The 57,671-nt window shown below is 48.6% G+C and carries 38 protein-coding genes and 1 riboswitch (2 of these 39 only partly in view); of the genes, 26 read left to right on the top strand and 12 right to left on the bottom strand.

Features of this window, described 5'->3' with window-relative positions:
• The 4 genes from AC1DE7_RS18885 to AC1DE7_RS18870 form a co-directional block, all read left to right on the top strand.
• On the top strand, positions 1-937 hold the 3' portion of the coding sequence (locus tag AC1DE7_RS18885) for a non-ribosomal peptide synthetase (protein ID WP_477534965.1). Its footprint begins 2,342 nt before the window's first position; only the last 937 of its 3,279 coding nucleotides appear in the window; its start codon lies beyond the left edge, outside the window; it ends in the stop codon at positions 935-937.
• Complete coding sequence (locus AC1DE7_RS18880; protein WP_477534964.1) at positions 927-2,753, top strand: ABC transporter ATP-binding protein; 1,827 nt, start codon at positions 927-929, stop codon at positions 2,751-2,753. Before AC1DE7_RS18885 ends, AC1DE7_RS18880 begins: the two co-directional genes overlap by 11 nt.
• Positions 2,750-4,483 carry an ABC transporter ATP-binding protein gene (locus AC1DE7_RS18875; RefSeq protein WP_477534963.1) on the top strand — a complete coding sequence of 578 codons (1,734 nt, stop codon included), beginning with the start codon at positions 2,750-2,752 and terminating at the stop codon, positions 4,481-4,483. The genes AC1DE7_RS18880 and AC1DE7_RS18875 overlap by 4 nt, the downstream gene beginning before the upstream one ends.
• Before the next feature lie 85 nt (positions 4,484-4,568).
• The gene (locus AC1DE7_RS18870; RefSeq protein WP_477534962.1) at positions 4,569-23,453 is read left to right on the top strand and encodes a non-ribosomal peptide synthase/polyketide synthase; all 18,885 of its coding nucleotides are present in this window, start codon (positions 4,569-4,571) and stop codon (positions 23,451-23,453) included.
• A gap of 364 nt (positions 23,454-23,817) precedes the next feature.
• Here the strand turns inward: AC1DE7_RS18870 and AC1DE7_RS18865 are convergent, their stop codons facing one another.
• Positions 23,818-24,468, bottom strand: a complete 651-nt coding sequence (locus AC1DE7_RS18865) for a nitroreductase family protein (protein WP_477534961.1) — start codon at positions 24,466-24,468, stop codon at positions 23,818-23,820.
• 129 nt (positions 24,469-24,597) lie between these two features.
• Between AC1DE7_RS18865 and AC1DE7_RS18860 the strand changes: the two genes are divergently transcribed.
• The gene (locus AC1DE7_RS18860) at positions 24,598-24,963 is read left to right on the top strand and encodes a MerR family transcriptional regulator (protein WP_047841655.1); all 366 of its coding nucleotides are present in this window, start codon (positions 24,598-24,600) and stop codon (positions 24,961-24,963) included.
• Positions 24,964-25,006: 43 nt separating this feature from the next.
• Here the strand turns inward: AC1DE7_RS18860 and AC1DE7_RS18855 are convergent, their stop codons facing one another.
• Entirely contained in the window at positions 25,007-25,681 is a 675-nt protein-coding gene (locus AC1DE7_RS18855; RefSeq protein WP_477534960.1) for a VOC family protein, read from the bottom strand.
• A gap of 21 nt (positions 25,682-25,702) precedes the next feature.
• The gene (locus tag AC1DE7_RS18850) at positions 25,703-26,584 is read right to left on the bottom strand and encodes a LysR family transcriptional regulator (RefSeq protein WP_477534959.1); all 882 of its coding nucleotides are present in this window, start codon (positions 26,582-26,584) and stop codon (positions 25,703-25,705) included.
• Between the two features lie 169 nt (positions 26,585-26,753).
• Between AC1DE7_RS18850 and AC1DE7_RS18845 the strand changes: the two genes are divergently transcribed.
• Positions 26,754-27,935 carry an MFS transporter gene (locus AC1DE7_RS18845; RefSeq protein WP_477534958.1) on the top strand — a complete coding sequence of 394 codons (1,182 nt, stop codon included), beginning with the start codon at positions 26,754-26,756 and terminating at the stop codon, positions 27,933-27,935.
• Between the two features lie 41 nt (positions 27,936-27,976).
• Here the strand turns inward: AC1DE7_RS18845 and AC1DE7_RS18840 are convergent, their stop codons facing one another.
• Positions 27,977-28,945 (bottom strand): helix-turn-helix transcriptional regulator, encoded by a 969-nt coding sequence (locus AC1DE7_RS18840; RefSeq protein ID WP_477534957.1) that lies wholly within the window; start codon positions 28,943-28,945, stop codon positions 27,977-27,979.
• 87 nt (positions 28,946-29,032) lie between these two features.
• On the opposite strand from AC1DE7_RS18840, the gene AC1DE7_RS18835 reads away from it, so the two are divergent.
• From AC1DE7_RS18835 to mmuM, 8 genes are all read left to right on the top strand, one after another.
• Positions 29,033-29,476, top strand: coding sequence for a VOC family protein (locus AC1DE7_RS18835; RefSeq protein ID WP_477534956.1), 444 nt, complete (start codon positions 29,033-29,035; stop codon positions 29,474-29,476).
• Between the two features lie 228 nt (positions 29,477-29,704).
• Complete coding sequence (locus tag AC1DE7_RS18830) at positions 29,705-30,229, top strand: VOC family protein (protein WP_477534955.1); 525 nt, start codon at positions 29,705-29,707, stop codon at positions 30,227-30,229.
• A 487-nt stretch (positions 30,230-30,716) separates the two neighbouring features.
• Positions 30,717-31,622 (top strand): methyl-accepting chemotaxis protein, encoded by a 906-nt coding sequence (locus tag AC1DE7_RS18825; protein ID WP_477534954.1) that lies wholly within the window; start codon positions 30,717-30,719, stop codon positions 31,620-31,622.
• Between the two features lie 148 nt (positions 31,623-31,770).
• Positions 31,771-33,483 carry a spore germination protein gene (locus AC1DE7_RS18820; protein WP_036668138.1) on the top strand — a complete coding sequence of 571 codons (1,713 nt, stop codon included), beginning with the start codon at positions 31,771-31,773 and terminating at the stop codon, positions 33,481-33,483.
• A 38-nt stretch (positions 33,484-33,521) separates the two neighbouring features.
• The gene (locus tag AC1DE7_RS18815) at positions 33,522-34,622 is read left to right on the top strand and encodes a spore germination protein (protein ID WP_076253519.1); all 1,101 of its coding nucleotides are present in this window, start codon (positions 33,522-33,524) and stop codon (positions 34,620-34,622) included.
• Complete coding sequence (locus tag AC1DE7_RS18810) at positions 34,619-35,821, top strand: Ger(x)C family spore germination protein (protein ID WP_076253520.1); 1,203 nt, start codon at positions 34,619-34,621, stop codon at positions 35,819-35,821. The genes AC1DE7_RS18815 and AC1DE7_RS18810 overlap by 4 nt, the downstream gene beginning before the upstream one ends.
• 70 nt (positions 35,822-35,891) lie before the next feature.
• A riboswitch (SAM riboswitch) is annotated at positions 35,892-35,993 on the top strand.
• Between the two features lie 92 nt (positions 35,994-36,085).
• Positions 36,086-37,498, top strand: a complete 1,413-nt coding sequence (gene mmuP, locus AC1DE7_RS18805; protein ID WP_076253521.1) for an S-methylmethionine permease — start codon at positions 36,086-36,088, stop codon at positions 37,496-37,498.
• A complete protein-coding gene (gene mmuM / locus AC1DE7_RS18800) occupies positions 37,476-38,543 on the top strand; it encodes a homocysteine S-methyltransferase (protein WP_477534953.1) in 1,068 nt (355 codons plus the stop codon). Before mmuP ends, mmuM begins: the two co-directional genes overlap by 23 nt.
• An 83-nt stretch (positions 38,544-38,626) precedes the next feature.
• Here mmuM and AC1DE7_RS18795 read toward each other — a convergent pair whose 3' ends face one another.
• From AC1DE7_RS18795 to AC1DE7_RS18775, 5 genes are all read right to left on the bottom strand, one after another.
• Positions 38,627-41,029, bottom strand: coding sequence for an ABC transporter permease (locus AC1DE7_RS18795; RefSeq protein ID WP_340984181.1), 2,403 nt, complete (start codon positions 41,027-41,029; stop codon positions 38,627-38,629).
• 2 nt (positions 41,030-41,031) lie between these two features.
• On the bottom strand, positions 41,032-41,790 hold the full coding sequence (locus tag AC1DE7_RS18790; RefSeq protein WP_101314572.1) for an ABC transporter ATP-binding protein: 759 nt from the start codon (positions 41,788-41,790) through the stop codon (positions 41,032-41,034).
• Between the two features lie 103 nt (positions 41,791-41,893).
• Positions 41,894-43,336 (bottom strand): HAMP domain-containing sensor histidine kinase, encoded by a 1,443-nt coding sequence (locus tag AC1DE7_RS18785; RefSeq protein WP_477534952.1) that lies wholly within the window; start codon positions 43,334-43,336, stop codon positions 41,894-41,896.
• A gap of 21 nt (positions 43,337-43,357) precedes the next feature.
• A complete protein-coding gene (locus AC1DE7_RS18780) occupies positions 43,358-44,059 on the bottom strand; it encodes a response regulator transcription factor (protein WP_477534951.1) in 702 nt (233 codons plus the stop codon).
• A 237-nt stretch (positions 44,060-44,296) separates the two neighbouring features.
• The gene (locus AC1DE7_RS18775) at positions 44,297-45,127 is read right to left on the bottom strand and encodes a helix-turn-helix domain-containing protein (RefSeq protein ID WP_036668130.1); all 831 of its coding nucleotides are present in this window, start codon (positions 45,125-45,127) and stop codon (positions 44,297-44,299) included.
• Between the two features lie 198 nt (positions 45,128-45,325).
• On the opposite strand from AC1DE7_RS18775, the gene AC1DE7_RS18770 reads away from it, so the two are divergent.
• Entirely contained in the window at positions 45,326-46,102 is a 777-nt protein-coding gene (locus AC1DE7_RS18770; RefSeq protein WP_315371358.1) for a sugar phosphate isomerase/epimerase family protein, read from the top strand.
• A gap of 55 nt (positions 46,103-46,157) precedes the next feature.
• Entirely contained in the window at positions 46,158-47,177 is a 1,020-nt protein-coding gene (locus AC1DE7_RS18765) for a Gfo/Idh/MocA family protein (protein WP_036668128.1), read from the top strand.
• A 271-nt stretch (positions 47,178-47,448) separates the two neighbouring features.
• Here AC1DE7_RS18765 and AC1DE7_RS18760 read toward each other — a convergent pair whose 3' ends face one another.
• Together AC1DE7_RS18760 and AC1DE7_RS18755 are read right to left on the bottom strand one after the other, a co-directional pair.
• The gene (locus AC1DE7_RS18760) at positions 47,449-48,396 is read right to left on the bottom strand and encodes an aldo/keto reductase (RefSeq protein ID WP_315371359.1); all 948 of its coding nucleotides are present in this window, start codon (positions 48,394-48,396) and stop codon (positions 47,449-47,451) included.
• A 20-nt stretch (positions 48,397-48,416) separates the two neighbouring features.
• Positions 48,417-49,421, bottom strand: a complete 1,005-nt coding sequence (locus tag AC1DE7_RS18755) for a Gfo/Idh/MocA family protein (protein ID WP_101314577.1) — start codon at positions 49,419-49,421, stop codon at positions 48,417-48,419.
• A gap of 118 nt (positions 49,422-49,539) precedes the next feature.
• Between AC1DE7_RS18755 and AC1DE7_RS18750 the strand changes: the two genes are divergently transcribed.
• The 6 genes from AC1DE7_RS18750 to AC1DE7_RS18725 all read left to right on the top strand — a co-directional run bounded on the left by AC1DE7_RS18750 (position 49,540) and on the right by AC1DE7_RS18725 (position 54,187).
• Positions 49,540-50,379 (top strand): AraC family transcriptional regulator, encoded by an 840-nt coding sequence (locus AC1DE7_RS18750; protein WP_091019159.1) that lies wholly within the window; start codon positions 49,540-49,542, stop codon positions 50,377-50,379.
• A gap of 106 nt (positions 50,380-50,485) precedes the next feature.
• Positions 50,486-50,893, top strand: coding sequence for an RrF2 family transcriptional regulator (locus AC1DE7_RS18745; protein WP_017692155.1), 408 nt, complete (start codon positions 50,486-50,488; stop codon positions 50,891-50,893).
• A gap of 165 nt (positions 50,894-51,058) precedes the next feature.
• Positions 51,059-51,508 (top strand): nuclear transport factor 2 family protein, encoded by a 450-nt coding sequence (locus AC1DE7_RS18740; RefSeq protein WP_100529881.1) that lies wholly within the window; start codon positions 51,059-51,061, stop codon positions 51,506-51,508.
• 306 nt (positions 51,509-51,814) lie between these two features.
• Positions 51,815-52,261 (top strand): LytTR family DNA-binding domain-containing protein, encoded by a 447-nt coding sequence (locus AC1DE7_RS18735; RefSeq protein ID WP_207765612.1) that lies wholly within the window; start codon positions 51,815-51,817, stop codon positions 52,259-52,261.
• 12 nt (positions 52,262-52,273) lie between these two features.
• Positions 52,274-52,702 carry a DUF3021 family protein gene (locus AC1DE7_RS18730; protein WP_340984197.1) on the top strand — a complete coding sequence of 143 codons (429 nt, stop codon included), beginning with the start codon at positions 52,274-52,276 and terminating at the stop codon, positions 52,700-52,702.
• Between the two features lie 177 nt (positions 52,703-52,879).
• Positions 52,880-54,187 carry an alpha/beta hydrolase family protein gene (locus AC1DE7_RS18725; RefSeq protein ID WP_340984198.1) on the top strand — a complete coding sequence of 436 codons (1,308 nt, stop codon included), beginning with the start codon at positions 52,880-52,882 and terminating at the stop codon, positions 54,185-54,187.
• A gap of 201 nt (positions 54,188-54,388) precedes the next feature.
• On the opposite strand, the gene AC1DE7_RS18720 is transcribed toward AC1DE7_RS18725, so the two are convergent.
• A complete protein-coding gene (locus AC1DE7_RS18720; RefSeq protein WP_047841635.1) occupies positions 54,389-55,768 on the bottom strand; it encodes an MFS transporter in 1,380 nt (459 codons plus the stop codon).
• Between the two features lie 206 nt (positions 55,769-55,974).
• Between AC1DE7_RS18720 and AC1DE7_RS18715 the strand changes: the two genes are divergently transcribed.
• The 4 genes from AC1DE7_RS18715 to AC1DE7_RS18700 form a co-directional block, all read left to right on the top strand.
• On the top strand, positions 55,975-56,298 hold the full coding sequence (locus AC1DE7_RS18715; RefSeq protein ID WP_282320173.1) for an ArsR/SmtB family transcription factor: 324 nt from the start codon (positions 55,975-55,977) through the stop codon (positions 56,296-56,298).
• A gap of 142 nt (positions 56,299-56,440) precedes the next feature.
• Positions 56,441-56,629: a hypothetical protein gene (locus AC1DE7_RS18710; RefSeq protein WP_076253532.1), complete on the top strand. Its 189-nt coding sequence runs from the start codon at positions 56,441-56,443 to the stop codon at positions 56,627-56,629.
• A gap of 83 nt (positions 56,630-56,712) precedes the next feature.
• On the top strand, positions 56,713-57,633 hold the full coding sequence (locus AC1DE7_RS18705; protein ID WP_076319697.1) for a helix-turn-helix transcriptional regulator: 921 nt from the start codon (positions 56,713-56,715) through the stop codon (positions 57,631-57,633).
• Between the two features lie 28 nt (positions 57,634-57,661).
• Positions 57,662-57,671, top strand: the start of a protein-coding gene (locus AC1DE7_RS18700; protein ID WP_340984199.1) for a cysteine peptidase family C39 domain-containing protein. The gene runs 989 nt beyond the window's last position; 10 of the gene's 999 nt are visible here — the first part of the coding sequence; it begins with the start codon at positions 57,662-57,664; its stop codon lies off the right edge, out of view.

Here is a 57,671-nt window from a genome sequence, read left to right as displayed (position 1 = left end):
GCAGGATACACTTGGCATTCCACAGGTTGGCGTAAAGGATAACTTTTTTGAGCTGGGAGGCAATTCCTTAAGTCTGATTAGGCTTGTTCAAGCCGTTTACGATGAAACGGGCATCGAGATACCGCTGAATCGCCAATTCCATCATGTAACCGTTGAAGCCATGGCTTTTGGAGAGGAGGATCTGGGTCTGGATAAAGGGGGAGACTCCTTCATTAAGCTAAATAAAACAGGGGATCTGAACGTGTTCTGCTTCCCTCCAGGCAGCGGCTTCGGCATCGGTTACCGAGAGCTTGCAAGCAGACTAGACGGCCGATTCGTGCTTTACGGCATTGATTTTATCGACGATGTCATCGATTACGAGGCCATGCTGAACCGTTATGTGGATGAGATTGTTCGTATCCAGCCTGAAGGACCTTACGTGTTGCTCGGTTACTGCTTCGGAGGCAACCTGACGTTCGAGGTAGCCAAATCGATGGAAAGAAGAGGGTACTCCGTAACGGACATGCTCATGGTGGACTCGTGGATTAAGGACACACTCACACCTTATGAAACGTCTGAGAAAGAGCTTGAAGAGATGCTTGCGGATTTCGACGAAGAAGAGAAGGAATTAATGAGCAATCCGCTCGTGCGGGAGCGTGTTCATCGGAAGATCAAAGCCACATTGACGTACGAAGCGCAGCTTATTAATTCAGGAACGATAACTGCCCGGATTTACGAACTGATTGCGAAGGACAGTGAAGCGTTCCGCCTGGAGCACCAGTTGCCGTCTTGGCAGAGGGCAACGACGCAAGCTTACGCCGATTACCGGCTGGAGGGCGCACACGAGGAGTTACTGGAACTCACGCGCGTGGACGAAACGGCCGTTGTCATCCGTGACATCTTAGTGCAAATCAAGCAGCAGATCGAAGCGGAGGCAGGGGTCCTGCATGGGAGCTGACTGGCAGACGTCTGTTCAAGGACAAGGCACAGCGGCGCCTTCCAAGCGCCGAACCGCTTATGCCACCTGGAAAGCGTTCCGCTGGCTGATGTCCTATGTAAGCCGTCACAAAGGCTGGATGATCGTCGGTATCCTGTCCGCAATTGCCGCCGCTGTTATTGAGATATGGACGGGACGTTTGGTCGAGCAGCTGACCACACAGGCCGAGAATGGGGCGGGGCCTATCGTTCTGCAGATCGTGTACACGGTCTTTGTGGTCATCTTGATCGGTGTGCCGGCGAAGTTTTTCATGAGCTTTGGTGTGGAGCGAAGCAGTGCCTCTGCGGTGCAGGATATCCGCAACCATGTCATGCGTCATATCGGCAAACTCCCGGTCCCCTATTTGGAAAAGCAGCACTCCGGCGACGTGTTGTCGCGGATCAACAACGATCTGCAGCTCATCCAGCAATTTATGATTCGGGACCTCGCCCAGTGGTTTTATCATCCGCTATTATTTATCGGCTGTTTCGCTTATTTGATGTATCTCCAATGGGAGCTGATGCTGTACAGCCTGCTGTTATTTCCCGTAGCACTGCTGGTTTCCCAATGGATCGGCAAGCAGTTGGAACAGTTGACGGAGGAAGCCCAGGCGAACATGGGCCGAATGAACGTCAACCTCCAGGATACGCTTGGGGGGATGCCTATTGTAAAAAGCTACCTGCTATCCGGTATGTTATCTCGCTCCTACCAAGTGTTGCTACAATTGACGGCTCAAAAAAAGCTGGCCGTGAAAAAGCGGGAAGCCTGGGTCAACCCGCTGCTTTCTACGCTGATGATTAGCCCGATCATTTTCGCCGTCAGTTACGGAAGCTATTTGATCTACAACGGGCAGCTAGGCGCGGGAGAACTGATCGCCTTCCTGTACTTGCTTAATCTGTGTCTGGAGCCGCTGGAGCATATTCCCGAGCTCATCACGCGCACGTTCGAAATGACCGGTGCCCTGAGAAGGGTCTCCGAAATCGTCGAGCAGCCGACCGAAACGGAAAATGGCCGTTTGCTTCCAAAAGCGAGCGCCGCCCCCATCCAGTTTCAGAACGTAACCTTCGGGTATGAAGAGAGTTCCCCGATTCTGCGGAATGTTAGCTTCTCTGTGCCAGAAGGCAAGACGATTGCACTTGTCGGAGCGAGCGGCGGAGGGAAGAGTACGGTGTTTAAGCTGGTATGCGGCTTTTATCCACTTCCGGAGGATCAGGGCGAGATCCGCGTGTTCGGAAGCCTGATCCACGGTGCAGATCCGGAGCAGCTTCGGTCGCATTTTTCCGTGGTAACCCAAGATTCATATTTGTTTAGCGGTACGATCGCCGAAAATATCGGCTATGGGCGGCAAGAAGCGTCGATGGACGAGATTATCGAAGCCGCCAAAGCCGCTCAGGCTCATTCTTTCATTATGCAGCTTGAGGACGGTTACCAGACGTATGTCGGAGAGCGCGGCGGGTTTTTGTCCGGTGGGCAACGCCAGCGCATTGCAATGGCTCGGGCGTTTCTGAAGGATGCTCCCGTTCTGCTGTTGGACGAGCCCACATCGGCACTTGATCCGGAGTCGGAAAGCGCGGTTCAGGAAGCGTTGGGCGTATTGATGAAGAAGAGAACGACCATGGTTATTGCCCACCGGCTCTCTACGGTACAAAACGCCGATGAAATTTGGGTTATGGAACAAGGAAGTATTGTCGAAAAGGGCACTCATGAACAATTGCTCGAGAGGAAGGGACTGTACGCCCAGTCGTATTACCAGGAGTTTACCGAGTCTGCCGAACGCAGGGAGGTGTCGTACACATGAAAAAGGGCGGAAGGCTATCACAAGTGAAAGAACTCGGCTACTTGCTGACGTTTATGAACCGCAAGCGCAAAACCCAGTACGCGATTGGCCTTGCTGTAACGGCGCTCACCCAGACATTGTTTCTGATCGCCTTCAGCTTGGTCGTACATAACTTGGTTGATTTCGCCGTGTCCCGAGATACGTCCCTGATGGTAGAAGCTTTTGTTATTTTGGGCGCGGCCCTGTTCCTGGAAAATATAATTTCTCCCTGGTTCATTTACTTATACCAGCGCAGTGTCGAGCTGACTGTGCTGAATATCCGCAAACGTCTTTATGACAAGCTGTGCCGGGTGCGGCCGAGATTCCTGGAGCAGAACCACCATGGGGACTTGCTGTCGCGAGTGAACAACGACGTAACGACCGTTGAGTTTACATTCTCGCAGGTTTACTTCGTTTTGCTGCTTCAAGTTGTCTTCTGCATCGGCTCCATTGTCTCTATGGCGGTGATCGATTGGCGGTTTGCTGGCGTATCCTTCGTCATTCTGCTGCTGTCTTCTCTGGTCAGCCTGAAATTTGCACGGGATATCCGCGCTTTGTCCGAACAAGGCTTGCGTACGCTCGGTAAAATGACCGAAAAGTTTAAAGATTTTATGGGTGGCATTCAAATTGTGAAGTTGTTCCGCATCCGCACGATTTACGGCCAGTACGAGGCGTTGAACGAGCAAATGACGCAAACGCTTCGGCAAACGGCGAAGAAGAACGGTATGCAGGCTGCGGTGAACCATTTTATCAGCTACGTCACGTTCTGCGGCATCATCGTCATCGGCAGTCTTCTTTATGCTTACGGATTGATGGGAATGGGAAGTGTCGCCGCTCTGGCAGTTTTGCAAGTGAATCTGACGCACGCCTTGTTGAACCTGGGGATGGTTCTGTCGATGACCCAAAATTCGCTCGCGGGCGCTCACCGGATTCAAGAGGTACTAAGTGAGGAAGAGGAACCGGAGCGTTTGGGATCTTCTCGTAGCGAGCTTTTATCGGAGGCTGCGGTGGAGTTTCGCGATGTGGAATTTTCCTATCAGGCAGATAAAAAGGTGCTTGTCGACATGTCCATGCAGGTGTTTCCTGGTCAGGTCGCTGCGATCGTGGGAGCCAGCGGCAGCGGCAAAAGTACGCTGATTAAGCTGTTGCTCGGTTTTTATCCTGTGGACAGCGGAGATATCCTGCTTCAGGGTAAACCTTTCGGCCATTACACGCTGGAAGAAATCCGCAGGCAGATTGCATACGTTCCGCAGGAACCGTTTTTGTTTACCGGCACGATTGAGGAAAATATCCGCTATGGCAACCCGGATGCAACGGATGAAGAAGTGGTTGAAGCGGCCAAAGCGGCGTACGCTCACCATTTTATTCAGGAACTTCCTGAACAGTATAAAACGCCAGTGGGAGAGAGGGGAGCGTCATTGTCAGGTGGACAAAGGCAGCGAATTGCGATCGCCCGGGCGATTCTCAAAAACGCCCCGATTCTACTGCTGGACGAAGCGACTTCTGCATTGGATAACGAATCCCAGCATTGGGTACAGCAAGCTCTGAAAGTATTGATGAAGGGGCGCACCACCATTCTGATTGCTCACCGTCTCAGCACTGTGGAACATGCGGATTTGATTACGGTCATGAATCAAGGAACGGTCGTGGAACGGGGCCGCCATCAGGAACTGCTGGCGCTCGGAGGTTACTACGCGCGGCTGTACGGCTAGACCCGCTTTTCGGCGGGCGGCTTCCTGCTGATATTCAGGTATAAAGCCTATCTACAAACAATCTCTAATACGGGAGTGTGTCGATGTGAGAGAGAATACGAACAAGCAATATGGATTAACGCAAGCCCAGCGCCGGATATGGTTCATGGAAATTATGAATCCGGGCACATCCATCACGATGCTTTCCGCGACCTACCAGATTACGGGCGAGATCGACACCAAGCTGCTTGAGCAAGCGGCGGCAGAGATTGTCAAAACCTATGACGCTTTCCGAATCCGCATTAGCGGGGATATGCAAAATCCAACGCAGTGGTTCGAAGAGCTGGAGAATGTCCAAACCAGGATAAGCCACCTCGAAATAGGCACAACCGAACAATTCTATGCTTGGGTGAAAGAAGTAACCGAAAAACCGGCGAGTGTGTTCGACGAACACCTCTATCAATTTACGATGATCCATTTTGCGAACGGCCAAGTATGGCTTAATTTGACTATAAATCATATCATCGCCGATGGCTTGTCCGTCACTGCTTTGCTGCATGCGGTGATGGAAAAATACCTGGAACTGCGCAATGGCATCTTCAGCAGTTACCAGGCCCCATCCTATCTGGATTATATTTCAACTGAGCATGAATATGAGCAATCGCAGCGTTATCAAAAAGGCAAGGAATATTGGCTAACCAAGTACAAGACTTTGCCTGAAACGAGCGGCATTAAATCAGTTCCGCCATTCTCGATTGGTAGCGAATCGAATAAACGTTACATCACTTTGGATGGTTCCCGCTATGACCGCATTCTGGCTTTTAGCGAACAATATCAGGTTAGTTTATATACGTTATTTTTGTCCGCCATGTACGTCTTATTGTATAAGCTGACCGACAGCACCGATGTTCCAGTCGGCACGGTGTTTGCCAATCGCACGAGCAAGAAGGAAAAAGAAACGATCGGTATGTTCGTCAGCACCGTGGCTACGCGGATTAGTCTGAATCCAGTTGGGTCCGTGCTTTCCTTGATCCAAACGGTTTCCAAGGAAAATACGGCGGATCTGCGGCATCAGAAATATCCTTATAACCAATTGATTCAGGATTTACGCGAACAACACGGCCGCAACGATCTTTCGGAGTTGTTCCGCACGTCTCTGGAATATCTACCTTTGAAAATCGTGGAGTACGAAGAAATCAAGGTACGTCTGGAGGCTCACTTTGCTAGACACGAGATGGACGATCTACTGCTGCGCTTCGACCATATGCTGAATGAAGGCAATGTCATTCTCCATGCTTCCTATCGTACCGGCCTGTTCGAGACGACCGAGATTGATCGCATTATGGAACAGTATGTAACCGTTTTGGACCAGTTTCTTGAGACTCCCGAACTGCGGGTGCGCGAGATTTCTCTGTTGAGCGATGAGGAGAGACACCGTATTCTGGAGGTGTTTAACCTGCCGGTGGAAGCACTGAGCGAGGGAATAGCGTTTCATCGGTATGTCGAAAAGTTTGCCCGAGACATTCCGGATCACCCGGCAGTTGTTTACATGGACAAAAAGCTGACTTACGGCGAATTGAACAAACGCGCTGAGCGGCTGGCTGCGCTCCTTCGTGAACAGGGCGTGGGAAGGGAGACGATTACGGGGATCTGGGCAGAGCGTTCGGTGGAACTTCTGGTCGGTGTGCTCGCCGTATGGAAAGCCGGCGGAGCTTATGTACCGCTGGACCCCGATTATCCAGCGGAGCGGATTGAGTACATGCTCAGCGATAGCGAAGCATCGGTGCTGCTTACGCAGCGTCATCTGTTGGAGGGGGCCGGAGGTTGGCTGGCCGATGACCGGCTGAAGCTTCAAGCTGTCTATGCGATGGACGATGAACAGATGTATAACGAGGATACCTCAGCCGTGGAATTTGAATCCGCTGACAGTGCCCCACATGACTTGGCTTATGTGATTTACACCTCCGGTACGACGGGACGGCCAAAAGGCGTCATGATCGAGCATGGTAGTCTCGTGAATACGGCGGATGCGTACCGCCGTGAGTACCGGTTGGATCAGTTCCCGGTGCGGTTGTTGCAACTGGCGAGCTTCTCGTTTGACGTGTTCGTTGGAGACATCGCGCGGACGCTGTATAACGGAGGAACGATGGTAATTGTGCCAAAGGATGACCGGCTTGATCCGAACCGCTTATACGGCTGGATTCGGGACCAAAACATTACGGTATTTGAATCGACACCTGCGCTCATCCTGCCGTTCATGCAGCATATTTATGAAGAAGGGCTGGACGTCAGCTCCATGCATTTGCTGATTACCAGCTCGGATGCTTGCAGTGTCACCGATTACCGATTGCTGCAGGAAAGATTCGGCGGACAATTCCGCATCATCAACAGCTACGGCGTTACCGAAGCGGCCATTGACAGCAGCTTTTACGATGAGCCGCTGGACAAGTTGCCATCGTTGGGTCATGTGCCGATCGGCAAAGCCTGGCTGAACGCCCGGTTTTACATTGTAGATGCCGGGTTAAAGCCGGTTCCTGTAGGGATTCCGGGGGAGCTTGTCATCGGCGGCGCCGGGGTGGCGCGCGGGTATTGGAACCGTCCGGACCTAACCAGCGAGAAGTTTGCAGACAGCCCGTTTGTGCCTGGAGAACGTCTGTATCGTACAGGAGATTTGGCCCGCTGGCTGGAAGACGGCAACGTTGACTTCATCGGCCGGATCGACTATCAGGTGAAAATTCGCGGGTTCCGGATCGAACTCGGCGAAATTGAAACGGCCCTGCTCAGTTTCCCGGGGGTCAAGCAGGCTGTGGTGACTGACCGTACGGATGAGCAGGGGCAAAAGTATTTGTGCGGTTACGTGGCGGGGGATGTTTCCTTGCAACTGAGCGATCTGCTGTCCCAATTGAAACAAGAGTTGCCTGCGCATATGGTTCCGGCCCGGTTGGTGTCTCTTGATCAGCTTCCGCTCACACCGAACGGCAAGATTGACCGTAAAGCGCTACCTGAGCCGACCGGAGAGATAGAAGCCGGCCGTGAGTATGTGGCTCCTCGCACAACGCTGGAAACAAGACTTGCTCTTATTTGGCAGCAGGTGCTGGGTATTGCGCGAGTTGGAGTCCAAGACGATTTCTTTGACCTGGGTGGTCATTCCTTGCGGGCCTCCGCGCTTGTTTCCAAGATTCGAAAAGAGCTACAAGTCGAGGTTCCGCTGCGGGACGTTTTCCGCTACACCACGATCGAACAGCTTGCCCAAAGAATTAGCGGTTTAAAGCAGCAGGAAACCTATGAGATTACAAAGGCGGCAGAGACCGAGTACTATCCGGTTTCATCCGAGCAAAAGCGTCTGTACGTCCTGCGCCAGCTTGACGCGGCCGAGCGTAGCTACAATATGTCGGCGGCGCTTCTTCTCGAAGGCAAGCTGGACCGCACGCGCGTAGAGTACGCATTCCGGGCGTTGATTCAGCGCCATGAGACGCTGCGTACCGGGATCGAGCAGGTTCAAGGCGAGCTTGTGCAGCGCATCTATGACGAGGTGGAGTTTGCTGTAGACTATTTCCAGGCGAGCGAGCTAGAAGTGGACCATGTGGTGGAAGCATACTATCACCCGTTTGATCTGACTAAGCCGCCACTTCTTCGCATCGGCCTGATCGAAGTCGCCGAGGATCGCCACATCCTGTTGTTCGATATGCATCACATCGTCTCGGATGGCATCTCGACAGCATTGCTTTTCGACGAGTTCAGCCGCCTGTATCGTGGTGAGGAGCTGGCTCCGTTGCGTATTCAATACAAAGATTATGCCGTTTGGCAGCATTCCGAAGCCTACAGGCAGTTGATCCAGCCGCAGAAGGAGTACTGGCTGGAACAGCTGTCGGGCGAGCTTCCTGTATTGGAACTGCCGACGGACTTCCCGCGGCCTGCGGTGCAAAGTTTTGACGGCCGGACCGTGAAGTTTGATATTGGGAATGAACGGACGGAAAAGCTGAAAGAACTGGCCGCACGGACGGGCACGACCCTGTACATGGTGCTGTTGTCTGCTTACTCGATCCTTATGCATAAATATTCGGGTCAGGAAGATCTGATCGTGGGAACGCCGATTGCCGGAAGAACGCAGGAAGAAGTGCAGCCAATCGTAGGTATGTTTATCAACACGCTTGCCATTCGCAGCCATCCGGAGCGTTCCAAGTCGTACCTTAAGTACCTGGAAGAAATGAAGGAAATCACACTCGGGGCTTTTGAACACCAAAATTATTTGTTCGAAGATTTGGTGGAAAGTCTTCATATTCCGCGCGCGACCGGCCGGAATCCGCTCTTTGATACGTTCTTCTCCCTGCAAAATACGGAGAATGAGCAAATTGTCATCGAGGGGCTGGAGCAATCGTTTTATCCGTTGGAAAACCGAACGTCTAAGTTCGAGCTGCTTCTGGACATTTCGGAACTGGATGGCCAGCTCGAATGCCGGTTGGAGTACGCTACGGCTTTGTATAAACAGGAGACCGCGGAACGGTTCGCCAGACATTATGACAAGCTACTCGAAACTATCGCAACAGCGCCGGAAGGGGATATTGCTTCGCTGGAAATGCTAACCGAGCAGGAAATCCGTGAACTGGTGCGCGGTTTTAATGATTCGGAGGCAGACTACCCGCGTCAGCAGACGATTCATGGCTTGTTCGAAGAGCAGGCGAAGCTTTATCCGGATAACGTGGCCGCCGTCATGAATGAGCGGCAGCTGAGCTACCACGAACTGAACGAGCGATCCAATCGCCTTGCGCGTAAGCTGCGGGAGACAGGAGTCGAAGCGGATCAGTTGGTAGCGATTCTGGCCGAACGTTCACTTGATATGGTCGTCGGCATTCTGGCGATTCTCAAAGCGGGCGGAGCCTACGTGCCTGTCGATCCCGACTACCCGGAGGAACGCATCCGCTTCATGATTGAGGATTCGGGCGCACCGTTATTGCTGATTCAAAAGCATTTGCATGAGAAGACCGATTTCGCAGGAACGCGCCTTGAATTGGACGATTTCGTTTGGGGCCACAAAGGGGCGGACTCCGCTGATGCACTGGACGCTTCGAATCTGGAACCAATTTCTGGCCCGGGTAACTTGGCTTATGTCATCTACACATCGGGAACGACCGGCAAACCCAAAGGCACGTTGATTGAGCATAAAAACGTCGTGCGCCTTTTGTTCAACGACAAGAACCTGTTCGACTTTGGGCCGTCCGACACGTGGACGTTATTCCACTCGTTCTGCTTCGATTTCTCCGTCTGGGAGATGTACGGAGCACTTCTGAATGGAGGAAAGCTGGTTATCGTACCGCCACTTACGGCGAAAAATCCAGCCGAGTTCTTGGCACTGCTGAGCCGCGAACGGGTCACGATTTTGAACCAGACGCCAACATATTTCTACCAACTGCTGCGTGAGGTTTTAGCGGACCATCCGTACAATCTGCGGATTCGCAACGTCATCTTTGGCGGCGAAGCACTCAGCCCGCTGTTGCTCAAGGGTTTCAAGACGAAGTACCCGGAGACAAAGCTGATCAATATGTACGGTATTACCGAAACGACGGTTCACGTGACGTATAAGGAAATTACATGGATCGAGATGGAGGCGGCAAAGAGTAATATCGGCAAGCCGATCCCGACGCTGAGCGTGTATGTTCTGGATGAAAACCGTCGTCCTGTTCCGATCGGCGTAGCAGGCGAAATGTACGTGGCCGGTGAAGGCCTGGCAAGAGGATACCTGAATCGACCGGATTTGACGGCGGAAAAGTTCGTTGATTCCCCGTTTGCGGAGGGGGGAAAACTGTACCGTTCGGGTGACTTGGCGGCCTGGCTACCGGACGGCAACATTGAATACCTTGGCCGGATCGACCATCAGGTCAAAATCCGCGGGTACCGGATTGAGCTGGACGAAATCGAGACGCAACTTCTGAACGTGGAGGGCGTGGAAGAAGCGGTGGTGCTCGCCCGTCAGGACAACGAGGGAGAGAAGGCACTTGTTGCCTACTTTGTTGCAGACCGGACGCTGACAGTCAGCGAAATGAGAACCTCGCTGGCACAGGGAATGCCGGGATACATGATCCCGTCGTATTTCGTGCAGCTGGAGCGCATGCCGCTGACGTCGAACGGCAAAGTGGACCGCAAAGCGCTGCCGGAGCCGCAAGGTAGCCTGCAAACGGGCGTCGAATACGTAGCTCCTCGTAACCTTACGGAGTCCCAGCTTGTGAAGATCTGGGAGGAAGTGCTGGGTTACTCCGGCATTGGAGTCCTGGACAATTTCTTTGAGCTCGGAGGGCATTCCTTGCGGGCGACAAACCTTGTCAGCAAGATTCGGAAGGAAATGAACGTTGAACTTCCGCTGCGCGATGTGTTCCGCTATATGACGGTAGAATCGATGGCCGGGGCTATTGCCAGGTTGGAAGAATCAGAGCACAGCTCCATTCCAAAAGCGGAAGAGAAAGCATATTATCCAGTTTCCTCTGCGCAAAAAAGGCTGTATGTCCTGCACCAGCTAGATAGCTCGGAGCTGAATTACAACATTCCAAGCGCCTTGCAATTGAAAGGGACTTTGAACGAGGCCAAAGTGGAAAAGGCGCTGACTACTTTGGTGGCCCGGCACGATATGCTGCGCACCGGTTTTGAAATCGTGAATGGAGAGCCGGTTCAGCGTATTCATCCGCTCGTAGATTTCAAGGTCGAGAAGCTTCAAGCAAGCAAAGATCAGGTCGCGGCCATTCTGGAAGGTTTCATTCAGCCTTTTGACTTGACCCAGCCGCCTTTGCTGCGCGCCCTGCTGATCATACTTGAGAAAGAGAAATTCCTGCTGGCGCTGGATATGCATCATATTGGTTCGGACGGTCTTTCCATGGATGTGCTGCTACGCGAATTTGTGGGGCTTTACAATGGGGAAGAATTGCCGGAGCTGCGGATTCAATACAAGGATTACGCCGTTTGGCAGCAATCCGACGAGCAATGTCAGCGTATCAAACGGCAGGAGGAATACTGGCGCGGGGTATTCAGCTCCGAGCTTCCGGTTCTTGAGCTGCCTCTTGACTACTCCCGCCCAGCCGTCCGGCAGTTTGACGGTCAAACGCTCACGTTTGCGCTGGATGCGGAGAAAAGCGAAGCTCTAAAACGGCTTGCCGGAGATTCGGGGGCGACGCTGTACATGCTTCTGCTGGCTGCATACTCCGTATTGCTTCATAAATACGCGGGACAGGAAGATATCGTAGTCGGCACTCCGATTGCCGCTCGTTCTCACGCCGACCTGCAACCGATTATCGGTATGTTTGTCAATACGCTGGCCCTTCGCTTGGGTCCGACGGCAGAGCAGACGTTCCTGGATTACTTGCAGGATGTGAAGGAAACGACGCTTGGAGCCTACGAGCACCAGGACTATCCGTTCGAGGAGCTGGTAGAAGCTCTTCAGGTGAGCCGGAATTTAAGCCGGAATCCGCTGTTTGACACCATGTTTTCTTTGCAAAAGCACGAAAGCCTGGATTTAGCCCTGGAAGGCTTGCAATGGTCGCTGTTTGACATCGAGGAAAAGAGAGCAAAGTTTGATCTTAGCCTGGATATCGTGGAAGAGGGTAACGAGCTAGTTTGCAAGATCGAGTACGCTACCTCGTTGTTTAGACAGGAAACGATGGTACGGCTGGCGGGTCATTACGAGCAGCTTTTGGCATCGATCCTGGCTCAGCCGGGTGCGAGGATCTCGGATTTGAACATCTTGAAGGACAGCGAAAAGCATGATTTGCTGGTCGGGTTTGCCGTGTCGTCTTCGGCTCTGGCGAAGCAATCCGCCTCAGAGGGTCCAGGCTTGGAAGCGGATGAGTCGTGGAGAGAGAGAACAATCCACGAGCTGTTCGAGGAGCAAGCAGAGCGAACGCCGGAGCAGGTGGCCGTTGTCTATGAGGACAGCCGCCTGACTTACCGGGAGTTGAACGAGCGGGCGAACCGGCTGGCGCGATCCTTGCGTGCCTCTGGCGCGCAGGCCGATCAGCCGATCGCGATCATGGCCGAGCGCTCGCTGGAGATGATTGTCGGCATCTATGCGATCTTGAAGGCCGGGGGCGCCTACGTGCCGATCGACCCGCAATTCCCGCAGGAGCGTATCCGCTACATGCTCGAAGATTCGTGCGCTAGGCTGCTGCTGATTCAAAGCCATTTGCGGGAAAGCGCGTCATTTGCTGGGACCGAGCCACTTGGTGATCTATCGCTCGTCGATCTGAACGATCCATCCGCGTATGACGAAGACGGCTCGAATCTGGAGCTGGCCAGCGGACCGGAGCATCTGGCCTACGTCATTTACACATCGGGCTCGACAGGCAAGCCCAAAGGCGTCATGGTGGAGCACCGTCCGGTGATCAATCGGCTGCTGTGGATGCAGAATGCATACCCGATCGACTCCAGGGATACGATTCTGCAAAAGACGGCGATCACCTTCGACGTTTCCGTGTGGGAGCTGTTTTGGTGGGCTTGGACGGGGGCCAAAGTTTGCTTGCTGCCGCCGGGCGGAGAGAAGAATCCCGAGACGATTCTGGATACGATCGAACGGCAAGCCGTCACCACGATGCACTTCGTGCCGTCGATGCTGCACGCCTTCCTCGAATATGTCGAGCGTCAGCCGAGCGAAGATCTGGGTAACAAGCTGTCTTCGCTGAAACGGGTGTTTGCAAGCGGGGAAGCGCTGGCGACGTCGCATGTGAGCCGGTTCTGGCAGTGGATTTCGTCATCCGTGAATCAAGCGCAGCTGATCAACCTTTATGGGCCTACGGAAGCGACGGTTGATGTCTCGTACTACGATTGCGGACCGGAAGAGGCGTATGTATCGGTGCCGATCGGCAAGCCGATCTCGAACATCCGGCTGCATATTGTCAAGGAAGGGACGACAGCGCTGCAGCCGATCGGCGTGCCGGGCGAGTTGTGCATCGCGGGCGAAGGTCTGGCTAGAGGCTACTTGAACCGTCCCGAGCTGACCGCGGAGAAATTCGTAGAGTGTCCGTTCGCGCCGGGCGGGCGGATGTACCGGACGGGCGATCTGGCCAGATGGCTGCCGGACGGCAACATCGAGTATATGGGCCGGATCGACCATCAGGTGAAAATCCGCGGGTACCGGATCGAACTCGGCGAGGTGGAGGCGCAGGTCCTGAAAGCGGCGTCCGTACAAGAGGGGGTTGTCATCGCCAGAGAGGACGAAGCCGGTCAGAAGCAGCTCTGCGCGTACTTCGTGGCGGACAAGCCGCTTGCGGCGAGCGAGCTGCGAAGCGCGCTGGCGGAGGATCTGCCTGCGTACATGATTCCGTCCTACTTCGTGCAGCTGGAGCGGATGCCCCTCACACACAGCGGGAAGCTCGACCGCAAGGCGCTGCCAGCACCGGAAAGCAGTATGCTCGTTGGAACGGAATACGTGGCGCCCCGGACGGCGGCGGAGCAGACGTTGGTTGCGGTGTGGCAAAAAGTGCTGGGAACGGGTCGTCCGATCGGCGTGATGGACAATTTCTTCGAGCTCGGCGGGGATTCAATTAAATCGATCCAGGTGTCGTCCAGGCTATATCAGGCCGGATACAAGCTGGAAATTAAGCATTTGTTCAAATATCCGACCGTAGCGGAATTAAGCCCGTATCTCCAGTCGGTCTTAAGACGCGCCGATCAGGGGGCAGCTACGGGAGAGACGGGGCTGACGCCGATTCAGCGCTGGTTCTTCGAGCAGTCGTTCGCCGAGCTGCACCACTTTAACCAGGCGGTGATGCTGTACCGGGAGGAAGGCTATGACGAAGCGGCGCTTCGTCAGGCCGTGCGGAAGCTGGCCGAGCATCACGATGCGCTGCGCCTCGTCTTCAGCTGGACCGAGAGCGGGTATGCGGCATGGAACCGGGCCATCGAGGAAAGTGACGGCGAGCTCTACAGCCTAGAAGTGATCGATTTCCGCGGAATGACGGACTGCGCGCAGGCGATCGAAGCCAAGGCGAACGAGCTTCAGCGCAGCATTGACCTGCAGGCAGGGCCTTTGCTGAAGCTCGGCTTGTTCCGTTGTGCGGATGGAGATCATCTGCTGATCGCGATCCACCACTTGGTCGTAGACGGCGTATCCTGGCGGATTCTGCTTGAGGATTTTGCTGCCGGCTATGAGCAGGCGCTGCAAGGGAAGCTGATCCGTCTGCCGCTCAAAACGGACTCATTCCAAACGTGGGCGAAACAGCTCGCTGATTATGCGAACGGACCGGCGATGGAAATCGAGAGAGCGTATTGGCAGCATATCGAGCAATTGACCTATGAGCCGCTTCCGAAAGATTTTGAACAAGGCACATCCAAGCTGAAGGACAGCAGGCTCGTGACCGTCCGCTGGACGGCGGAGGAAACCGAACAGCTGCTGAAGCAGGCACACCGTGCTTACCATACGGAAATGAACGATTTGCTGCTTGCTGCGCTTGGCCTCGCGATACAAGCTTGGAGCGGTCGGGAACGCGTGCTGGTGAATCTCGAAGGCCACGGTCGGGAAGAACTTTTGCCGGATGTGGACATTACACGCACGGTAGGCTGGTTTACAAGCCAATTCCCTGTCGTTCTGGAGCCGGGTCACGTCCAGGCTCTCGGTCATCAGGTGAAACAGGTGAAAGAAAGCTTGCGCCGCATTCCGAACAAAGGAATCGGCTACGGCATCCTGCGTTATTTGTCGGCGCCGCATGACGGCGAGCGCTTTGCTTTAGAGCCGGAGATCAGTTTCAACTATCTGGGTCAGTTCGACCAGGATTACGAAAGCAGCGGCTCGCAGCCGTCTCCGTTCAGTCCGGGCTCCGATTCAAGCCCGAATGCTGTGATGAATTATGTCCTCGATATCAACGGTGTGGTATCGGAAGGCGTGTTGGAACTTACGATCCGTTATGGGGAAACCCAGTATCAACGGGAGACGGTTGAGCGCCTGGGCACCCTACTTCAATCGAGTTTGCGTGAAGTCATCAGCCATTGCGTATCGAAAGAGCGGCCGGAGCTTACGCCTAGTGACGTACTGCTTCAAGATGTGACGGTGGAGGAACTGGAGCGGCTGTCCGAACATACGGCGGCACTCGGCCAACTGGAGAATGTATACACCCTGACTCCGCTGCAAAAAGGGATGTTGTTCCACAGCTTGCTGGATGCCGATTCGGAAGCTTACTTCGAACAGGTGACCTTCGATCTGTATGGAAGCCTGAATGTGGAAGCCTTCACCCGCGGATTGGATACGCTGGTACAGCGAAATGAGGCGCTGCGGACCAATTTTATTACCGGCTGGAGAGACGAGCCTATTCAAGTGGTATTCCGCGAGCGGAAGTGTGAAGTGTACTTTGAAGATATTCGCTCGGCAAGAGATGAACACCCGGAGAAGACAATGGCAGATTTTGTCAGCGCGGATAAAGCGAACAAGTTCGATTTGGCCCAAGGCTCTCTGATGCGCGTTACAGTTTTGCGTACGGGCGACGAGTCCTACCAAGTGATCTGGAGTCACCATCACATTTTGTTGGACGGCTGGTGCATGTCCTTAATGATCAAGGAAGTGTTCGACACCTACTTCGCGTTCCAGGAGCAACGGACGCTGGAGCTTCCTCCGGTTACCTCGTACTCTCGGTATATCGAATGGCTGGAAGCTCAAGATGCCGCGAAAGCTTCGCGTTACTGGTCCGAGTATTTGGCGGGTTATGATCAGCAGACCAAGTTGCCTCGGGAGAAAACAGGGCTGAAGCAGGGCGCTTTTGAAGCAGCTGAGATCGATGTGGAACTCAGCAAGGAACTGACTGGGCAAATCGAGCGGGTGGCGCGCCAGCATCAGGTGACGCTTAATACATTCATGCAGACCGTATGGGGACTGGTTCTGCAGGTATACAACAACAGCGAAGATGTTGTATTTGGCTCCGTCGTATCCGGGCGTCCAGCAGAGATTCCGGGTATCGAAAGCATGATCGGTCTGTTTATTAATACGATCCCCGTCCGTATTCAAGGCAAAGCCGAGGAGACGGTAGCCGATATTTTGAGAAAAACCCAGGATCAAGCGCTGACATCGGGAGCTTACGAAACGTTCCCGCTGTTCGAAATTCAGTCGCTGAGCGAGCAAAAGAGCGACTTGATCAACCATATTATGGTCTTTGAAAATTATCCGATGGAAGAACAGATTGAGCAGGTTGTCGGCGGAGGACAAGAAGCGCTGAAAATCGCTAATATCCAATCGCCGGAACAAACGAACTACGATCTGGACATTACCGTCATTCCGGAAGAGCATATTTTGCTGCGGTTTACGTACAATACACTGACATTCAGAGAGCAAGACATCAGGCAGATCCACGGTCATTTTGCCCGTGCATTGGAGCAGGTTGCGGCTAATCCGAATGTTCGTGTACATGAGTTAGAGCTTTTAACGGCGGCGGAAAAAGAAGAAATTGTCGGCGTGTTTAATCCGGTGCAGCCGGAAGTGGCTCCTGTGGCAGCGTTCCATCGACTGTTCGAGGAACAGGCGGAACGCACGCCGGAAGCGGAGGCCATCGTATACGAGAACGATCGGCTGACGTATGCGGAGCTGAACGAGCGGGCGAACCGCCTGTCGACCACGCTACGTGCAAGCGGAATAGGCCGGGAGACCATCGTTGGCATTCTCGCCGAGCGTTCGGTCGATTTGCTGGTGGCCGTGATGGCCGTCTGGAAAGCGGGAGGGGCGTATGTACCGCTTGACCCGGATTATCCGGCGGACCGCGTGCGGTTCATGCTGGAAGACAGCGGAGCGAAGGTACTGCTGACACAAATGCTGCTGCGAGAGCGTGCCGAATCCTGGCTCGGCGAAGAGGAACTAGCACTGGAGAAGGTGCTGTATCTCGATGACGAAACGTCATACAGCGAAGATCGAGCGAATGCACCAATGGACTTCGACCAAGGCTCCAGCATGGTTTCAGGTCTGATCTCCAGCGAGCTGACGGGTGCTGTGAACGACCGTAATGAGAGCCATCCAAAAGTTGTGGGCATGGACAGCTTCCATGAAGCCCGTCCGGAGGACTTGGCGTATGTCATCTACACGTCGGGAACGACGGGCAAACCAAAAGGCGTGATGATCGAGCACCGCAGCCTGGTGAACACGGCAGCGGGTTACCGGCGGGAATACCGGTTGAATCAGTTCCCGGTAAGGCTGTTGCAGCTCGCCAGCTTCTCGTTTGACGTATTCGTGGGCGATATCGCGCGGACGTTGTACAACGGCGGCACGATGGTCATTGTACCGAAGGACGATCGGATTGATCCGTCTCGTCTGCACTACTGGTTAGAGCGGGAGCAAGTGACGATCTTTGAATCAACGCCGGCACTGATCGTGCCGTTCATGGAATACGTGCATGAGCATGGACTAGAGTTAAGCAGCATGGAGCTGTTGATTACAAGCTCGGACAGCTGCAGTGTGGCAGATTACCGGACCTTGCAGGAACGGTTTGGTTCGTCGTTCCGCATCATCAACGCCTACGGCGTGACGGAAGCGGCAATTGACTCCAGTTTCTATGACGAGGAGTTGGCGAAGCTGCCGCAGACAGGCCATGTGCCGATTGGCAAAGCGTGGTTGAATGCGAAGTTTTACATCGTGGATGCACATCTGAACCCGGTGCCAGTCGGCGTGCTGGGCGAATTGGTTATCGGCGGAGTCGGTGTGGCGCGCGGGTACTTGAACCGCCCAGAGCTGACGGAAGAGAAGTTTGTAGACAGCCCTTTCACCGCGGGTGAGCGGTTGTATCGCACGGGAGATTTGGCGCGGTGGATGGAGGACGGCAACGTGGACTTCATCGGCCGGATCGATAACCAGGCAAAAATCCGGGGTTACCGGATCGAGACGGGCGAAGTCGAAGCAAAGCTGCTGAGTGTAGGTGGCGTGAAGGAAGCGGTCGTTGTTGTCAGGGAAGATCAAGAAGGGCAGAAAGCGTTGTGCGCTTATTATACAGTGGAAGAAGGCTTGACGGCGGCAGATTTGAAACGGGCGATCTCCAGCGAGCTACCGGGATACATGATTCCGTCGTATTTCGTCGAACTGGAGCAATTGCCTCTAACGCCAAATGGGAAAATTGACCGGAAGGCGCTGCCAGCGCCGGAAGGGGGAGCAGGCGGAGGCCGCGAATACGTGGCGCCGCGCACCGAAATGGAGGCGAAGCTGGCCGCCATTTGGCAGGAGGTACTAGTTCGGGATAAGGCGGTAGGCGTAACGGACAACTTCTTCGACCTCGGAGGACACTCCCTGCGGGCGACAACACTTGTCAGCAAAATGCATAAGGAGCTGGGCGCCCAATTCCCGCTTCGCGACGTATTCCGCTACTCGACAGTTGAGGAAATGGCTGTGGCTATGGAGCATTTGGAGATCGGCTCGTTTATGGCTATTCCGGCTGCGGAACCTAGCGAGTATTATCCGCTCTCTTCTGCGCAGAAACGTCTCTATATCTTGAACCAGCTGGAAGGAGGCGAGCTGAGCTACAATATACCGGGAGCTATGCTGCTCGAAGGGCAACTCAACCGGCAGCGGTTTGAAGAAGCGTTCCGCGAGCTTGTAGCTCGTCATGAAACGCTGCGTACCAGCTTTGAGATGGTTGAAGGCGAAGCGGTTCAGCGGATTTACGAAGAAGTCACCTTCCAGGTGGAATATGTGCAGATCAGCGGGGAGCAGGCGGAAGAAACGGTGCGCCAATTCGTTCGTGCGTTTGATCTAGCCAAGCCACCACTTCTGCGGGTGGGCATTGCCGAACTGGCGCCGGACCGGCACATCCTGATGTTCGATACACATCATATCGTATCGGACGGCGTTTCAATGGACGTACTGATCGAAGAGTTTGTGCACTTGTACAGCGGGGAGCCGCTCAAGCCACTCCGCATTCAGTACAAAGATTATGCAGTATGGCAGCAATCGGACGAGCAGAAAACGCAGCTTGCCAAGCAGGAAGCCTACTGGATTGACATGTTCAGCGGAGAACTGCCAGTTCTGGAAATGCCAACGGACTATCCGCGCCCGGCTATGCAGAGCTACGAGGGCCGTACGCTGCAATTGTTTATGAATATTGAGAAAAGCGAAGGTCTGAAACGGCTTGCAGCTGAAAACGGCGCAACGCTTTACATGGTTCTGCTTGCGGCGTATAACGTGCTTCTGCATAAATATTCAGGTCAGGAAGACGTGGTGGTTGGTACGCCGATTGCGGGCAGAAATCACAGCGACGTTCAACCGCTGATCGGGATGTTCGTTAATACATTGGCCATCCGCAGTTACCCGGCTGCCGGTAAAACGTTCCTTGACTACTTGAAGGAAATCAAGGAGACAACGCTTGGTGCTTTTGAACATCAGAATTATCCGTTTGAGGAACTGGTGGATAAGGTAAACGTGACTCGTGATCTACGCCGTCATCCACTGTTTGATACGATGTTTGCTTTGCAGAATACAGAAAATGTGGAAATTCAGCTTCCGGGACTGCATCTGTCGACGTATGCCAGCGAAGAAATTGTTTCCAAATTCGATCTCAGCTTGGACGTCACCGAGATTGAGGACGGCTTGGAATATCTGTTTGAATACGCCACAGCTCTATACAAAACCGAAACGGTGGAGAAATTGGCTGTTCACTACTTGCAGCTGCTTGAATCCATTCTCTGCAACCCGTCGGCGACTATTGCCGAGCTGAACTTGTTAACGGCAGAGGAAAAAGAGCAGATTGTCGGCGCGTTTAACCCTGCGCAACCGGAACAGGCTCCTATGGCAGCGTTCCATCGACTGTTCGAGGAACAGGTGGAACACACGCCGGAAGCTGAAGCTGTCGTTTACGAAAACGATCGGCTGACGTATGTGGAGCTGAACGAGCGGGCGAACCGCCTGTCGGCGATGCTACGCGCAAGTGGAATCGGCCGTGAGGAGATTGTTGGCATTCTCGCCGAGCGTTCGGTGGACCTGTTGGTGGCCGTGCTGGCCGTCTGGAAAGCAGGCGGGGCGTATGTACCCCTCGACCCGGATTATCCGGCAGACCGTGTGCGGTTCATGCTCGAAGACAGCGGAGCGAAGGTGCTGCTGACGCAAACGCCGCTGCGAGAGCGTGCCGAAGCCTGGCTCGGTGAAGAGGAACTGGCACTGGCGACGGTGCTGTATCTCGATGACGAAACGTCATACAGCGAAGATCGAGCGAATGTGCCAATGGACTTTGGCCAAGGCTCCAACAGTGCTCCCGATCGAGTCAACGGCAAGCTAACGGGGGCTGTGAACGGTGGTGGCGAGAGTCATCCAAATGATGTTGATGTTGTCGGTATGGACAGCTTCCATGAAGCCCGTCCGGAGGATCTGGCGTACGTCATCTACACGTCGGGAACGACGGGCAAGCCAAAAGGCGTGATGATCGAGCATCGCAGCCTAGTGAACACGGCAGCGGGCTACCGACGGGAATACCGGTTGGATCAGTTCCCGGTGCGACTGCTGCAACTCGCAAGCTTCTCATTTGATGTTTTCGTGGGCGATATCGCACGCACGTTGTATAACGGAGGCACCATGGTCATTGTACCGAAGGACGACCGGATTGATCCGTCTCGTCTGCACCACTGGATAGAGCAGGAGCAAGTGACGATCTTTGAATCAACACCAGCACTGATCGTGCCGTTTATGGAATACGTGCATGAGCAGGGGCTAAAGTTAAGCGGTATGGAGCTGTTGATCACAAGCTCGGACAGCTGCAGTGTAGCGGATTACCGTACCTTGCAGGAGCGGTTTGGCTCGTCGTTCCGCATCATTAACGCCTATGGTGTGACGGAAGCGGCAATCGACTCCAGTTTCTATGACGAAGAATTGGCGAAACTGCCGCAGACAGGCCATGTGCCGATTGGCAAAGCGTGGTTGAATGCGAAGTTTTACATCGTGGATGCACATCTGAATCCCGTACCCGTCGGTGTGCTGGGCGAGCTGGTCATCGGCGGCGTTGGCGTAGCACGTGGGTACTTGAACCGTCCAGAGCTGACGGAAGAGAAGTTTGTAGACAGCCCTTTCACCGCGGGTGAGCGGTTATATCGCACGGGAGATTTGGCGAAGTGGATGGAGGACGGAAACGTGGATTTCATCGGCCGGATCGACAATCAAGCCAAAATCCGGGGCTACCGGATCGAAACGGGTGAGATTGAGTCGCAGCTGCTGCGGGTGGTAGGTATACGCGAAGCGGTGGTGCTGGTTCGAAGTGATGGGAACGGTCAAAAGGCGCTGTGCGCCTACTACACAACGGATATCGAACTGACGGCGGCCGACCTGAAACGAGCGATCTCCAGCGAGCTGCCAGGTTACATGATCCCGTCGTACTTTGTGGAGCTGGAGCATTTACCTCTGACACCAAACGGGAAAATCGACCGGAAAGCGCTGCCGGCGCCGGAAGAGGGAGCAAGTGCAGGGCGCGAATACGTGGCGCCGCGCACCGATCTGGAGACGAAACTGGTCTCCATCTGGCAGGACGTGCTTGGGTCAGTTACGATTGGTGTGACGGACAACTTCTTCGACCTCGGCGGTCACTCGCTGCGTGCGACGACGCTGGTCAGCAAGGTGCACAAGGAGCTGCACGTGGACCTGCCACTGCGCGATGTATTCCGGTACTCGACTATTGAAGCGATGGCTGAAGTGATTAGCCGATTGGAGCAGCAGGAGTTTCTTTCCATTCCGGTTCTGGATAAAAGGGAGTATTATCCGCTTTCCTCTGTGCAAAAGCGGCTGTATATCCAGCAGCAGATGGAAGGGGCCGAGCTTAGTTACAACATGTCCGGCATGACGGTTCTGGTCGGGCGCTTGGAGCGGAATCAATTCGAGGCGGCGCTCAAAGGATTAATCGCTCGTCACGAAGTTTTGCGAACCGGCTTCGAAATGGTCGACGGCGAACCGGTACAACGGATTTATTCGGACTTGGAGTTTGCCGTCGAGTATACAAAGGCGACGGAAAGTGAAACGAAAAGCATTGCGGATGCCTTTGTACGTGTCTTTGATTTGGAGCAGCCGCCGCTGCTGCGTGTGGGCTTAGTTGAATGGGAAGCGGAACGTCATCTGCTTATGCTGGACATTCATCATATCGTCACGGATGGCATGTCGATGGGTATCTTCATCGAAGAGCTGCTACGCCTGTATAACGGTGAGACGCTGGAACCGCTTCGGATTCAATACAAGGAATTTGCCACTTGGCAGCAGTCAGAACCTGTAAAAGAACGGCTGAAACGCCAGGAAGCCTACTGGCTGGACATGCTGGAAGGTGAACTGCCAACGCTTGAGCTACCTACGGACTTTGTCAGACCTGCCGCTCGCAGCTTTGAGGGAGATGTGCTGCCTTTCAGTATCGACAAGCAGATGACTGACAACTTGCAGCGCATTGCCGATGAGAACGGTGCTACCCTATATATGGTGTTATCGGCGGCCTATTCAATCCTGCTCAGCAAGTACTCGGGACAAGAAGACTTCATTGTAGGCACACCGGTTTCAGGCCGCACACATGCCGACCTGGAGCCGCTCATCGGAATGTTTGTCAACACGTTGGCGATTCGTCATTATCCATCCGGGGAGAAGACGTTCCTTGTTTACTTGAACGAAGTCAAAGAAACGATGCTGGGGGCCTACGACCACCAGGATTATCCGTTTGAAGAGCTTGTGAAAAAGCTGCAGGTGCCGCGAGATCAAAGCCGCAATCCTGTATTTGATGTCATGTTTGCGCTGGAAACGAAGGAAGATAACGTTCAAAACTTCGGGGATATCCAGATCGAATCTTATCCGGAAACGCATGCGGTTTCCCAATTTGACCTTACCTTGGTCATTTCGTTGCTGGATGAGGGAATGAACGGGCAGTTTGAATATGCGACCAAGTTGTTTACGCGCAATCTGATCGACAATTTCGCTCAGGACCTGCTCGTGATCATCACCCAAATTGGCGAACAACCTTCGGTGCTGCTCAAGGATATTTCCCTGAATGGGCAATCCGAACAGGAGCAAGATGAGCTAGAGGCTATTGATATTATTTTCTAATCCTTTACCCGGCTTGGGTGAAAATGGATCATTTAAGCACGTTATATGCGACATTCGGTATATTGAGGAAGTGGTAATGAAAATTTGTGGTGGTTTCACGACTTTTTTATCACCTGACAAAAGTATTTAAGTTATGTAACAAAGGGTCCTGATGACAGTTGTCATCAGGACCCTTTGTTTATGAACGTATAATTAATGTTCCTATGTCCAAATCAGTATGAGGCTATTATAATGAAAGCCTTTAACTGATATAGGATGAGTACTCTGGTATTATGGGATGCACAGTGATTTCCATCTATTTTTCAGACTTAGTATTTACTATAGTATCATCCATAGTCATTTTAGTCTTGAGAGTAGCTGTTGATTATGCCCAAGTTGTAATCGTTTCAACCGGGAGACGATAGGAAGGATAGCCATCTTTGGCTGCTTTCCCTATGGAGATCAACATCACGGGCTGGAACCGTTCTTTATCCAGGCCGAACGCTTCGGCGATCTGGCCTTTGTCATAACCGGCCATAGGGTTGGTATCATAACCATGGGCACGGGCAACGAGCATGAGTTGCATGGATATGAGGCCTGAGTCAATGAGGTTCATGTCACGCAATTCGGATGCGTTTATGTTCGCATAATAAGGTTTTACCTGCTGCATCTGCATATCCATGATGTCTTGGGGCATGTACCCAAGTTCCACTGATTTGCTGAAAATCTCTTCCATGTATTCAACGTTGTTGACATCGTAAAACACGGCAATGACGGCGGAAGACGTTAGTGCCTGTGTCTGGTTAAAAGAGGCCAGTGGTGCAAGCTTCTCTTTGCCTTCAGCACTGTCGATAACAAGAAAACGCCAAGGTTGCATGTTAATGGCCGAAGGGGCACGTGAAGCCTTCGCCAGTATTTCGGTCATCTCCTCGCGGCTGATCTTCACTTCAGGGTCGTAGGCTTTAACGGAATGGCGCTCCAAGACGATGTTATCAAAATCATTTGTTTTGTTGAATTGACCAGTAATTGTGTTCATATTGAAATCTCTCCTCATATCTATATTGGTGAGAGTAGGGTATAAATTATATCTCCATCTGTCTCACTATGAGGATTGTAAACTATGAAGTATACTTTATAGCAAGAAGAAGAAACGGGGGAAATACATATGAAGATTAGTGAAGTAGCGAACCATGTAAACCTTCCGATATCCACGATTCGTTACTACGAGAAAATAGGTATTATCCCGGATGAACATATGCTGAGAGATCATAATAACTATCGAATATATGCGCAGAGCATTATTCAGCATCTGGAAGTGGTCAAACAATGTTTAGCTGTTGGTTTTACGATCCATGAGATCCAATCTATGATCTCTAAACATGGGTTTTCAAGTAATGATCAAGCAAGCATTATCCGAGCGAAAATATCAGAAATTGAAGAAATACAAAATAAATTAGAGAATTCCAAACAAAATCTGTACGAAATTCTTAAATCGGATATCACGTGTGAGGATGGTTTTGGTAAGTATTAAGCCGGAAGTCCCTCTATAGGTTTTCATTCAGTACGTTTTTACATCATATCGATTCAATCGAGTATAGGCCGTCCTGTATACGCAGATTACCGGGCTGCCCAGTTTCCACCTTCACCTCTGTAACAAATACACCAGGCATACGTCCGTCTGGGAACCATGGCTTCTGTTTATCAATGACAATAAACATGCCTTCTGCATCACCCGTGGGGGAGAATTGTTTTCCGTCTCCGGCAAATGGTTCAAGTTGATAATGCTCATTCAATGTGTTCATCGTCTCAGGAACATCATCGACAGGCAGACCGATTTCACTAATACATAACAGATGCTTCGCTTCAAAAGCTTCATCAACTGCATTATCGAGTGAATGGTGAGCGATAAATTCCATCAAGTTGCCGCTTGGATCATAAAAATAGAAGGCTGTTGCATCCCAGTAGGGGAAATAAAATTCATCTTGTCCATCTTTGGATAGCAATGAAATGTTACGGTCTTGAGCCCATCTTTTTGCATCAGCAAGTTTATTCGTTGGAATCGTAAATGCTACATGATAGTATGGCTTCTCTTGTTCTGGTGCCTTCTTGAAAGATAGGACCGAGTTCCCCGCACGGAATGAAACGCATGTTGCATTATCCTCCACAAGATTCAATTCCATTAGTGTACCGTAAAACTCTTTTATGGCCTCGACCTGATGTGTCAACAAACCAACTTCTCTTATAATCATTTCATTATCCTCCTTTTAAACTCACCCTTGATTGAAATACTCGATTGTTTTCTCAATAAATGCCTTGGCCGATTGCGTCAGGTAACGGTCGGACCGATGGATGATCTCAAAGTGCCGGTAGGGCGGATCGTCTGTAATTCGGATGCAACGTAGCGTGGGCTCATTCATGGCTTTGATCAGAGGATAAGGCAGCAGTGTTCCTCCAACGTTGGCTTTGACCAGGCTAATGATGGAGGTTGCCGAACTGGTCTCCATGATGGTATTTAGGGTGAATCCATATTTACGGCAATAGCCATCGACCAATTCTCTGCCTGTAAATCCTTCGGGGAACATCACCGTTTGGATATCACGCAACTCCTGAATTTCAATTGTGCTTCGTTCAGCCCAATCATGATTCTCGGATACGACGAGTACATATTCTTCACTGCACAAAGGAATGCGTACAAGCCGTCTATCCGGGGCAGACGTGATCTCGATGCCGATGTCGACTTCATTTTCCAACACTTGATTTACGACATAGATCGAAGAGATAACTTTCAATTGCACTTTGGGGAATCGGGCATGAAAATCAACGAGCAGCGGAGTGATACGGTAATCCAAATCGGATGGAAGAACACCAATCACCAATCGTCCCCGCTGATCATTCCGAAATTCAGCTAGCGCATCTTGGGTATTCTGTAAATGCCGGATCATCTGTACACAGTGCTCCAGAAACAGAGTGCCTGCCTGGGTCATCACAATTTTTTTGCCGACGCGGTCAAACAAAGGAACACCAAGTTCATCTTCCAACCCACGTATTTGTTGACTCAACGTAGGTTGAGATATGCCAAGTTTCTCCGCTGCCCGTGTAAAATGAAGCTCCTCACACACCGTAATAAAGTTTTCCATTTGACGAATCTCCATGAATTCACCTCTAATCATTGGTTTTAGTAATCATTTTAATAGAAACAATAGTATTGTTCAATCATTATAATGATCCTATACTTAATTCGTGCATCACCCGAAGATCTTGTCATTAAAGAATAGGATCTTTGGTGAAGGCAACGAGACTACTCCCATGAGGTGATTCATAATGAAACTTTTTTATATTGTATTGGCGCTTATTCTGGCTTCACTGAACTTAAGACCACCGATTACTTCCATTTCTCCTCTGATGAGTACCATACAGAATGATCTGGGTTTGAGCGGCATGACCGCCAGTCTGTTAACTACACTACCGGTATTATGTATGGGCATATTCGCTCCATTCTCTGTAAGACTAAGTAGGAGGTGGGGGAACGAAGGAGCCATTGTGCTGGCTTTAATCCTTATTGGGATAGGTACGGGATTACGATTGTTCGTAGGCGCAACTCCGTTGATGATGTTCACTTCTTTTCTGTCAGGTGTAGGGATTGCATTGGCAGGGCCGCTGTTGTCCAGCTTCATTAAGCAGTATTTCCCTAACCGAGTGGCAGCCATGGTCGGCATCTACTCTACAGCAATGGTGATGGGGGCCAGCATTAGTGTGGGGTTATCGGTTCCGCTCCAGCATACGCTGGGTGGATCTTGGAGAGGTTCTTTGGCTACATGGGCATTACTCGCAGCCATTGCATTGCCAATCTGGTTAAAATTAGCTTGGTCTGCGCGTACAGAGCGGCAATCCGGACAAACTTCGGCTGTAGTCCATGCACCACTTCCGGTGAAGAACAGGCGTGCATGGGTGCTGACACTGTTCTTTGGATTGATGGCCGCGATCTTCTATTCATTAACCGCCTGGCTTGCGCCAGCCATTCAGAGCCATGGGTATAGCCAAGAGACTGCTGGCAACATCCAAACGTTATTTACATTGATATCACTGCCCTCAACGTTATTCATTCCCATGCTTGTACATCGGTACCAAAAACGTGTCTTCTGGCTTGTTGGATGTGCGATGTTGGAGTTAATAGGTGTCCTGATGCTGAATCTCTCTGTCAGTCCGTGGCTCGCTGCGATTCCGCTCGGGATTGGTGCAGGTGGACTGTTCCCGATTGCACTTATGTTGCCGATTGATGAGACAAACAATGCTCAGGAAGCGAGTAGCTGGTCGGCTATGACTCAATCTGGTGGCTACATTCTTGGAGCACTTGGGCCGCTGGCGATTGGCTGGCTCCGCGATCTAACAGGCAGCTTCGTGCAAGCATTTTATGGTTTGGCTATCATCATCGTGTTGCAGATTATCGTTCAATTGGCTATTGGTAATAAAAAAAGGTTGAAAGTTAGCCAGGAGCAGAGCTAAAAGGCATGTAAAGTAAAATGGATATAGAAATATGATGATCTTTATACATGATCCAATAAGTCCAGGTAGTACTGCCTTAATGCTTTCTGTAAGATGACGGGCTCCATAATCTTAATCGATTTACCATAGCCCGCAAGATATCTCACTATGAAATCAAGCTCGTGAGGTTCATACGAACCGACAAGATACATGTGTCCCCTCTTCTCGCTGATCTGCATAGATGGGAAATGTTCTTGCTGGAATAGCTCCATCCCGGCTTCATCAATCAGGCATTTGAATGGAATTGCTTGTTCCGATGGTTTCCATAGAGATTGGGCATCCTGTGAATAGAGTTCCTTTACATGAGTTAAAGGTTCAATCTCCGTTGTTTCGGCTGAAATGATGCGGTCGCAGCGGAATACACGATAAGCTTGTTTATGCAGATCATAGGCCTGACAATACCAATAGCCTTTCCTGGCATAGAGCGCGATGGGTTGAATGGTGCGGATATTAGTGTTTGCAGAAGATGGCCTTTGATCAGAGGATCTACGCTGATTAGCGTACGTAATCTGGATCACTATATTCTGAACAGCAGCCATCAACAGAAACTCCAAATGTGCACTGTCGCGGATCTGCTCGGTATGTTGGAAGTAAACCCGGTGTTGGATGTTCTCAATATCCTGTCGTTGCTTGTCGGATAACGCGCTCATAAATTTCTCATGAATGGTCTGGAAAGAGACTTGAAAGGGTAAACTGGAGAAGCTGCGGAGAGCCTGCATCGCAAAATAAAGGGCATGAAGCTCCCCCGTATTAAACGAAATGGGAGGCAGCTGCATCTGTTGCAACAGTCGATATCCGCCGTAGCGTCCATATTCGACATAGATGGGCGCACCTAACTCTTCCAATGAAGCGATATCTCGTAACGCGGTTCGTTTGGAGATCTGGAACTCCTGCATGAGATCTTGCAGGGTGAACTGTTGTTTTTGATTAATAAAGCGCAGCATCTGGTTCATACGTTCTGATTTTTTCATATCAAACCCTCTTAATGGTGCCATGCATTGGCACCTTTTGTTGTTATAGTGATAAGTGTAATCCAATAGGAACAAGGAGGCAATATAATGAATTTTGAAGTGATACCATTTTTGTCGATGAACGGGGATGCGGCGGCAGCCATTGCTTTTTATGAAGAGTTTCTGGGCGCCAAGGTGATATTCAAGAAAAGTTATAAAGAGATGAAGGAGATGAACCCAGGTTTCGAGTACCCTGCCGGTCAAGATGAGTATATTACACATTCGGTGCTGGAGATTGGGGTTAACAAAGTCATGATTGCGGAAGAAGCAATGGACACGGAGAGAGCATGGCAACTGGGGAACAGCACGTCACTATGTATTCAATCCAAGGATAAAGATACAATCGATCACCTGTATCATTCTCTGATGCAACATGAGGGTGTGAAGGTACTGGTACCGTATGAAGAAAATGAATTCAGCCCAGGATACGGTATTGTACGGGACCCATTTGGCATTGCGATTCAGCTATGTGTCACTGTGCATGATTTTTAAAATGAGTTCAGGCCCTCGGTTAAGCACTCGGTATATAAACCTGTAACTAACTTAAAAACATCAAAAAAAGAAGAGCCATGGATATCATGCGCTCTTCTTTCTTCGGTTTCTATACAAGGTTGTTCGAGCAACCGATGGTTATAGCGGACCCCTTTTCGTGTAAATCATATAGGTACGGATGTCGCTGTGTACAAGCAAGTTCAATGGGTAAAGGAAAGAAGGGATAACATGATTACGAGAGGAATTGACCATATTGGAATAACTGTACCGGACATGGAGCAGGCGACACTATTTCTACAACAGGCGTTTGGAGCTCAACTTGCCTATGACCATATAACGCCGGATGATCCCCCACAGAAAGGACCCGAGGCAGAGCTTAAATTAGGACTGCGTTCAGGAGCAAAGGTTATTCATATTCGGATGTTATCGCTCGGGGAGAGCGCCAGTATAGAGTTATTTCAGTACGTGAATACAGCGCAATCGGAGCCAGTTAGGGCCTCAGATTACGGATTGCAGCATATGGCGTTGTATGTGGACGATATGCAAGAAGCTGCACGACACTTCGAGGAAGCGGGCGGGGTGTTGCTAACAGAGCCTGGGGCATTGACCGGTCATATTGAAGGTGGAGAAGGCAATCAGTTTGTGTATGGAAGAGCACCTTGGGGGATGCTGATCGAGCTGATCTCCTATCCTGCGGGCATTCAGTATCCGAATCACAGTGAAACGAAGCGCTGGACACCACGAAAAAAATAATAAAGATGAGACTGGATAAGAAACAGGACGATGCATGACAAATCGTTCTGTTTTTCTTGTATATAGGGGTTAAACGGTTATTAAAAAACAGAAATTATGTTACAAATACGTTACAAATACAGAAGTGTATACCTCTTTGCCTTATGTTACGATACGTACTAGTAGATACAGAGATATTTTACGGATAAGATAAGTTATAACGTCTCTTTTCTGGACAATGAATATGCTCCGAAAGTATGTTGATGGAACCCTTTTATCCAGGATATTGAAGAAGCATTGAAACGAAGGAACAACTATATATTTTGACTTCACAGGGTTGCAATAAAAATAAATAACAACAGGTGATCCAAAATGCTGCAAATCGGGTATCCATAGTAGAGCCATCTAGAACCTGATGGATACATATGTTGTTATGATTGTTTTTTGCTAGTTAAAGGCTGTCTATTATGGAATGAACTGTGGGGGTTATCAAGTGTCTATATTAGATATGGAAAAGAAAGATGTTGTCACCGATGCAATGGTTATCAAAGCGATGGAGAAAAGTCTTGCTATCATTCGATTTGATCTGGATCGCCGGGTAACCTACGTGAATGAAGTCTTTGCCCAGACGATGGGATATACGGTAGATGAGATGTACGGCATGAAGCATCAGCAACTGTGCTTCGGTCATTTTGCGAATACCCCGGACTATGATGCTTTTTGGAATAGCATATTTAATGGTGTCAGCTTTCAGGACAAGGTTGAACGCAAGGATTCAAAGGGGAATTCCGTATGGCTTGAGGCGACATATATGCCGGTGTACGATGAGACGAATCAGAAGATACTGGGTGTCTCCAAAATCGCCACCAACATTACCAACCGTCAGAACAACATTTCGGTCGTAGTGAATGAGCTAAAAACGATGTCTCATGAACTAAATGGGCAGGCAGATGTAGGCATTGAACGGAGCCAGGAATTAATGTCCAGTATCTCCTATATATCAGAGGTGTCGGCTACTAACCGTGCAACTTTGACTCATTTGCAGGAACAAGCCGGATCGATTCAGGGCGTGGTACGAACGATACGCGAGATTTCGTCTCAGACGCAACTGCTCGCGTTGAATGCTGCCATTGAGGCTGCACATGCAGGAGAATACGGACGAGGATTCGATATCGTGGCCAAGGAAGTTAAGAAACTATCCGCAATGGTGGAGAGTTCGATTAATGAGATTCGTGATAGCGTGACCGGAATAACAAAGGAGATTGGTAATATCACAGGTGGTACCAAAAAGGTAGAAGAATATGTCGAGCAGAGCCAGAAGCAGATTGAGATCGCTCTGAATGATTTTACAGCAATTGCTGCTTCAGCTCACTTGTTGGATGCCAAAGCGGAGCATGTGACCAGAATCGTATAACAATATATAGTAATAGCGGTTCCTTGCACAGGAACCGTTTTTTTGTCGTTCAGTACTCAAAAAAACGGGAATTATTGTGATCAAACGGGGACACAATACTTGGGAATACCTGCAGCTATGTCATGCAGAGAAATGTTGGGGTGGGAACATGTGGTCAACAATTGTATCCTACGTGCCGGATTGGTCCATATGGATTCAGGCATTCTTGGTCTTCATCATTCCAATTGGTATTACATTGAGCATGCGCTGGATCAATGCTGCCATTAAGCGCGGAAGCTTCTCTCGTTCGAAGCCATCGTCCATATCCTCGAAGGATATCTCGCCAGCAGCCAAAGGGCAGGGTGAAGGGACCGAAACAGGCCACTATGCCAATATTAAATTAACCGAAAAGTACAGCATAAATCTGACGAGTGTGAAAGAAAGCTTTGGACTCAATGCAGACGTGCATATTCGGGAATTTATTATTAGGGGAACGAATACACGGGCTGCGGTCATTTATACCGAAGGCCTGGTAGATCAAGACTTAGTTGATGATCACTTGATTACACCGTTGATGTTCGAAGGTGTTCCCCTACTTAAGCAGGAGGGTTTCCTTCATCCAGACAACGCACACTTACTGTCGGCATATCTGCAAGATCAATTACTTCCTGTCAGTCTGGTTGAGGAGACGAAGTCCCTCCAAGAACTCGCAGTTGGTGTGTTGTTTGGGAAAAATGCACTGCTGGTTGATGGTTTGCCAGGTGCTTTATTAATTGGAGCTCATAAGATCAAAACAAGAGGTATGAATGAACCCTTGTCAGAGGGACTGCTTCGTGGGCCTCGTATTGGTTTTACAGAGCAATTAAGCGATAATACAGGCATTTTACGTCGTTATGGAAGTGATCAGAGCCTGTTTATTAAGAAGTATGAAGTGGGTTCACGGATCAAAAAAGATTTGGCGATAGCCTATATTCAGGATATTGCCGATCCAAATCTCGTTGCAGAAGTATGCAAGCGAATCGAAGAGATGGATATGGATTCAATGCTCGAATCAGGTTATGTGGAACAACTCATCGAAGATAATACGCTGAGTCCTTTTCAGCAGGTACTGAATACGGAAAGACCTGACCGGGTGATGGGTGCCCTTCTGGAAGGCCGAGTGGCAATTTTGTTGGATGGAACGCCATTTGTATTAATTGTACCGGTGACCTTTAGCATGTTGCTTCAGTCTCCAGAGGACTATTATGAACGCTGGATTCCCGGAACATTTTTGCGAGTGCTGCGTTTTATGGCCGCGATGCTGGCATTGCTTGCTCCTGCGCTCTATATCTCGTTTATCTCGTTTCATCCGGGTCTTATTCCAACCAAGCTAGTATTGACGATTATTGAAACGCGTACTGGAGTGCCATTCCCCTCAATTATTGAGGTACTCATCATGGAGCTTTCAATTGAAATCTTGAGGGAGGCCGGGATACGCTTGCCCAAACCGATTGCGCCAGCGATGGGTATCGTAGGAGGTCTGATTATTGGCCAAGCAGCCGTGCAAGCGGGAATAATAAGCCAATTTCTGGTCATTGTCGTTGCGGTAACAGCCATCTCTTCCTTTACGATTCCGGTCTATAGTGCGGGATTAACGCTAAGGATTCTACGATTTGCCGCTATGTTCAGCGCAGCCGTACTCGGATTGTTTGGCGTGGTTATGTTCTTTCTGCTTGTGTGTACACATCTGGCACGACTCTCAAGCTTTGGCGTACCTTATGTTGCACCAGCCGTTCCCTATCACATGAATGAATGGAAGGATTTTGTTATCCGTGCACCGCTAAATATGATGAGAATGCGTCCCAAAATGACTAATCCGATCGATGATGATCGGAAAAAATAAATGGAATTCCATCTACTGAAGGTCTGGAGGTGAACTAAGTGAATGGCTCCCAAGGAAAGCTAACCACGACACAGGCCGTTGTAATTATTGTCAATTACATGCTTGGTGCCGGGATATTGACACTACCTCGAACGACCAGCAAAGCTGTCGGAACACCGGATGTCTGGATTTCCATTATCCTATCTGGATTCATTATCATAGGTGTGGGAATAATTCTGGTTACCCTGTGTCGCAGATTTCCGGAGAAAACCGTCTTCCAGTTCACCCGTGAGATTACGGGCAGCTGGATTGCTTACATACTGGGATTGTCTATGATTATGTATTTCATAGTTATTGCCGCATTCGAAATCAGAGTTATGGCTGAAGTGACTGGGATGTATCTGCTCGAACGCACCCCCACCTGGGCGATTGTGATGGTCTTCATGTGGATCGGTGTATATATGATTTCAGGCGGGCTTGGCGTTATCGTACGTGTGTTTGAGATCATCCTTCCGATTACGATTATTATATTTGTGATTGAAATTTTGCTTAGTAATCAGCTATTCGAGATTGGCAATCTGAGACCCGTCCTCGGTGATGGGATTATGCCCGTTTTCCAAGGGTTGAAGCCTTCACTATTATCTTATACGGGCTATGAGGTGATGTTAATCATGACTGCCTATATGAAAAATCCGAAGAAGAGCAATAAAGCGATGACCTGGGGGATACTCATATCCACTATTATCTACTTGATCACGGTGGTGATGGTTATAGGCAGTTTATCGCTCGATGGCATCAAAACTCGAACCTGGCCAACGCTGGATTTGGTAAGAAGCTTCGAAATCCAGGGTCTGATATTCGAGCGTTTTGAATCCTTATTGCTGGTCATCTGGATTATGCAAATCTTTTCGACTACAGCAATTACACATTACTGCGCTTCGGTGGGTATTCGTGATTTGTTTCGTTCCAAAAAAATCAAAGGCATCATGTACGGCCTGCTGCCGTTCATTTATCTGACAGCAATGATACCCAAAACAGTGGATGATACCTTCGTACTAGGAGATATGCTAGGCAATGTGTCCGTATTTTTGTTTGGCATTTTACCTCTGGTACTACTGTTGTTAAGTCTGATTCGCAAAAAAGGAGGCAAGCATGCATGATTACATTCCGCATGTTGTTACGCTTAGCCACTGTATTATGCATTCTCTTAACGATATCCGGATGTTGGAGCAGTCGAGAGATAGAGGATCTAAGTGTCTACGTTGGTCTCGGGATCGATATCGGCAAAGAGACTGAATTTGAGGAGAACATCGCCAATCAGGGAGGAGGGTATTCCAAGCAGAACAATGTGACAGCCACGGTACAGATTGCTCCCGGTAATTCCAGCAGTCAGAAGAGCCAACAATCCGGTTCGCCTGCTTCTGGTAAAACGTCCTATTCCAATGAACAGCTTACCGGAGATTCCTTGCTGCAAATCTTTCGTCAGTTTGCACTGAGACGAGATCATCCGCTCATCGGACATCATCTGAAGGTTATCGTTGTGTCCAAGGATATCGCCAAAAAGTATGGTCTGGACCAGCTGCTGGATTTTGTACTTCGGGATAACGATATTCGTCCTAACTGTCTAGTGTTGATTAGCCATCATCGCGCTGTTGATGTACTGACTTCAGATGATCCTTCCCGGATTCCAGCATTTTATCTTACAGGTATTACCGGTAATTCATACTTGTCCAATAAAATCCTGGACCCCGTTCTACTCTCCAAATTAGATGCACAAATGCAATCCGGTTCCAGCTTTTTGCTCCAGAATGTACTGAACTTCAATGGAGAGGACAAGTTCTCCGGTGCCAGTATCTTTGATGGGAAAACAACCAAATTCATCGGGGAACTCAGCCAAACGGATCTAGAAGGGCTATCTTGGCTCAGACCTAAAGAAAAAGGAGGTATCTTGAAGACATACAATAAAGAGGGGTTCACTGTTGTATATGAAATGAAGAAGAAAAAAACAACAATAATTCCAAAAGTGGTTGGCGATGATATTTCATTCCATGTGAAAACTGAATCCGAAGGCTGGTTGATGGAGGATTGGCGTGCTCCCGAGGAAGAGGAAAAAGGTGCATATCTCAGTGAATTGGAAAAAGAATTTGCTGAACTTGCCAAACAACAGATTCGACAGTTGTTATACAAACTGCAGCATACCTATAAAGTAGATGTTGCGGATTTTCGGGATAGCTTACGTATCAAAGAACCTAAAACATGGAAAAAAGTCAAAGACGATTGGGATAAAATTTTTAGCACCGTGCCGATCACCTATGAGGTAAAGACCACCATCACCAATCCGGGGTCTTCCACCGAATAGCGAGGTGTGCCATTTATTATTTAAATGTTGACACATTCATGATAGATCGCTATATTAGTAAAAAATCATTTTCTTATCCAGAGAGGTGGAGGGACTGGCCCTTAGAAACCTCAGCAACAGATCTGAAGGATACTGTGCTAATTCCAGCGGGTGAAAGCCTGATAGATAGGAGCGTTTGTTTTTATTTGTCAGTAACGGCGCACTCTTTAGGCAGAGTGGGTCTTTTTTGTTTTTTCTGGATGAAGAAGTAGGGGAGCAGCAGGTATGGAGAACAACAACGACAAAGGGCATTTTCAGCGGAAAATGCAGGCACGGCATGTGGTCATGCTCTCTCTCGGAGGAGTCATTGGAACGGGATTATTCCTCAGCTCAGGTTACACCATTCAGCAGGCGGGACCACTGGGAACCATTCTGTCCTATCTGATTGGAGCCATCGTTGTATATCTGGTGATGCTCTGTCTTGGTGAACTGTCTGTTCATATGCCAGAGACGGGAGCATTTCATAGTTATGCAGCCAAATATATCGGACCAGCAACAGGTTACACGGTAGCTTGGTTGTACTGGTTAACCTGGACTGTTGCGCTTGGCTCCGAATTCACAGCCGCTGGATTGCTTATGCAGCGCTGGTTCCCATCGGTAAACGTATGGATATGGAGCGCGGTTTTTGCACTGATGATCTTTCTGTTTAACGCTCTAACGGTGAAATTTTTTGCGGAATCCGAGTTCTGGTTCTCATCTGTAAAAGTAGTGACTATCGTAATCTTCATTATTATCGGTGGCGCAGCCATGTTTGGGTTCATTCCCATGGCGGATTCTGAACCGGCTCCATTTCTATCGAATATTACCGCATCCGGGTGGTTCCCTCATGGGGCTACAGCGATATTGATGACCATGCTTGCTGTAAACTTTGCCTTCTCAGGCACCGAGTTAATCGGCATTGCCGCCGGTGAGACGGAGAACCCGGAAAAGACGATACCAAAGGCTATTCATACAACGCTGTGGCGTTTGGTTATTTTCTTCATCGGAACGATTATTATCTTGTCGGCCTTGCTGCCCATGTCGGATGCCAGTGTACTGGAAAGTCCGTTTGTAGCGGTAATGGAGCGGGTGGGTGTACCCTATGCAGCAGACATTATGAACTTTGTTATTCTGACGGCGATTCTCTCTGCTGCCAATTCAGGCCTGTATGCATCTTCACGTATGCTCTGGTCTCTGGCTGACAAAAGAACGATCTCTCCGTGGTTTGCCAAATTGACCAAAAGCGGAGTACCGCTGAATGCACTTCTGATTAGTATGGTGGGTGGTGCGCTGGCCTTGCTGTCCAGCATCATTGCGCCAGGTACGGTGTATATTACGCTGGTTTCCATTTCAGGTCTGGCTGTCGTTGCGGTATGGATGAGCATCAGCGCTTCCCAATACATGTTCCGCAGACAATATATCCGGGAAGGACATGCGGTCAAAGATCTGGTCTACCGCACACCACTGTATCCGGTGGTACCAATTGTTTCATTTATATTATGCCTGGCTTCATGCATAGGTATTGCCTTTGACCCGACACAGCGGATTGCGCTGTATTGTGGGGTTCCGTTTATCGCAGTATGTTACGCTGCTTATTATCTGACAGAACGTGTGAATAAGAAAAGAGGACAAGTACATGACGCAAGAACAACAGACTAACCCCATAGAACAGATCCTTCGTGAACATCCGGTCATGATTCTGGATGGAGCGTTGGCTACGGAACTCGAACAGCATGGATGTGATCTCGATGATCCACTATGGTCTGCTCGTGTGTTGCTTGAGAATCCGGATGTTATCGTTCAGGTCCATGCAGATTATTTTCGAGCAGGAGCCGACTGTGCAATTACATCCAGTTATCAGGCGACGGTAGATGGTTTCCGCAAGAGAGGGATCGATGAACAGGCAGCACTGGAGCTGATCCGCAAGACGGTGGAACTGGCTATACAGGCGAGAGATGACGTGTGGGCAGAAGTGCAGAGTAGTTTAGTAGGGAGAGAAAGCTCGATAAGTCAGCTTGTAGAAGCTCCTTCGGTATGTTCCGAGAACGTGGAGAATGAGGCGCATTTAACAGATCGTACAGGGGATCGCAAAGAAGACTGTCTTCGTTCACGTCCAATTATTGCCGGGTCCGTTGGACCGTACGGCGCCTATCTGGCGGATGGTTCTGAGTATGTGGGTCATTACGGCGTGTCGGATGAGACGCTTGTCGCATTTCACCGTCCGCGTATGGCGGTGCTGCTTGAAGCAGGTGCTGATATTCTGGCGTTTGAGACGATTCCTTCCTTGCAGGAAGCACAGGTGCTGGTTGATGTACTGAAGGAGTTCCCTCATGCGTATGCTTGGTTATCTTTTTCTTTAAAAGACGGGACAAGCATCAGCGAGGGCACACCGCTTGAGGTATGTGCACAGACGTTTGGCTCCGAGCCGCAGATTGCGGCGATTGGCCTGAACTGTGCTCCGATGGAAGTGGTGACGGAAGCAGTGGGTATTCTCAGCAGTGCTAGCGACAAACCTGTTATTGTGTATCCGAACTCAGGTGAGACGTATGATGCAGTGACGAAGACGTGGAGCGGACAGGGTACCTGTGGCAGCATGAGTGATGCTTCGAAACAGTGGGTTGCTGCGGGCGCGCAAATTATTGGCGGCTGCTGCCGTACTACGCCACATCAGATTGGTGCACTTGCGAAGAAATGGCGGAATTAGTTCATATCACGATAACAAGCCCTTCCACATCCTATAGAGGTATGGAAGGGCTTGTTTTATTGTGTTAAGGCATTCTGATTACATTATTCGATAACCAGTATACGTGGCGATGCTTCCCGAATGATTCTCGAAGAGAACCACGAGCCAAGACTGGCTGCAATGATGCTTAGACAGTTGAACAGTACCATTCCACCCCAATGCAGGATCAGTGGAAGTTGTACGATACCATAACCGGAAAGGACCATTTCGAGTAGAAGAGGCAGCAGGTATACGCCGACGAAAATACCCAGTATGGCTCCCACGGAGGACAGTATGAACATTCCCATGGTGAGCGACAACCGGATTTGACGAGATGTCATTCCCAGCGATTTGTATATCCCGTACGTTCTGCTTTCTTTACGGATATTGATTCTACAGGTACTGAAAATAATGATGAACGTCACAATGATAAACAGCAATCCGATCAGGCTCATCGGATAGATCAGGATGTTAGCGGCTTCCGCGTAAACCGAATCAAGCAAAGTCTTCTGAGTGACTACCGAAGCAAAATCTTTAAATTGCTCATTTAATTCAGAGGCAACCTTACCCGCTTGTGCCATATCGTTCACATTGATGAAGATAACATCAAATTCACTATAATCCGGGTTCACACTTCTCATGGCATCAATGGTGATTCTGCCTGAAACAGACATGTTGGCGATCGCCTGATAGATGCCTGTGATGAGGAATGTACGCTTTTCTCCTTCAATATAGATGTCGATAAGATCACCGAGATCTTTATTTGATGTTTTGGCTACACTTACACCAATGGCAATTTCATTCGCATGTTGTGGGTTAACCCCTTTTAACGTTTCGAATCCAAGTTCCTGATAACTCCCGTCCAGTACACTCAAGTTGAGACTGAGGGATTGGCCCTCTACTGTTGCCAAAGACTCCGGGCTAATTACACCCGTTGTGTTCCCTTGCCAGCCTACATTGCTGATCCTCGAATCCTGCGCTAACACGTGCTTTAGTTCAGCCTTGGGGAAGTTACTTTTGTTCACTACGACTGCTGCGATATTGGCATTGTCATACCCCCATTTAGCTGCGGTCTGTTCAATTCCGTTTATACTGGTCAGCAGAACATACCCCAAAACTAGTACGGAGGAAGCCATGGTAGTCAGCAGGATTGTTAGAACAGAGCTTTTGGTGTTTTTGAACACATGTCGGAATCCAAGCACGGCGGTCACAGGCAGTCGTGTGAACCCGATCCAGTGCGCCAATGGCGAATTCATTTTGCCAGCCATCCGGCTGTGATCTGTCTCCGACATACCATAACGAATAGCCTGCACGGGCTGTATGCTGCGTGCCTTTTTGGCATATAACACAGTGAACAGAATCACTAGAGTAAATAGTAGTACGCCGGCCAGTATGGCCGCATCCAATCCTTGGACTGGAATGTTCTGATTCCCCACTCGAAGAGAGGATACAGAAATATTAATGATCCATTTGGATATCCATATACTGAGTGCAAATCCTGGGATAATGGCTACGATGGATATCAATGCATATTGAATAACATAGGTGCCTATCGTTTTTCGGGAAGTCAGACCTAGTGATTTGAGGATTCCTATCGTTCTGTAATTGGCCAGGATGGCATCCGCAATCGTAAATCCGATGGTCATCAGGGCGATAGAGAGCATGACAACACCCATGAATATCATGATGAATCCAATAACCTGATTGATGATCAGATAAAAAGAGGCAATGGCCTCGAACTCCATTTTGGATTCCAGAAACGGAATACCTGTCTCACGATTGTACCGTTCCCAATACACCGAATTCATGCTGTAATCGTTAAAATGGATGCCCATCATACGATTCTCGTTGCCAGCAAGTGTAGCGAGATCATGTTGATAATCGGTAGGATTCATCCAGACCCGTGCTGTATTGGAGAAGGGTGCCCCGTATGGTACATCGATGACAATGCCCGATACATTCAATTCGAGTGTGCTTGAGCCAGTTTTGAAGCCGATGGTATCACCTACGGAAATATGATAAGCATTCGCCATGGACGTTGGAATCCAGACGGAGCCTTGTTCGGGAACTGTGTCGGGCGTCCCGCTTGAGAAAATTAGTTCATCCACACCCCAAGGCGGCGGAGGCGTATTAAACATGTACAGGTAGATGTTAGGGATGTGAGTTTCATTCAAAATGATGCCTGACAATGTACGATACGTTAGCAAAGGAGACACCTGAACTCCATCTTGAGAAGCCCACCAGTTGTGCACAGCGTCAGGGTCATTCAGTCCTTTTTCAAACGTCAGGATCTGATGAGATCCATGGGTTCGGGTATGCATTTCATAAAACTGATTGCCAGTGTTCGCCAGAATGACAATAGCTGTAGATACAAGAACTGTCGAGAGTAGCAGGAGCAACGCAATCAGCGCATTTTGTATTTTGTTCCTACTCAGATACGACAAGCTAAGTTTAAACATGACTGCCATCGTTATTCCTTCCCCGTAACCAAAGCGAAGATAATCGCTTCACGATCCTGAATTTGATGTTCGTCATAGGTGTCAAACTCAAGGATTCCGCCAATCTTGCCGTCTTGAATATAGATCAGGCGATCTGCCCGACAGGCGGCCTTGATATCATGCGTCACCATAACAACAGACTGTCCTTTTCGATGAATATCTGTAAGGATATCGAGAACGGCTGTGCCATGTTCCATATTTAAGCTTCCGGTCGGTTCATCCGCAAAAATGATATCCGGCGAATTGATCAAAGCCCGTGCAATCGCAGCTCGTTGCTGCTGTCCTCCGGAAGTTTGGGATGGGAGGCGGTTACGCTGTCCATCAATATCCATGGCATTCATCAGCTCAGCAGCGCGGGATAGGATGTCCTTCTTTTTGTTTCCTGCGATATATCCCGGTAAAGCAATGTTCTCTTTGATGGAAAGGTCTGGGACCAGATTGATACTTTGATAGATATAACCGATCCGGCGGGTGCGGAAGTCGGACATTTGGCGTTCACTGTAAGCGTCAATCCGCTGGTCGCGAAAATAGACCTCACCTGCTGTAATCTGATCCAGTCCGCTTAGCAGATATAAGAGGGTTGATTTGCCAGAGCCAGAGTTACCCATGATGACCGTGAATTCCCCTTCATAGATATCGAGATCAACATTACGGATGGCATGATGTTGTTCACTTCCGCTGTTGTACGTTTTGCACAGATTCTGTGCACGGATAATCACCTTTTTGGACAAGTCGAATCACTCCCGAGTGCAGTATAGGATTCATTCTAGAGGAGGGATGTTGAGGAAGCCTTATCAAATTATGAATAAAGTATTACAGCTGTGTAGTGTGGGCTCAGCAGATCGGCAGATAGAACCGGAAGGTTGTACCTTGTCCTTCTTTACTAGTAAAGGAAATATGGCCTCCATGTGCTTCAATAATGCTTTGGCAGATGGAAAGACCCAGCCCCGTACCTTCCTGAACACGTTGTTCTGCATGACTCGCTTGGCCTCTGAAGTAACGCTGAAAAACAAACGGCATGTCCTGTACACGTATTCCCTGACCCGAATCGGCAATCGTCACTTTCAAGTGCCCGGATTCCAGTTCCATACCTATACGTATCGTGTCTCCTGGAACTGTATGCTTGATGGCATTGGCGGCAAGATTGGAGATCACCTGTTCAATTCGAGTGGGGTCGATAGCGATTAACACATTGGGGATGTAATTGGGTCCTTTATAGATAAGCCCCTTTGTTAGGACAACATGTTCAATAGGTTTCAACATCGTCTCCAGTATAGGCCCACTGTACATCTCACGGGTTTCCACCGAAATTTGCCCCAATTCCTGAAGTGCATGAACCAGCAGATCCTCCACAAGGCGTGCCGTTTTATCCGTATGGGTCCGCATGACCCCCATATATTCCATCAGCGTCTCCTGATCGTTGCATAGTCCTTCCTCAATAGCTTCTATGTATGCTTTTATTGTTGTAATTGGTGTTTTAATATCATGAGATATATTGGTGATGAGTTCTTTTTGTGCTTGTTCCTGCTGAATACGCTGCTCGCTCATATGTTTAATCTCCGTACGCATTAGATCAAACATGGCATATACTTCGAGCAATTCATCGTTCCGGTTGTACTGGATTTTTTCTTCATAATTGCCTTTAAGCATGGATTCCGCATGTTGCTTCAATTGATGGATGGGAGAGAGCAGGTGTTTGTCCAGTTTTTGTTTCATCCAGAATAGAAATAAGCTAAGAATCAGTGACAGGAGCATGAGTGCGCTAATCAATATAACCGGAAAAGTCATCGATTGCTGAACCGTAACCATGGCTTGGGGGATGGAAAAGATGGCATTGCCGATCTGACTTCCCGTGGGTCCGTCCATCACAGGAAACGCAATATCAAGCAAATCGTTACCGTCCGCGGCCTGAGTGGCATGATGCAGATCATAATGAAGAGCTTTACGCAGATTAACTTGCGTCCCTTCAGAGGTGGGGTCGGAGGACAGAATGACTTTTCCATCCAAGTTTAGATAGGTAAGCAGAACCCCGGTCTCTCTGGCGGTGGAACGTATGACTTCACGAATATTTTGTTCATTGAGATGCTGATGATTTTGCTCCAATGCGAGTAAGATTGGATTGACCTTGAGGCGAACCTGATTCAAGGACAGATTGGATTCGCCTGAATTTCGATCTTGTAACAGTATCATCGACAGTGCAAGGATACTTAAAACGATAATAATGAGAAGCCCAAGTGTTGTTAACAACCAGCGTTTGGACCAGCTGTTCAATGACATGTGGGTGCCTCCAATCTTAACTTATTCGTAATTGAATTTGTAACCGACACCCCATACCGTCTTCAGAACGGTCGGATGAGAGGCATCTGCCTCAATCTTTTCACGTAGTCTGCGAATGTATACGGTTACGGTATTTTCATCACCGTAAGTTGCATATCCCCAGATGGCGTCGAGCAACTGGGCTTTGGAGAATACCTGATTCTTATGGCTTGCCAAGTAATGAAGTAATTCGAATTCCTTGGCAGACAGAGAAACTTCCGATCCGTTTAATGTAACTTTATAGGCTTTTTTATCAATCACCAGGTTTCCAAGATGCAGCAGATCTGTTCTGTCTCCAACGGATGTCATGCTGTCATAACGCCTGAAGTGGGCATTAATTCGTGCTAACAATTCGCTCAGCGAGAAGGGCTTGGTCATATAGTCGTCTGCTCCAAAGCCAAGACCAAGTACCTTATCGGTATCACTGCCTCTGGCACTTAGAATGAGGATGGGGATATTATTGCGCCGTCTAATCTCTCGACAGACCTCGATCCCGTCCATGTCCGGAAGCATAATATCTAGAATGATGTAGTCTGGTTGAATAAGCTCCATAATCTGAAGTCCGTCTTGTCCAGTGGCTGCCACGGAGGCTTCATATTGATTTTTGGTTAAATAATCTCGCAGAATGCGCGAAATATCTGATTCATCCTCGATGATGAGGACTTTGCGCTGGTGGGTTAGCATATGTATCGCTCCAGTATGATAGATGTGAATTTAATGGATATGTATGGATTTGTAGCAAAAACTGTCTCTATAATTGTACAGTCTTTTCTGTAGGAGTCACATGAAAAAATATTGAAGTGAACTTCATTCTTATAAAAAAACGTTCTGACTTCCAGTCGTACTGAGAGTTGATCAAAGTTCAATGTATCAAAATAACCCATGAACCTCTTTAAGGTCATGGGTTTCTGATACTGAACATCATACATGCTCCAGGTCATCGATAGGTTCATGCTGCTTGGATTTGAGATATTCCGCCGGAGACACACCAAAGTGTGCCCGGAATACCCGGTGGAAATAGGAGTAACTTGCAAAACCGCAGGATTCGGCAATATGCTCCAGTGTCATTTCACTGTATTTCATTCGTTCCAATGCCGCATTCAGACGGATCTCAATCGCATATTGAATCATGGTCTGATTGTAGTGCTCCTTAAATAAACGAACTGCACGTGACAGGCTGAGGCCCGCATAACGAGCCGCTTCATCAAGCTTGAACGTAACCGTGGCATGCTCCTCAATAAAACGTTTTAACTTCAGCGCAGAGGAAACTGCCCGATCGGTCTGAATATTTTCTTTAATTGCCCGGTCGATATAAAGACATAATCCGCGTAGTAACGCATCCTTTAGCTCCGCATTTTCCTCAAGAGGTCCGCGACGTTTCTCAAGTAACATATTTCTCCACAGGCTGATGAGCTTGTCATCAAGTCCAATTCGGCTCACGGTAGATCGATGCTGCCGTTTCCACCAGTTCTCGATCCAGCTGCCCTCGCAGAACAGATAATAATCTCCGCTAGACAAGCGTCCTTCCTTATGTGGTTCATCTACAACGAGATGATAGTCGTCACCAGGCTTTAAGAGCAGCAAATCCCCGCTAGTCATCCTGAATTCTTCATCCTGTACATACACTTTGCACGAGCCTTCGGTCTGCAGACGGAACAGATAGGTTTGCAACTCGCCCTTCATATTATGAGTGAACGCTTTATAGTGGTATGAGTAGTCACAGATCAGTACAGATGTCTCTAACGTATCCAAAGATAAAATCCCCCAATATGTACATCCTGCATGCATTCAAATGGGCTACATTCAATTGATGCAAAATGATGGAAATAAAATTTGATCAGATAGTTCATGTTCTGACTATATTGTATATGTTCATTCTAGCCTGTTTTGCGTTAGGATGATACCAGATAGAGCAATGAAAGCAAATTTGAGAACAGAGGTGTATCCTACATGAAAAAACTTAATATTGGTTTGCAATTGTTTACACTCCGTGATGAAACTGCAACAGATTTTCGTGGTACGTTGCGTAAGGTAGCGGCCCTTGGATATGAAGGTGTGGAGTTTGCCGGATATGGCGATATTCCAGCTGAGGAAATGAAAGCGCTACTAGATGAACTTGGACTGAAAGGATTCAGCAGCCACGTTTCACTACATGCAATGCGCGAAGACTTGCAAAAACAAATCGATTACCTGAAAACAATTGGTGCACAATATATCATTTGTCCTTACCTGATGCCAGAAGATCGTCCTGAGAATGCAGAAGGTTGGACCAAGCTATTCGCTGAGTTACAACAATATGGAGCTGAAGCAGCGAAACAAGGATTGATCTTCGGTTACCATAACCATGACTTTGAATTCCACGGCCAGGTTGGCGATGCGAATGCCTTTGATGCCATGTTCGCTCAAACATCACCGGAAGCGGTAAAAGTGGAAATGGACGTATGTTGGGTACAATTTGCGGGACAAAATCCGATCGAGTATATTAATAAATATGCGGGTCGCTTGCCGCTGCTTCATCTGAAGGACTTCAGCAAAGACGAACAGGGCCAGATGAAAACACTGGAATTGGGACAAGGTTCGGTTGACCTGCCAGCTGTTATTGAAGGCGCTACGAATGCAGGCGTGGAATGGCTGATCGTGGAACAAGACGTATGTCAGAATCCTCCGCTTGAGAGCGTATCCAATAGCTACAACTGGTTGAAAGAAAACTACTTGAATCAATTCTAATGGACCATCGAACCATGAAAAATGCTAATCTATTTGTCAAAGGAGACTTATGTACATGAGTAAAATTAAAGTTGCTGTATTCGGCTGTGGAGCCATTGCCGAGCGCAGACATATTCCAGAGTACGCTGCCAATGAGAACGTAGAACTTGTCGCTTTTGCCGATCCGGTTGTGGAGCGTGCGGAGAAGATGGCCGAGACTTACGGCGGTAAAGCGTATTCCAGTTACGAAGAATTGCTTGCAAACGAAACAGTGGATGCCGTTAGTGTGTGTACACCAAACTATCTGCATGCGCCAATGGCGATTGCTGCTGCAAATGCAGGCAAGCATGTATTGGTTGAGAAACCAATGGCAGTATCCACTGAAGAAGGCGAGCAAATGATCGAAGCTGCCAAGAAAAATGGCGTGTATTTGATGGTTGGACACAACCAACGTTTGATGCCTCCTCACGTAAAAGCAAAAGAAATTCTCGAATCCGGCAAACTCGGTAAAGTCCTGAATTTCCGTACATCGTTTGGTCACCCGGGTCCGGAAGGATGGAGTGTGGACGGAGCTGAAAGCTGGTTCTTCCGTAAAGAAGAAGCGATTATGGGCGCAATGGGCGATCTGGGCGTGCACAAATCCGACTTCATCCGTTATCTGCTGAATGATGAAGTATCTGAAGTGGCTGGTTTCATCAGCACACTGCACAAGGAAGGCACTAAAGTTGACGATAACGCAACTTGTTTGCTGCGTATGAAGAGCGGAGCGATCGGAACGCTCGTAGCGAGCTGGACACAATACAGAGCTGGAGACAACAGTACAGTGCTGTGGTGCGAGAATGGTGTTATGAAGATCGGAACAGTGGAAGGCGATGAAGTTATCGTTGAGCTGACCAATGGTACAGTTGAGACGTACAAAGTTGGTGCCATGGCTACCAACGAGAAACAAGTGCCGAGTGGTGTAATTGACGCATTTGTAGAGTCGATTGTCACCCAAACACCTCCAGCGATTTCCGGGGAAGAGGGCTTGCGTTCCCTGCAAGTGATCCTGGCAGCATTCGAATCCGAGAAAACAGGTCAGATCGTTAAACTGTAATCCAACCGAATGACAGTGTAATTTCTAACATTCTATATGTCTTAATCTATGATATAAGGGACTTATCTTCAGAGAAGTGTTCTGGGGTAAGTCCTTCTTTATTTGTTCCCGGGCAAGTGGGGGAAAGTGAACAGTATATATGGTAATTTGTGCAACAAGGTTAAAGCATCTGATCGCTTGTGCAGAACAGAAAGAGACTGACATTTCACGCTATCGCGGAATATCAGCCTCTTGGAGTCATTAAATTGAATGATGGAATGATTAATTTTCTTTAGATGCCAGCCGGTACATCACTGCCCAGATCCAACCATGCGATTTCAGCAGGAGTAAGCGTGATGCGTGATCCTTCGTCACAGGAGAGCAGTTCTGCCTGATTCTGGGCTCCGATCAGCGCACAGGTTGGGAACGTCTGATTCAATACATAAGCAAGTGCAATCTGGATTGGTGTTGTTTTCTTGGAATTAGCCAATTGTTCAGCCCGATGCAACCGTTCCCAGTTATCATCACTGTAGAATACACGCACCAGATCTTCGTTATCCCGAACTTCAGGTGTGAATCTTCCAGTGAAGAAACCACGTGCTTGGGACGACCAGGATAGCAATGGTAGTTTGGTTTGCTCATGCCATGCCAGCGTCTCTGCATCTGCTGACACACAGCCTTCCCAGAAAGGTTCGTTTGCTTTGGCGAGACTGAGATTTGGACTGCTGAATGTGAAGCCCTTCAGGCCATTTGCCGCAGCGTATGCATTGGCTTCCTCGAGCCGCTGCCAGGTCCAGTTGGATGCGCCAATTGCGCCGATTTTGCCGGATTCAATATGTTCGTTCAGTGCTTCAAGAATAACACTGACAGGGGTATTGGGATCATCGCGGTGCAAGGCATACATCTCTACGTGATCTGTCTGAAGACGCTCCAGACTTTCCATCAAGTCACTGCGGATGGCATCAGCGTTCACACGTGGCCCATTCTGGTCATGATGCGCGCCTTTGGTGAGAATGACGATCTGGTCGCGGTTACTACGTTCCTTCATGTAACGACCAAGGACTTCTTCACTCTGTCCACCACAATAGATATGTGCTGTATCTACAGTGTTACCGCCAATCGACAGAAAAGCATCCATGTTCGTAGCTGCTTTATCGTAGGCATTATGCACGAAATAATCGGTTCCTTTAATCAATCTGGAGACACGTTTACCTGCACCAGCAATTTCGATATATTCCATAAGTCAGTTCATCCTCTCAATTATAGTGTAATTCGTGTACGCTCTTCCGCTGAACGAAGGCAAGCTTCCAGTACTTTCATATTAGCTACCGCATCGGAAGGGGCGAAGCGCAAATCCTTGCCCTGAAGTACAGCACGTGCCATATCATCTCCCTGTAGAGAGTAGTGGTTCACTTGCGGGACTTCAATCTCTCTGCGTTCACCACCAGCCGTTACATAGAAGTTGGAACTGCGGTCCTGTCCGCTGATAAATGCCGAAGGGACTTCAATAATCCCGTCGGATCCCAATACCTCCAGCGTGTTGCGGAAGGCTGCCCACATGCTGCTGTCAAAGGTCACGCCAACGTGATTATCGAATTCCAGCAGTCCGGAAGCCATCATATCGACTTGATCATGCTGTGGGGAGAACATGCCAATAACAGTGGCTGCACTTGGTTCTTGACCAAGTAGCAGACGTGCTACGCTGATGGAATAACATCCGATATCATACAGTGCACCTCCGCCCCAATCCCGCCGAAAGCGGACATTGCCGGATGCATTGGAGTTATTAAATGAAAATGTGCTGTGCATACCACGAATCTCACCAATCTCACCGCTGGCAATGATATCTCGGATCTGCTCATATCTTGGATGATGGCGGTACATGAATGCTTCAGCCAGATGCACACCTGCATCTGCACAAGCTTGAACCATCTCCTGAGCTTCCTGTTCTGTCAGAGCCAGTGGTTTTTCGCACAAAATATGTTTGCCTGCTTCAGCAGCCCGGATCGTCCATTCCCGATGAAGATGATTCGGCAGTGGGATATATACGGCATCAATGGAATCATCAGCGAGCAAAGCTTCATAACTGCCATAAGCCTTGTCGATCCCAAGTTGTTCGGCCGTCTGTTTGGCTTTATCTTCGTCTCGACTGGCAATCGCGGTTACTTCATTTAACTCGGATTGCTGCAGGCCTGGAATGACGGATTCCACAGCAATGCTAGCGCTACCAAGAATGCCCCAACGCAATTTTTGAACTGAATTCATGTGTTGTATCCTCCCGTTTATGAATGTATATTGTGATTATAAAGAATAGACCAATGAATTAAAATGATAATATATTGAGGTTAGTTAACACAATATTGTTGATCAAGGAGAACCGGCTATGATGAGACAAACCGTATTGCTTACCCTGCAGGATATTCCATATTTTTGTTATCCCGAGTCCGTCGGACATTATATGGACCACGTCCAGCATTCCGTGTTGCGTGAGGCTGGCGCACTGAACAACTTTAATATTCACTACGTCGCTTCGGGCAAGGGATATGTGGAAGTGGACGGGGTGGTGCATGAGCTTCGCGCAGGTCAGGCGTTTCTCTATTTCCCGCAGCAGCGGCAGCATTATTATAGTAGTGAAGATGATCCATGGGATGTACGATGGGTTCATTTTTACGGTGAACGTCTGCATGATTATATGATCGAGCGGGGGTTACATCGCAATCTATTGTGGACACTGCGGCAACGCAGCTCTTGGGAAGAGGCTCATCTGGCCTTGCTCACTGAAGCGGAACAGAACACCATGCTGCGTCCAGCTCAGCTATCCACACTGACCTATGCCGTACTTGCCGAGTTCGTGCAGCATGCAGTACCTTTAAAGAGCACACGTACCACAAGTAAGGCGGAGAGTCGGGTTCTTGCACTTCTTCCACAGATGCAGCAAGAGGCCTGTCAACCTTTCCTGTTACAGGATTGGGCGGATCTCGCAGGTGTGAGTTCGTATTACTTTTGCAAAATGTTCAAGAGTGCTGTGGAGATGACGCCCATGGAATTTATCACTCGTTCACGACTACAGATGGCGAAGCAATGGTTACTCGAACGTCCTACGGCCAACATTGGACAAATCGCGGAGGAAGCGGGATATCCCAATGCCAGTTATTTTAACCGACAGTTCATGGCTCATGAGGGGATGACACCTACGGATTACCGCGGATTGTATCATAATTAACCCGTATCCTTTCGATGTTGCCAGCGCTTGAGGTATAGTGGTTTGACACAGAGCTCAATCAAGTCTATTATGGATAAATTAAATCCGTGTATAATGAGGTGCCCTCATGAAATATTCAAAAGCGACAAATTATGCTTTGCATACGATGCTTCATCTTGTAAGCACTGCCCCCGAACAGCTGGTTAGTGTACACCAACTTGCAGAATTGCAGAAGGTATCACCAACCTATCTGTCCAAAATATTGACCAAATTGGTTAAGGCGGGCATGATCGAATCAACTTCTGGCGCCAATGGTGGTTACCGGCTTAGTCGTAAAAATCCAGATCCTTCTTTCCTGGAGATCATTCATGCGATTGAAGGTCAAGCGTCCCTGTTCGAATGTTCCCAGAATCATAACGCAGGCTGTTTGATCCAGCAGGTGATGGTGCAGGCGGAAGAAGAGATGGAAAGTTTTTTGAACAATAAGAAAATGTCGGAACTGGCTTCCCAGATGAAGGGTGCACATTCCCTGTAACTTGCACTAGAAGTGATCTTTCCCCAACCTCGTGAGAGGTAAGGAAAGATTTTTTTGTATCGTTGTACCTAATAGAAGGCGAATGGTACAATAAGGAAGGTATAGTATGCATACATACATGATCCTAATCTTACATCACATTTTACATCTCTGGAGGGACAACACATGAGCCAATCAACGATCACAGGACTGGAACAATTGCTCGCGCTTGAAAACATTCGGAACACCAAGGCACGTTATTGCCGCTATATTGATACGAAGCAATGGGATACTTTGGGCGATGTGTTTGCTCCGGATGCAGTGGCCGATTTCAGTACAGAGGGCAACCCAATTCCGGTATTAACAGGCCGTGATACGATCGTACAAGTATTCCGTGATCTGGTGGATGTTGCCGTAACCGTGCATCATGTTCATAGCGCCGAAGTTGAATTTGTATCTGAGAACGAAGCAAAGGTCATCTCCCCAATGGAAGATTGGGTTACGTTCCCGGAGGGCAATGAGAACAAATCCTTCCACGGATTTGGGCACTACCACGAAACTTTTGTCAAAATCGACGGCCAGTGGTACATCAAACATACAAGTCTGCAACGTCTTCGTTTGGACCTGTTTGAATAGTAGATAAATTATTAGAGAAGAAAAAATTATTACTAATAGAAGCCCTAAGGAGCACGATGATGCGTCCTTGGGGTTGTTTTGTATTTTGCTTCTGTGTGAAAGGTCAGTGGAATGAATACAAAGGGCGACGAGCCCTAGAAGGCACGCTCCCAGACGGGCTCTCGACCAATTGGGCTTCGTAGTTCGTCATCTTCCACTGGGAAATGTCCTATGTATGGAATTAAGTTATTTAAGTGGAAGCTTACGCTTTTTCGTTATATGATTCACGTTATAAATGTTAACAAGTTTTAATTCGAATTTTCGAGGGTGATATTTATAAAAATTTTCATTGAAGTAATAGACCACACAGAAGAAGAGGAGATCCGCATCAGGTGTCACCAAGTAGACGAAAAAATACATGAGCTCGTTAATAAAGTAAAAACCGAAACGCTCATGATACTTGGCTATCATGAAGATAAGATTAGCCGCATCAAAATTAGTGATATTTATTATTTTGAAGCTGTTGACGGAAAAGTGTTTGCGTATTGTAAGAACACCGTTCATGAGGTCAAACAAAAGCTTTATGAACTGGAGGAACTTTGCCAAGAGAAACATTGTTTTCGGGCCTCCAAATCCACCATTCTAAATATAGCTAAGATTTCCAGTGTTCATCCGTCCATCAGTGGCCGTTTTCAAGCAATATTGGATAATGGGGAGAAGGTAGTCATATCACGGCAGTATGTGCCAACGCTTAAACACATACTTGGATTATAAAAGGGGACCTATATGAAGTATTCCGAGCTCATAAAAGAAATGATTAGAGATTTCTTAATTATATTCGCTTCTATAATGATAATCATCGCTATTTTACGGCAAATCTATGCTCCTGATGCAAGTTTCGAATTACAGACTATTTTTACAATTATGGCTTTCTCTTTTCTGGGTACTTTGACCGGAATTATTTTATATACGCCGCATGCGATTAGCGAGAATAAAATGCGCATCCGAGTGATTTTACATTTCTTTTTTCTGGAAGCCCTATTAATTTCTCTGGCTGTCATATTGAATCTTGTAAACGGTACTTTCAGTATACTATTATTGGCTTTGCAAATTGCCACAGTATACGCTATCCTTCGCCTACTAACGTATAAGAATGACAAAAAGGAAGCTGAAAAGATCAATGAAAGACTACAAACATTTAAAAATAAGGTTTAGAAGATATACACAAACTGCTCCTAAATAAAGTCGTATTTGTAGCGTAAGTACACTTCATTGCGTTGTTTTTACAACTTATTGGCTCTCAACTACAGCTTATCGTTTATGCGTATACACCTGCTCTGCCATTTATTATGATGAACTCATAAAAAGTTGGAGGAGGAGTAGAGAAGCCTTATGGAGATTTTAATACTTGTCGTTACTTTGGTCTCTGAGCTGGCAATTGCGGTTTATTCCATTGCAACCAAGCAAAGCCGCAGCAAGATAAAGAGTTGGACGAGAATCGCAATGTTTATAGGATTCATGATGCTAAGCTTGGGGAAGGTTGTCGTATGGGAGTACACTTGGGGGCTGTTTGCATGCTTGCTCTTTATATTAGCGTTCAAGGAAATAGTTGCACTTCTGCGCAAACAAACAAACCCAGCACGTTACAAAGCGTTCTCTACGATATGGAAGTCCCTTCTGTTAACACTGACCGTAGTTGTTACCCTTGTTCCTGTTTTACTTTTTCCACAGTTTAGGTTGCCGCGAGTGACAGGTCCGTATGTAGTGACTACTGCCACATACAGCTATATGGACAAGAATCGAATCGAAGAATTTACGGATCAGAAAGACAAGCGGTCTGTTAACGTGGAATTTTGGTATCCTGAACAGGCAGACGTAACCTATCCTTTGCTTGTGTTCTCCCATGGAGCATTCGGTATTAAAGCAAGCAACACTTCTACCTTTACAGAACTTGCGAGCCATGGTTATTTCGTCGTTTCGATTGACCATCCCTATCATTCATTTTATACCGTTTCCGAGGATGGAAAAGTCGTGACGATTAATCCCGAATACATGCAAGAAGTCAACAATGCAAATAAAGATGGGGTTTATTCACTTGGTGAGTTTTACGAGCTTACTCAAAAATGGATGAAATTGAGAACGGATGATATGAGTTTTGTCATGGATACGATTCTGGAACAAGCCGAGCAAAAGAAAGATTCTGTATATGGACGCATCGATACACAGAAAATAGGTGTCTTCGGTCATTCTATGGGGGGTGCAGCAAGCGTGGCACTGAGCAGAGAACGCGATGACATTAACGCCGTAGTAAATATAGATGCTCCGTTCTTTAGCGAGCTTGTGTATGATAAAGTTACGAACGAAATAAATGCAAAATCCGAAGCTTTCACCATCCCGCTTCTAAACGTTTATTCGGATGATGTGTGGATACAGCTCTACAGCAGTCCTCCGTATATCGCGAATCGTATTTCGAATGAAAATTTTAAAGATGCATACAACGTTCATTTTAAAGGCGCAAAACATTTAAGTTTAACCGATCTACCTTTATTCTCGCCTATATTGGCAGACCTGTTGCATGTAGGCAGAAAAGCAAATATAGATAAATATTACGCGATTGAAACTCAAAATGAACTCATCCTTCGTTTTTTTGACTATGCTCTAAAGAATCAAGGTCAGTTTGCTCCAAAAGCGACGTATTGAGTACTAGTTCAATAAAAGACAAGAAGGAAGCCGGTCAGATTGATTAGCAGAGCTGTTGTCAACTAGAGGAGTGACAATACGGATCGTTGCAGAAATGCTGACGATCCTTTTTGATATACATTGAAAAACCAGGTCTGGACCGTCGTGGCCCTTACCTGGTTTCTTGTGTTTGATAGCGATATAACAGGTTAGGATGAAATTCTAGATCTGATGACTTGTTTTCGTGACTTTCCGTGACTGCATTCTCAGATACACCTGAGAGAAAATAACGGATGCCAGTGCGACCACAGTCATGCCCCAGAAAATATTGGTGTACGCTGAGGATAGTGGCATGTTTTGCATCGCCGTTAATGCTACGCCGGTAACAGCAACACTGAAAGCACCGCTGAAGAACTGACTAAGTTGGAACAGCCCCATACCTGCGCCCACCTGATCCATGGTCAGATTGCCAGACAATTCATTGGATACGCTGGTGGTCAGGGATGAGAAACCAACGCTGAGCAGGACATACACGGCCATGATGGCGTAGATGTTATTGTCTGCAAATAAGGCGAATAGTCCGGCAGCTGCCAGTAGTAGCCATGGTGCAAACTTCAGCAGCAACGTATTGCCATGTCGGTCAATCATGCGGCCGATCCGGTTGGACAGCAGCATGGACACGACTGCACCCGGGAAGATGACGAGTCCCGATTGAGCAGGTGTCAGTCCATATAGATGCGCCAAAATTTGAGGTAACAGGAACAACGTTGAGAAGTTATTAATGTACGATACAATCCCCAGCGAGCTGAGCATCATATATTTTTTGTCTTTAAACAAAGCAGGTTGAACAAACGGATCTGCCGCGCGCCGAATTCGGAGCCAGAACAGAAGCAGTGCCGCAGCACCGATAACAAGTGTGTACCACTGACGGGAAGTCAGGAATAATAGCACACCCGTAGTACCGATGGCAAGAAGCACAGCACCCAGCAGGTCAAATGAACCCTTTTGCGGTGTTTCCCGAGGAAGCAGTTTGAAGAATACAGGAATCAAGAATAACGTTAATCCCGTAACGATAAACAGATCATGCCATCCCAGAAACTGTGTAATACTTCCGCCAATGACGGGACCAAGTCCAAGCCCAAGTGAACTGGCGGACATGATGACAGCCATCGATTTACCCCGGCGATCATGTGGAATGTACCGGGTAATCAGCACAATGGCAAGCCCCGGAACCGATGCAGCACCCGCAGCCTGGATCAGACGTGCAATGAGCAAAATGATGAAATGATTACTGAAGAACCCGAGAACCGATGCCGCACCAAGTAACGTAAGCCCGGTCGTGAATAATGTACGAATAGGTATGAAATCCGATAGACGTGAGAACGTAATCGAGGAAATGGCAAATACAATGGAATACCCTGTAACAATCCATGAGGAAGCGACGGATGTAAGCATAAATTCGGCTGCAATTTTGGGCAGGGCCAGATTAAACATCATTGTATTCATAACAACGAGTACAACGGTGAAGCCAAGCAAGCTTACGATTAATCCTTCCTGTATTCCGGTCCGTTCCCCTGATGATGCGGTTGCGGTGTTGTTCATAAAAACCTCCTAGAGTGATGTGTATTTCGCAACATTTCAGAAACGGTGTGTAACATTTGCAAAATGTAGTATGATGTCAATCCCGTGCCAAACAGGCAGGGGTTACATAACGAAATCATTAAAGTTCGATTGGTGTCGAACATTAGAAATATATCATGGATCTGTGTTAAAATACAATGGATAGTCTGAAAAAAGGAGACTACAATATGAAGATTTTACATCATCCACAAGTATCAGATATTGAACTTTCCTCCGTATTGTACGCATTAAGCGACCCGACCCGTCTTGGGATTGTTGCCGAAGCAGCGAGAAGCGGGGAGCAGCCGTGCAGTCATTTTCATGCACCTGTTGTGAAGTCAACGATGTCGCATCACATTCGCACTCTGCGGGAAGCCGGAGTTATTCGGGTCAGAGTGCAGGGCACACAGCATTTTCTCACCCTGCGATCCGATGATTTGGAAATGCGCTTTCCAGGACTCCTGCAACCGTTATTGCAGGCCGCAGCTCAGTCGAGCACAGGTCTTTCCTAAATGTTGTCCTTTCTTCAGGTTGAAGAGGGGACATTTTTATTTTCTGAAATACCTCTAATACTGCTGCGACATTCTGTGTCGTACCATGCCCTATATAATAACGGTGAACACACAAACCATATCGAAAAGAGGTTCACAACCATTGGCAAAAACTAAAAGAGGACGCGTTTTGTGGAGTCTTCCTTCCAGGGGCCGGGGAACATGCCCGGTGTGTAGCAGTACCCGAATTAAATTGTTGTATACGCAAACAAAAACAGACGGTACAAGTCTGAAAGTATGCAAGAAATGCTCCAAAGCCGTGCAATCCAGAGTGGATAAGGCACATGTATAACATAACTGGCCTGTTCTTCGGAACGGGCCATGTCTTTTGATATAATCGAATATATTAGGAATGGATGAGATGGGGGCGGGAAGATGAGTAACATGCATCGGATTCACTGGTTTGACGAACAGATTCGGGGTGGACGTTTTCCGAATAGCAGCTGGCTTGCCCGTGAATTTGAAATCTCCCGTCGTCAGGCTCAGCGTGATATTGAATATATGGCAAGTTCCTTGCGAGCCCCTTTGGTGTATATGGCAAAATATCGGGGCTATTGTTATGAGGATCAGACTTTTCGATTGCCCCATTTGTATATGACCGAAGAAGAGCAGCGTGTGCTGAAATATCTGGCGCATCGTTACCGGCATTACGATTATGATCAATCGGACGCGGTGAAACGTGTAGCACATTTGCTGGAGCGTTTTACGTTGGAGGAACAACAGATGGGAAGTAGTGAGCTCCCAGTATTTTCGGCGCAACCGAAGCAACTGCAATTCTTTGAATTGTTGTCCCACGCCATAACTGACTTGCGCAGAGTACATATTCATTACAGGGATCACGATGGAGAACGACAGTTTTCCTTGTGTCCATTAAAGATGATATCCCAGTTTAACGCCGATTACGTGGTGGGTTATGAAGCAGACCCTGTACAGCAAGTGGCCATTCGTTTGGAGGGCATTGTTCATGTATCGATCTTGGATGAGAGATTTGAGTACAGGTCAGATACCCTCTTAGGTGGATGGGAAGAACCACTGCCTGTGCGTAAACCGTTTGTAGCTGAGGTTCGCTTGAAGGAATTGCAGCAAATGGACCTATGGCAAGGGTATCGTATCCAGGCTAGGCACGATCAGATTTATTCAATTGAATTTTATGACACGGATGCTTTCTTACAGCATTTGTTTGTTAGCGAATGGGAGGAACTTTTGTCTCCTGGGTGGCTTAGACGCAAGCTTCAGCAAAGCGCAGAAGGATTAATTGACAGGCTCGCGATAAAACGTAAGCAAAACGTGGAATAAAGCAGCATAGAGAGGAGAAGATCCGTCCTTGGCTGAGA

The sequence above is a fragment of the Paenibacillus sp. 10L310 genome (assembly GCF_056395745.1).
This window is presented reverse-complemented; position numbering and strand designations above follow the sequence as displayed.

Excerpts from the sequence above, each read along its gene's own strand:
- AC1DE7_RS18865 (WP_477534961.1), bottom strand. The coding sequence starts at position 24,468 with ATGAACACAATTACTGGTCAATTCAACAAAACAAATGATTTTGATAAC.
- AC1DE7_RS18750 (WP_091019159.1), top strand. The coding sequence starts at position 49,540 with ATGATGAGACAAACCGTATTGCTTACCCTGCAGGATATTCCATATTTT.
- AC1DE7_RS18850 (WP_477534959.1), bottom strand. The coding sequence starts at position 26,584 with ATGGAGATTCGTCAAATGGAAAACTTTATTACGGTGTGTGAGGAGCTT.
- mmuM (WP_477534953.1), top strand. The coding sequence starts at position 37,476 with ATGACGCAAGAACAACAGACTAACCCCATAGAACAGATCCTTCGTGAA.
- AC1DE7_RS18835 (WP_477534956.1), top strand. The coding sequence starts at position 29,033 with ATGAATTTTGAAGTGATACCATTTTTGTCGATGAACGGGGATGCGGCG.
- AC1DE7_RS18825 (WP_477534954.1), top strand. The coding sequence starts at position 30,717 with ATGGAAAAGAAAGATGTTGTCACCGATGCAATGGTTATCAAAGCGATG.
- AC1DE7_RS18725 (WP_340984198.1), top strand. The coding sequence starts at position 52,880 with ATGGAGATTTTAATACTTGTCGTTACTTTGGTCTCTGAGCTGGCAATT.
- AC1DE7_RS18760 (WP_315371359.1), bottom strand. The coding sequence starts at position 48,396 with ATGGAATATATCGAAATTGCTGGTGCAGGTAAACGTGTCTCCAGATTG.
- AC1DE7_RS18820 (WP_036668138.1), top strand. The coding sequence starts at position 31,771 with ATGTGGTCAACAATTGTATCCTACGTGCCGGATTGGTCCATATGGATT.
- AC1DE7_RS18755 (WP_101314577.1), bottom strand. The coding sequence starts at position 49,421 with ATGAATTCAGTTCAAAAATTGCGTTGGGGCATTCTTGGTAGCGCTAGC.
- AC1DE7_RS18810 (WP_076253520.1), top strand. The coding sequence starts at position 34,619 with ATGATTACATTCCGCATGTTGTTACGCTTAGCCACTGTATTATGCATT.
- AC1DE7_RS18795 (WP_340984181.1), bottom strand. The coding sequence starts at position 41,029 with ATGGCAGTCATGTTTAAACTTAGCTTGTCGTATCTGAGTAGGAACAAA.
- AC1DE7_RS18845 (WP_477534958.1), top strand. The coding sequence starts at position 26,754 with ATGAAACTTTTTTATATTGTATTGGCGCTTATTCTGGCTTCACTGAAC.
- AC1DE7_RS18780 (WP_477534951.1), bottom strand. The coding sequence starts at position 44,059 with ATGCTAACCCACCAGCGCAAAGTCCTCATCATCGAGGATGAATCAGAT.
- AC1DE7_RS18730 (WP_340984197.1), top strand. The coding sequence starts at position 52,274 with ATGAAGTATTCCGAGCTCATAAAAGAAATGATTAGAGATTTCTTAATT.
- AC1DE7_RS18720 (WP_047841635.1), bottom strand. The coding sequence starts at position 55,768 with ATGAACAACACCGCAACCGCATCATCAGGGGAACGGACCGGAATACAG.
- AC1DE7_RS18745 (WP_017692155.1), top strand. The coding sequence starts at position 50,486 with ATGAAATATTCAAAAGCGACAAATTATGCTTTGCATACGATGCTTCAT.
- mmuP (WP_076253521.1), top strand. The coding sequence starts at position 36,086 with ATGGAGAACAACAACGACAAAGGGCATTTTCAGCGGAAAATGCAGGCA.
- AC1DE7_RS18785 (WP_477534952.1), bottom strand. The coding sequence starts at position 43,336 with ATGTCATTGAACAGCTGGTCCAAACGCTGGTTGTTAACAACACTTGGG.
- AC1DE7_RS18875 (WP_477534963.1), top strand. The coding sequence starts at position 2,750 with ATGAAAAAGGGCGGAAGGCTATCACAAGTGAAAGAACTCGGCTACTTG.
- AC1DE7_RS18855 (WP_477534960.1), bottom strand. The coding sequence starts at position 25,681 with ATGATTATAAGAGAAGTTGGTTTGTTGACACATCAGGTCGAGGCCATA.
- AC1DE7_RS18880 (WP_477534964.1), top strand. The coding sequence starts at position 927 with ATGGGAGCTGACTGGCAGACGTCTGTTCAAGGACAAGGCACAGCGGCG.
- AC1DE7_RS18740 (WP_100529881.1), top strand. The coding sequence starts at position 51,059 with ATGAGCCAATCAACGATCACAGGACTGGAACAATTGCTCGCGCTTGAA.
- AC1DE7_RS18705 (WP_076319697.1), top strand. The coding sequence starts at position 56,713 with ATGAGTAACATGCATCGGATTCACTGGTTTGACGAACAGATTCGGGGT.
- AC1DE7_RS18860 (WP_047841655.1), top strand. The coding sequence starts at position 24,598 with ATGAAGATTAGTGAAGTAGCGAACCATGTAAACCTTCCGATATCCACG.
- AC1DE7_RS18830 (WP_477534955.1), top strand. The coding sequence starts at position 29,705 with ATGATTACGAGAGGAATTGACCATATTGGAATAACTGTACCGGACATG.
- AC1DE7_RS18770 (WP_315371358.1), top strand. The coding sequence starts at position 45,326 with ATGAAAAAACTTAATATTGGTTTGCAATTGTTTACACTCCGTGATGAA.
- AC1DE7_RS18715 (WP_282320173.1), top strand. The coding sequence starts at position 55,975 with ATGAAGATTTTACATCATCCACAAGTATCAGATATTGAACTTTCCTCC.
- AC1DE7_RS18840 (WP_477534957.1), bottom strand. The coding sequence starts at position 28,945 with ATGAAAAAATCAGAACGTATGAACCAGATGCTGCGCTTTATTAATCAA.
- AC1DE7_RS18765 (WP_036668128.1), top strand. The coding sequence starts at position 46,158 with ATGAGTAAAATTAAAGTTGCTGTATTCGGCTGTGGAGCCATTGCCGAG.